Below are 56,321 nucleotides of genomic sequence, written 5' to 3' on the forward strand. Positions count from 1 at the left end.
GAAGTTGGCGACGGGCGGGCCCGGCGTCACGGTCGGCAGCGGCCCCTGGGTGCTCACTGAGCAGGTTGCCGGGGATCACCTGAGCTACGAGCGCAACCCCAACTACGCCTGGGCGCCCGCAGAACTCGACGCAGATGCGAACACCTCAACCAAGCTGCAGGTGTCGCTCGTCCCCGACGCCAAGATTCGCGCCGAGAGCTTCCGCGCCGGCCAGACCGACCTCGCGAGCGAGTTGACCCCGTCGACCGCGAGCGAGCTGACCGCCGCCGGATTCGACGTTTCGGCGGTGCCGAGCCCCGGCGTGCCCTACTCGCTGTACCTCAATGTGCAGCACGGTGCGCTCGACGACGCACGAGTGCGCCAGGCGCTCGGGCTAGGCGTCGACATCGACGCCGCGGTAGAGAGTGTCTTCGCCGGTCAGTTCACGCGCGCCGAGAGCGTGCTGAGCCCGAGCACTCCCGGGGTCTACGCGAGCGAGCTTGACGGCAGCGCGGAGTTCGATGCCGAACGCGCGGGTGCGCTGCTCGATGCAGCCGGATGGGACACCATTGGCGACGACGGGATCCGCACCCGGGACGGCGAGCGCCTGACTCTCACCTGGGCGTCCTGGACCCCGTTCCCCGAGGACCGATTGAGCCTCGCGGCGTATCTGATCGACGGCTGGCGCGGCATCGGGGTCGAGGTCGACCACCAGATCCTCGAGCCCGGCGCATACAACGAGGCCTACGGTGCAGGGGACTTCGACCTCACCGATTGGGGCTTTGCCGCGACTGACGGCGACGTGCTGCGAAACCACCTCCACTCCGAGGGCTTCCAGAACGCCTCGCACGTCGCCGATCCCGCGCTCGATGCGGCACTCGACGCAGCCGCGGCCGAGCAGGATCCTGCCGTTCGTGCCCAGCAGTATCGGGACCTGCAGGTGCAAAACGCCGAACAGGTGTGGATCCTGCCCCTGTACTCGCCTGGCGTATTGACTGCACACGCGCAGCACGTCGATGGACTGTTCTTCGACGGATTCGGTTGGCCGGTGCTCGCGGGACCTGCCGCGGCCGGCGCCTAGGCTACGAGGGATGACACAACGACGACCACGGTGGGGTCGCCCGGAACGTGGCGCGCTGCGCTGGCTTTCCGGGCGGTTCGCCGTGGCCGTCGTCACCGTGTGGGCGGCCGCGACGGTCGGGTTTCTCGCCATGCGGGCCGTCCCGGGCGACCCCGTCGACGTGATGCTGGGGCCACTATCGTCCACGAGCGCCGAGCAGCGCACCGCGATCCGCGCGGACTTGGGGCTGGATCGCCCCCTCCTGCAGCAGTATCTTGCGACGATGGGCGATCTGCTGCGCGGAGACCTCGGCCGCTCGTATCAACAGCAGCTTGACGTCTCGGAAATCATCGCGCGCCAGCTCACCCCCACCCTGCAGCTCACGGCGCTCTCGTTACTGTTTGCCCTCCTCCTGGTCGTCCTGGGCCAGGCGTTGCTCCGAACTGGTACGCGCACGGGGCGAGCGAGAGGCGCGGTGGTCGCGACGTTCGAAGTGCTAGCCGTCACGCTGCCCAGCTTCTGGATCGGATTTCTCCTGCTGACCGTCTTCTCCTTTGGTCTCGGCTGGTTCCCCCCGGGCGGAAGCCTAGGGTTCGCCTCGCTGGTGTTGCCGTCAATCGCGATCGCGATCCCGGTGGCTGGGTTTCTCGGCCAGCTTGTGTCCGGGGAACTCGATCGAGCGGAGCGGAGCGGGTACGCGTTGACTGCGCGCGCCGGTGGCGCGTCGCGGCTGGAGATCGTCTCCCGACACGGCCTTCGCCATGCGGTGCCCGCGACCGCGGCGATCACGGGCACGATCGTCGGCGGCGTGCTCGGCGGTGCCGTCCTGGTCGAACGGGTCTTCTCCCGGCCGGGCCTCGGACAGGTCACCCTCACAGCAATCCTGAACCGCGATCTTCCCGTCGTGTTCGGACTGATTGTCCTGAGCGCGTGCCTGTTTGCGGTTGTCGGCATTCTCGTCGACGCAGTGGTCACCTGGGCCGACCCGCGCCCGGGCTCACGACGCGCGGTGGCGCGATGACCCGCGCGCTTCGCTGGGTTGCGGCGTGCCTCCTCGCTGCGGTCGCCATCGCAGTCTTCGCCCCAACTGTCCTGACCGCGGTCGACCCGCTCGCGACCGATCCGTCGGCCGCGTTCACGGCGCCGGGGCCCGGCCACCTGCTCGGCACCGATCAGGTCGGGCGCGACATGTGGGCGCGCGTCGTGCACGGATCCGCGAGCACAGTGCTTTCCGGGCTCGCCGCGACGGCAGCGGCACTCGTCTGCGGCGGGGTGCTGGGCCTGTTGAGCGCGTTCGGGCCCGGCCCGGTGCGCGCGCTGTTCTTGCGAGTGACCGAGGTCGCACTTGCGATCCCGGAGTTCCTTCTCGCCCTGTTGCTGGTGGCGGTCATCGGAGCCGGGCCCACGGGAGTCGCCATCGCGGTCGCGGTCGCGGCGTTTCCCGGCTACGCCCGGGTCGCTGCCCTGTCGGCGCGCGAGGTGATCGGGTCACCGGCGGTTGAGGCGGCGCGACTGGTCGGGGCCGGCCCGTCCCGGCGATTCTTCGTGCATGTACTGCCGCGCGTGGCCCGGCCGCTTGGCTCGCTCGCCGCCGCGGGGGCCGCATTCGCGATGTTGTCTATCGCCGGCTTGACCTTCCTCGGACTGGGCATCGCTCCGCCGAGCCCGGACTGGGGAGCCATGCTCGCCGAGGGGCAGGGCTTCGTGAGTCGCGGGTGGTGGATCGTCGTCTTCCCTGGACTCGCGTTGGTCGTGACCGTCGGCGCGCTGACGGTGCTCGCTCGAGCGGCACGGGAGGACCGAGCATGAGCGACCTGCTCCGATTCAATGAGCTCCGGGTGTTCGCCGACTCACAGGAGCTGTTGGCCGGCGTCGACCTGCACGTGGCGGCGGGGGAGTGCGTCGCTTTGGTGGGCGACTCCGGTGCCGGCAAGAGCCTGATTGCTCGTGCCGCGCTGGGCTTGCTGCCGGCTGGCCTCCGCGCCGAGACCAGCACACACGAGGTGCTGGGCCACGACATGCGGCAAGCGCCGGAGCGCGCCTGGCAGCGCGTGCGCGGCGTCGATGCTGGGTATGTGCACCAAGACGCGCTCGGGGCCCTCGATCCACTCATGCGGGTCGGCGCCCAGACCGCCGCGACGTTGCGTCGCCATCACCTCGGCGGGCGAGTGCAACGTGCGGCTGCGGCGGAAGCGTCGCTGGCACGAGCAGGGCTCTCGGATGCGGCAGTCGCCGCGCGGTCCTGGCCCCACGAGCTGTCCGGAGGCATGCGTCAGCGCGCCCTCATCGCCGGGGGGCTGGTCGCGTCACCGAGACTGCTCGTCGCCGACGAGCCGACGACCGCGCTCGACGCGACGGTCCAGCGCCGAGTACTCGAGATGTTGCGCGCGCAGCTCGAGGAGGGCAATCTCGGACTGCTCCTGGTTTCTCACGATCTCGGGGCGGTGGGCCGCATTGCCGACCGGGTGCTCGTGGTCAGCGGCGGCCGGATCGTCGAGTCGGGCCCTCCCGCGACACTCCTGCGTAGCCCGAAGCATCCGACCACGATCGCGCTGCTCGACGCCGCGAAATCCGCGCCGCATGCGCGTCCTCGCTACTCGGACGCGCGCGGGGAGCTGCCCGCGATCGAAGCACGAGGGCTGTCCGTCGCCCACCCGGGCGCGAACGGGACCGCGATCGCCGGCGTGTCCTTCGCGCTTGCCCCGGGACGGACGCTCGGCGTGCTCGGCGAATCCGGTGCCGGCAAGACCAGCCTGGCCGCGGCGCTGCTCGGCACCCGTCAGGCGGCCACCGGCGAGGTGCGACTCGGCGGCGGCGCCTGGAGTGGGCTTCCCGAGCGCGCGAAACGACCGCTGCGTCACCGTATCCAGCTCGTACCCCAGTCCGCGGTCGCGTCGTTCTCGCCCGGCGCCCGTGTCCGCGCGATTCTGTGTGAAGCGCTGCGGGCACGCGGCGGCGAGGCCGCCGGTCGCCCGTGCAGTCGGGCCAGATTGCGCGCACGCTGCGACGAACTCCTCGCCCAGGTTGGCCTCGATCCGGCGCTCGCGCGGCGCCGCGCCGACACGCTGTCGGGAGGCCAGGCGCAGCGGGTCGCCATCGCGCGGGCCCTCGCAACGAACCCCGAGGTACTCGTCTGTGACGAAGCCGTGTCCGCGCTCGACGCGACGGCGCGCGGTCGCGTGCTGGACCTGCTGGAGCGCCTGCAACGCGAAACCGGCGTCGCGATGGTCTTCATCTCGCACGACGTCGAGGCGGTGCGACGGGTCTCGGACGAGGTGATCGTGCTGCGTGCCGGCGAGGTCGTCGAGCAGGGCAACGCGACCCAAGTACTGGGCTCTCCCGCCCACGACTTCACGCGCGAGCTGCTCGCGGCCGCCAGCCTCCCAGCGAGGCCGGAGAATACGAGGTAGACTGCTCGGAACGACTGAGATCCGGCCATCACCGGGGAGTCTTCGGGAGAACAGCGGCGTGCCGCTCAGTAGATCCGAACGGCCACGGCCCGTCATCGCCGAAATGAAGTGGCCTGTTCCTTGGAACGGGCAACGCGGGGTGGTACCGCGGGGCCGAGAATCTCGGGCTCGTCCCGGCGAGATCCAGATCGCCGTTCGAGCCAGGAGCACCCGACGCAATGACGTACCCCAAGCCACGCCCCGTACCGTCCACCGGACCGAAGCACGCGGCCGAGCACGCCCCCGGCGCGGCGTTCGGGATGACGCCGTCTCCTTCCTTCCCGACGATCGAGGAGCGGGTGCTCGCGTTCTGGCAGGCGGACGACACCTTCCTGGAGTCCATCGCGCAACGCGTAGGTGCCTCCGAATGGGTGTTCAACGACGGCCCGCCCTTCGCGAATGGCCTGCCCCACTACGGCCACCTGCTCACCGGCTATGCCAAGGACGTGTTCCCGCGCTTCCAAACGATGCGCGGCCGCCACGTCGAGCGTCGCTTCGGCTGGGACACGCACGGCCTCCCGGCAGAGCTCGAAGCGATGAAGCAGCTCGGCATCACCGAGAAGCGCGAGATCGACGAGATGGGACTTGCGGCATTCAACGCGCAGGCCAAGTCTTCGGTGTTGCAGTACACGAAGGAGTGGCAGGAGTACGTCACCCGCCAGGCCCGCTGGGTCGACTTCGACAAGGGCTATAAGACGCTCGACCTCGACTACATGGAGTCGGTCATCTGGGCCTTCAAGCAGCTCTACGACCTGGGGCTCGCCTACGAGGGCTACCGCGTGCTGCCCTACTGCTGGCGCGACGAGACGCCACTGTCGAACCACGAGCTCAAGATGGACGACGACGTCTACAAGATGCGTCAGGATCAGACCGTCACGGTCACGTTCCCGCTGCAGGGCGCGCGCGCAGCCGAGCTCGGCCTCGAGGGCGCCGCCGCGCTTGCCTGGACCACGACCCCCTGGACGTTGCCTACGAACCTCGCGCTGGCCGTTGGCCCCGAGGTTGAGTACGCTGTCCTGCCCGCGGGCCCCGAGGGGGCCACCGCCGCGGCGGACCAGTACGTCCTGGCGTGCGCGCGGGTCGCCGCCCACGCAAAGGAGCTCGGGTACGCGAGCGCCGAGGACGCGCAGGCGGCGATCGAGCGCACGCTGGTCGGCACCGAGCTCGCAGGCGTGCAGTACGCGCCGCTGTTCAACTACTTCTCTGACGCCGACGAGTGGGGGACGGGCGACGCCTGGCGGATCCTGCTCGCCGACTACGTCACGACCGAGGACGGCACGGGTATCGTGCACCTCGCGCCCGCCTATGGCGAGGTCGATAAGGAAGCCACCGACGCCGCCGGCATCCCCACGATTCTCTCGGTGGACGACGGGGGGCGCTTCCTGCCCGCGGTGACCGATTTCGTGGGCGAGCAGGTCTTCGATGCGAACCCCGGAATCACCCGCGCGCTGCGGGACGCTGGCCGCCTGCTCCGCCAGGCCTCCTACGAGCACTCGTACCCGCACTGCTGGCGCTGCCGTACGCCGCTGATCTACAAGGCGGTCTCGAGCTGGTTCGTCCGCGTCACCGAGATCCGCGACGAGATGGAGCGACTCAACCAGGACATCACCTGGGTTCCGGAGAACGTGAAGGACGGGCAGTTCGGCAAGTGGGTTGCGGGAGCCCGTGACTGGTCCGTCAGCCGCAATCGCTACTTTGGCTCGCCCATCCCGGTGTGGAAGAGCGACAACCCCGAGTACCCGCGCGTCGACGTCTACGGCTCGCTCGACGAGATCGAGGCGGACTTCGGCATGCGTCCCGATGACCTGCACCGGCCGTTCATTGATGAGCTCACCCGTGCGAACCCCGACGACCCGAGCGGCCAGTCGACGATGCGTCGCATCGAGGACGTGCTCGACGTCTGGTTCGACTCCGCGTCCATGCCGTTCGCGCAGGCGCACTACCCGTTCGAGAACCAGGAGTGGTTCGACACACACCAGCCGGCCGACTTCATCGTCGAGTACATCGGGCAGACCCGCGGCTGGTTCTACGTGCAGCATGTGCTGGCGACGGCGCTCTTCCACCGGCCCGCGTTCAAGAACGTCATCAGCCACGGCATTGTGCTGGGCTCGGACGGCAACAAGATGTCGAAGTCGCTCCAGAACTACCCCGACGTGAACGAGGTCTTTGACCGCGATGGCTCGGACGCGATGCGCTGGTTCCTGATGGCGAGCCCGGTTGTGCGCGGCGGTAACCTCGTCGTTACCGAGGAGGGCATCCGTGAGGGGGTCCGCCAGTTCATCTTGCCGATCTGGAACGCCTGGACGTTCTTCGGGATGTACGCGAACGCGGACGGCGCCGAGGCGACGCGTTCGACGTCCTCGACCGATCCGCTTGATCGTTACATTCTGGCGAAAACCGGGACGCTCGTGACCGAGGTCGGTGCGGCGCTCGAACGACTCGACTCGACCGCCGCCGCCGCGCACCTGCGCGACTTCGCGGAGGTGCTCACCAACTGGTACGTGCGGCGCTCGCGCGACCGCTTCTGGGGCGGGACCCAGGCGGACCCCGCGAACCAGCAGGCGTTCGACACGCTCTACACGGTGCTCGAGACCACGCTGCGTGTGGCCGCACCGATGATGCCCCTGATCGGCGAGGAGATCTGGCAGGGCCTGACCGGCGGGCGCTCCGTGCACCTGACGGATTGGCCGGACGCCGCAGAGTTCCCCGTCGACCCCGAGCTGGTTGCCGCGATGGACGAGGTCCGTCAGATCACCTCGCAGGCGCTGGCACTGCGCAAGCAGCACTCGCTGCGCGTGCGCCTCCCGCTCGCCGAGCTGACCGTCGTGACCGCACACCCGGGCAGGATCGAGCCGTTCGCGGCGATCCTGCGCGAGGAGCTCAACGTGAAGAGCGTCCGCCTGACCCTGCAGACTGAGGACAGTGCGGCCGAGCACGGGATCACCAGCCAGCTCTCCGTCAATGCGCGCGCCGCCGGGCCGCGCCTCGGGAAGCGCGTGCAGGAAGCGATCAAGGCAGCGAAGGCGGGCAACTGGTCGGAGGTCGACGGCGTCGTGATTGCCGGGGACATCCCGCTTGAGCCGAGTGAGTACGAACTCACCCTCCGGGTCGGCGGCGACGACGAGGCCGACGCGCCCGCGCTGTCGCTGCTGCCGGGCGGCGGTTTCCTGCTGCTCAACACCGACACGACGCCGGAGCTCGAGGCGGAGGGCATCGCCCGCGACTCGATCCGCGCGGTGCAGGAGGCGCGCAAGAATGCCGGCCTCGAGGTGAGCGACCGCATCGTGCTGGCGCTGGCGGCGACCGCGGAGTTCGCGTCGGCCCTCGAGACGCACGCGGCGCTCATCGCAGGCGAGACGCTCGCGACCGAGTTCTCCGTCTCGGCGGTCGACGAGGTGCACACGGTCCCGGCCGGCACGAACGGCCGCACGGACCAGATTGTTTCCGCGAGCGTCGCGCCGGCGCTCGGCGCCGGCAAGGCCAGCATCGGCATCACGATTCAGAAGTCCACGCAGGATGAGGAGGCCGGACGATGACCCATCACGCCGCCCAGGTGTACGCCGCACTACTCGAACGAGTGGGGGAGGCGCACCCGCGTCCCCGGCTGGAGCCCGTGCGCCGGCTTGCCGACCTCGCCGGTGCGCCGCAGGCCACGTTCCCCGTGATCCAGGTCGCGGGCACGAACGGGAAGACGAGCACGAGCCGCGCCATCGAGTCGATCCTGCGCGCCTATGGCCTGCGCACGGGCCTCTTCACGAGCCCGCATCTCGAGCAGTTCACGGAACGCATCCGCATCGATGGCGACCCGATCGCCCCAGACGCGCTGGCCGCCGCCTGGGAGGAGCTTGCCCTGCCACTCGAGGTGCTGGACGCCGAGCTCGAGGCCGATGGCCAGTCCCGGGTCACGTTCTTCGAGGCGCTGATGGTGCTGGCGTTCCTCGCGTTCGCGGACGCGCCCGTCGAGGTGGCCGTCATCGAGGTGGGCATGGGCGGCGCATGGGACGCGAGTAACATCGCCGACGCGACCGTCGCCGTGTTCACGCCGATCGCGCTCGACCACGTCGGCATCCTCGGTGACACGATCGCCGAGATCGCGCGCACGAAGGCCGGCATTCTGAAGCCGGGAATGGGCGAAGCCGGCGCGATCGCGGTCTCCGCCGAGCAGGATCCCGAGGCGCTCGCCGAGCTCGTCGCGCGCGCCGAGGAGACCGGCGTCGCACTGCACGTCCTCGGCCGGGATTTCCAGCTGTCGGGTGACCGACTCGCGGTCGGTGGTCGCCAGATCGACGTCGTCGGCCCGTCCGGGGCCAGCTATGACCCCGCGTTTGTCCCGCTGCACGGCAGCCACCAGTCGGCGAACACCGCCGTCGCGATCGCCGCGGTCGAGGCATTCTTCGGGGGCGCACGTCCCGTGCCCGAGGCCGTGCTCGACGAGGGGCTCGCACAGCTCACCGTCCCTGGCCGGCTGCAGCTCATTGGCACCGAGCCCATCGTCTATGTGGACGCCGCCCATAACCCTCACGGTGCCCGCGCGCTCGCGGAGGCGGTGCGCGAGTCGTTCTCGTTCAGCGAGCTCGCGGTCGTCGTCGGGATATTTGGGGAGAAGGATGCGTCGGGCGTGCTCTCGGCGCTGGCGCCCATCGCGGCCCGCATGATCCTGACGCGCCCCGATTCGCCCCGCGCCCTCGAGGTGGGTGAGCTGCTCGATATTGCGGACGCCGAGTTGGGTGAGCTCAGCGTCACGCAAACCGACTCGCTCACCGAAGCGCTCACCGAGGCCCGCGACTGGGCCCTTGAAGCACCCGGCCGCGCCGTCCTCGTCACTGGTTCGGTGGTGCTCGCGGGCGAGGCACTCTCGCTTGCGCGCGCCGGCGATTGGGGGGTCGCACTGTGAGCGACCCGGTGACGCAGCCCGACGGCGGCGAGGAGCTTGTGCTCTCGCCGTCCGAGGCGATGGGCGCGGGGGCAGCGATGCACCTCGCTGGGGGCCGGGGCGCGCGTCGTTCGACGCAGCGCGCTCTGGGGTCAATCGTGCTGGGCTTCGAGCTCTTCGTCGTCTTCCTCGCCGGCATGACCGTCTTCGGTCTCGGGGTGATTGAGCCCCGGGAACTCGGTATCTGGGGTGGCCTCGGCCTGTGCGCCGTGATCCTCGTCGCGCTCGGGACGATGCGTCTCGGCAAGGTGGGGCTCACGCTCGGCTGGGTGGTGCACGGTCTCATGTTCCTCGCCGGGTTCGTGCTCCCGCCGTCGCTCATCATCGTCGTCATTTTCACGGCGCTGTGGGTGTACTGCATGGTGGTCGGCGCCCGCCTCGACCGGCAGTCGGCCGCGGCGCATCAGGCGGCGTGAGATCACACACCAACCGAATAGAATCGTTCCGGCCGCGAAAGCGGCCACATCCCAAGATTTTCATGCAGTGAAAGGGGCCGCAATGCAGGTCGAAGAGACGCTCATCCTGGTCAAGCCGGACGGGGTTGCCCGTGGACTCACGGGGGAGATCCTCCGTCGCATCGAGAGCAAGGGCTACACGCTGGTGGACCTGCGCTTGGTCGCCCCCGATCGTGCGCTGCTCGCCGCGCACTACGCGGAACACGAGGGAAAGCCGTTCTATGAGCCACTGCTCGAGTTCATGGGCTCCGGCCCGTCGGTTGCGATCCGCCTGAGCGGTCACCGCGTCATCGAGGGCTTCCGCTCGCTCGCCGGCACGACCGATCCGACGACGGCAGCTCCCGGCACGATCCGCGGCGATCTGGGCCGTGACTGGGGCGTGAAGGTGCAGCAGAACCTCGTTCACGGCTCCGACTCACCCGAGTCCGCCGCGCGCGAGCTCGCGCTCTGGTTCGCGTAACCACCGCTTCTTGCGAGGGGGCCGTGGCGTTGCGCCGCGGCCCCCTTTCTCGTCCCTACAGGATCCCGGCACCCGGCTTCGGAGAAGAATGTCGGTGGCGGCTCGTAGACTGGCGGGATGGAAGCCACGCGCAGCGTACGGCCCTTCGAGGTCATCAGTGAGTATGAACCGAGCGGTGATCAGCCGCAGGCAATTTCCGAGCTCGCGGGCCGCATCAACGCCGGCGAAACCGATATCGTGCTGCTCGGCGCGACGGGTACCGGCAAGTCGGCAACCACTGCCTGGCTCATCGAGCAGGTCCAGCGCCCGACGCTGATCCTGGCCCACAACAAGACACTCGCGGCGCAGCTCGCGAACGAGTTCCGCATGCTGATGCCGAACAACGCGGTCGAGTACTTCGTCTCCTACTACGACTACTACCAGCCTGAGGCGTACGTCCCACAGACCGACACATTCATCGAGAAGGACTCTTCGGTAAACGCCGAGGTCGAGCGTCTGCGACACTCGACGACCAACTCGTTGCTCAGCCGACGCGACGTCGTGGTTATCTCGACCGTCTCCTGCATTTACGGCCTCGGCAAGCCGGAGGAGTACTACGAGGCGATGGTGCCACTGGTCGTGGGTGACCGACTCGATCGCGACGTCCTCCTGCGGCGCTTCGTCGACATGCAATACCAGCGCAACGACATCGAGTTTGTGCGCGGCAATTTCCGGGTGCGCGGGGACACGGTCGAGATTATCCCCATGTACGAGGAGCTCGCCATCCGAATCGAGTTCTTCGGAGACGAGATCGAGGCCCTGTACTATTTGCACCCCGTGTCGGGTGAAGTCATCAAACAGGTCGACTCAGTCTCGGTGTTCCCGGGGTCGCACTACGTCGCGAGCCGCGAGGTAATGAACCGGGCGATGGGCAGCATCAGCCTCGAGCTCGACCAGCGCCTCGATGAGCTCAAACGGCAGAACAAGCTCGTCGAGGAACAACGGCTGCGCATGCGGACGACCTTCGACCTCGAGATGATGGAGCAGATCGGCTTCTGCTCGGGCATCGAGAACTATTCGATGCACATGGACGGCCGGCAGCCGGGGGAGGCGCCGCACTGCCTGCTCGACTACTTCCCCGACGACTTCCTTGTGGTCATTGACGAGTCGCACGTCACCGTGCCGCAGATCGGCGCGATGTACGAGGGCGACGCGTCGCGCAAGCGCACCCTCGTCGATCACGGGTTCCGGCTACCGAGTGCGCTCGACAACCGGCCACTGAAGTTTTCAGAGTTCAAAGACCGGGTCGGACAGATCGTGTACCTCTCGGCGACGCCGGGGAAGTACGAGCTGGAGCTCGCCGACGGCGTGGTCGAGCAGATCATCCGCCCGACCGGGCTCATTGACCCGGAGATCGTCGTCAAGCCGAGCGAAGGCCAAATCGATGACCTCCTCGAGCAGGTGCGCGTGCGCGCCGCGAAGAACGAGCGTGTGCTCGTCACGACGCTCACCAAGAAGATGGCCGAGCAACTCACCACCTTCATGGAGGAGGCCGGAGTGCGGGTGCGCTACCTGCACTCGGACGTAGACACGCTACGTCGAGTGGAGCTGCTCACCGAGCTGCGCGCGGGCGTGTTCGATGTGCTCGTCGGCATCAACCTGCTTCGCGAGGGACTTGACCTTCCGGAGGTGTCGCTCGTCGCGATTCTCGACGCCGACAAGGAGGGCTTTCTCCGGTCTAGCACCTCACTCATTCAGACCATCGGGCGCGCCGCACGTAACGTCTCGGGCGAGGTACACATGTACGCGGACCGCGTCACGCGTTCGATGCAGCAGGCCATCGACGAGACGAATCGTCGCCGCGAGCGCCAGGTGGCGTACAACACCGAGCACGGCATCGACCCAACCCCGCTGCGCAAGAAGATCGGCGATATCACGGCGATGCTCAACCGCGAGGCCGCCGACACTGAGGCGGTGCTTTCGTCACGCCACGGGGCGGCGCAGCGCCCGAAAAGCAAGGTCGCCGCTCGCGCCGGTGCGATCGCGGAGGAGGGCTCGGCGACAATCGAATCACTCGTGGCGGACCTCACCGCGCAGATGCTCGCCGCGGCCGAGGACCTCAAATTCGAGCTCGCCGCGCGCTTGCGTGACGAGGTCTCCGATCTCAAGCGCGAGTTGCGTCAAATGGACGCCGCTGGCCACCGCTAGCGAAGGGATGCCGTGTCGAAGATCGATTTCAAGAAAACGCTCGACTCGTTTCAGGCGCGACCGCACGTGTTCCGCGTGATTGACGTGCCGCCGCGGCAGTACCTGATGGTCGACGGGCACGGCAATCCCAACACCGAGCCCGCGTTTACCCAGGCGATCGAGGCGCTGTTCCCGCTCGCATATGCGCTCAAGTTTGCCAGCAAGTCGCGAAACCTCGACTACGTGGTTCCGCCGCTGGAGGGCCTGTGGTGGGCTGAGGACCAGACGGTGTTTACGTCGGCGCGAGACCAGTCCAAGTGGGACTGGACGCTCATGATCATGGTGCCCGACTGGCTCGGCGCAGACGAGGTGGCCGAGTCGGTCGCTGCCGTCACCGCGAAGGACCACCCTCCTGCGGCTCTGGGAAAGGTGCGCTTGGAGACCCTGCACGAGGGACGCTGCGTGCAGACCCTGCACGTGGGCTCCTTTGAGCAGGAGGGCGGGATCCTCGCGACGATGCACGAAGAGTTCATTCCCGCGAACGGACTTGAGTTCGCGGGAAAGCACCACGAGATCTACCTGAGTGACTTCCGCAGGGTCACTCCGGACAAGCAGCGCACCCTGCTCCGGCAGCCGGTGCGCAAGTCATAGCTCAGTCAGCGGGAAGCAGCGCGTAAATGTCGACGGCGTTGCCGTCCGGGTCGTGCAGCGTCGCATAGCGCTGGCCCCACGGGGCGTCGAACGGTTCCGTGTGCACCTTGTGGCCTGCGGCGGACAGTTCCGCGACTGTGCGGTCCACCTCCGCCGGGCTGTCCGCCGCGAAGGCGAAGGCGATGCGGTGGCTGCCCGCGGGCATCACGTAGCTGAGGTCGAACCCGAGAATGGTCTCAATCGGGTCCCAGGCGAGCGTCATGCCCCCGGGCAGCGCGATCTCAACGTGATCCGCGTCGTCCTGACCGTCTGGGATGTCGAGCCCCAGAGCGCGGTAGAACTCGAGGGAGGCGGCCAGGTCGCGGGTGACGATTCCGATGAAGTTGAAACGAAGACTCATGCTTTGAGCGTAGGCCCCCGCGTGCCCTTTTGCTAGGGCAGGCGCGCCTCGAGCCCCAGCCGCACGGCCGGCCATTCGTCGTCCGTGATCGAGAAGACGACCGTGTCTCGGACTGTCCCGTTCCCGAGGATCATGTGCTTGCGCAGCACACCGTCTTGATGTGCGCCCAGTCGCGCGATCGCTGCACGCGACTGCTGGTTATGCCAATGGGTGCGAAATTCGACGGCCAGGCAGTCCAGCTCGTCGAATGCGCGCGTCAGCAGCAGCAGTTTGGCCTCGGCGTTGATCCCGGTGCCCTGGGCAGACCGACCGATCCACGTCGACCCAATCTCCAACCGGCGGTTCGCCGGCGCGAGATTTAGATATGAGGTCATGCCGACTGCACGATCGCTATCGGCGTCGATGATCGCCCAGGGCGCGAGGGTTCCAGCAGCCTGCGCTTCCCTCCTGCGCTCGATCTCGGCAAGCATTCCCTCGGGCGACGGGATGCTCGTGTACCAGGTGCGCCACAGCTCACCTGGGCCCACCGAATCGGCGAGATCGTCTCGGTGCTGCGGGCCGAGCGGCTCGAGGCGGACGCGACTACCGGCAAGAGTGGGGGTCTCGTGGCTGTTCATGTGCTCACAGTAACGGGGGAGGAGGACACCGGCGACACGATCGAACACACTTTCGAATCTCAGCTTTGGCCCATAGGATGAACGGGTGAGCATTCAGCCCCCCGCAGCCCCTGTTCGTTCCAGTTCGATGCACTCGGAAATCAGCGTCCAGGGCGCGCGCGTCCACAATCTGCAGAACGTCGACGTCGCGATCCCGCGCGACTCTCTGGTCGTGTTCACCGGTCTCTCGGGCAGCGGCAAGTCGAGCCTCGCGTTTGACACGATCTTCGCGGAGGGGCAGCGCCGCTACGTTGAGTCGTTGAGCGCGTACGCGCGTCAGTTCCTCGGCCAGGTGGACCGCCCCGACGTCGACTTCATCGAGGGATTGAGCCCGGCGGTCTCGATCGACCAGAAGTCGACGAACCGCAACCCGCGCTCGACGGTCGGCACCATCACCGAGATCTTCGACTACATGCGCCTGTTCTGGGCGCGAGTCGGCATCCCGCACTGTGCCGTCTGTGGCGAGAAGATCTCGTCGCAGACCGTCCAGCAGATCGCAGATCAGCTGATGGAGCTGCCCGAGCGCACCCGGTACCAGGTGCTCGCTCCCGTCGTGACGCAGAAGAAGGGCGAGTTCGTCGACCTGTTCACGGAGCTCGCGGCGAGCGGATATGCCCGCGCGGTCGTCGACGGCGAGGTCATCCAGCTGTCGGACCCGCCGAAGCTGAAGAAGCAGATCAAACACTCCATCTCGGTCGTCGTCGACCGCTTGGTCGCGGGCCCGGACATGCTCGGCCGACTCACCGACTCGCTCGAGACCGCGCTGCGCCTCTCCAACGGCATCGTCGAGATTGACCGGATCGACCTCGATGCGAAAGATCCTGCACGCAGCCGCCTCTATTCCGAGAAGCTCTCGTGCCCGAACCAGCACCCGGTGCAGCTCACCGAGATTGAGCCGCGCACATTCTCCTTCAACGCTCCCTTCGGCGCCTGCCCGACCTGTTCAGGACTCGGGACGAGCATGTCGGTCGACGACGAGCTGGTGCTCGGCGATCCGGCACTCTCGATCGACGAGGGTGTCATCATCCCCTGGACCAGCCAGGGCAAGAGCCTGTATCAGTACTACGAAAAGCTACTGGCCGCGCTCGCACGCGACCTCGAGTTCGACCTATCCACGCCCTGGGGTGAGCTGCACGAAGAGGTCCAGGAGGCCGTCCTGCGCGGCAACAACTTCAAGGTCAACGTGCGCTGGAAGAACCGTTTCGGCCGCGAGGTGAAGTACTCCTCGGGGTTCGAGGGCGTCATCCCGTTCATCGAGCGCCAGTACGCGGAGGCCGAGTCGGACAATCGCCGCGAGCGTTGGGCGGAGTTCCTGCGTGAGGTTCCCTGCCATGCGTGCCAAGGGCAGCGCCTCAAGCCCGAGGTCCTGGCGGTGACGATCGACGGCAGCTCCATCGCCTCCGTGACTGAGCTCAGCCTGCTCGAGGCCCAGCGCTTCTTCCGGGATGTCCAGCTGACCGAGCGCGAGGCGAAAATCGGCGCGCAGGTGCTCCGCGAGATTCGCCTGCGCTTCGACTTCCTGATCGAGGTCGGCCTCGGTTACCTGACGCTCGCCCGCGCCGCGGGCACGCTTTCCGGCGGAGAGGCACAGCGGATCCGGCTCGCGACACAGATTGGCTCAGGCCTGACCGGCGTGCTGTATGTGCTCGACGAACCCAGTATCGGCCTGCACCAGCGCGATAACCGACGCCTCATCGATACGCTCATGAAACTGCGCGAGCTCGGCAACACCCTCATCGTGGTCGAGCACGACGAAGACACGATCCGGGCGGCGGACTGGATCGTCGATATCGGCCCCGGGGCCGGAGTCGAGGGGGGCACAGTTGTGCACTCCGGCAGCTACGCCGACCTGCTCGCGAACAAACGGTCACTCACGGGTGACTACCTCGCCGGCCGGCGCAGGATCGAGGCGCGGCACGCGCGGCGTCCGATCGAACCGGGCCGCGAGCTGACTGTCGTGGGCGCGCGCGCAAACAACCTCCAGAACGTCGACGCGACGTTCCCGCTGGGAGTCTTCGTGGCCGTCACCGGCGTGAGCGGCTCGGGAAAGTCGAGCCTCGTCAACGACATCCTGTACAAGGTTCTCGCGAACCAGCTCAACGGCGCGCGTCTCGTGCCCGGGCGGCACACCCGAGTGCTCGGCCTGGAACACCTCGACAAGGTCGTGCATGTCGATCAAGCGCCGATCGGCCGCACGCCGCGCTCGAATCCCGCTACCTACACGGGTGTGTTCGACAAGATCCGCAATCTGTTCGCCGAGACCCAGGAATCGAAGATTCGTGGGTACCTTCCGGGCCGCTTCAGCTTCAACGTGAAGGGCGGCCGCTGCGAGGCCTGCTCGGGCGACGGCACGCTCAAGATCGAGATGAACTTCTTGCCGGACGTCTACGTCGCGTGCGAGGTCTGCGGCGGTTCTCGCTACAACCGCGAGACGCTACAGGTGAAGTACAAGGGCAAGTCGATCTCTGAGGTCCTCGAGATGCCGATCGCCGAGGCAGAGCAGTTCTTCGAGCCGATCTCCTCGATTCACCGATTCCTGAAGACCCTGGTGGATGTCGGGCTCGGCTACGTGCGCCTCGGCCAGAGCGCGACCACACTGTCGGGTGGCGAGGCACAGCGCGTTAAGCTCGCGACTGAGCTGCAGAAGCGGTCAAATGGACGCAGCGTGTACGTCCTTGACGAGCCGACGACTGGCCTCCACTTCGAGGACGTCCGCAAGCTCCTGATCGTGCTGAATGGCCTCGTGGAGAAGGGCAATAGCGTCCTGACCATCGAGCACAATCTCGACGTCATCATGGCGGCCGACTGGGTCATCGATCTCGGCCCGGAGGGCGGTTCCGGCGGCGGCACGGTCCTCGCGACCGGAACGCCCGAGGCGCTTGCGCTGGTTCCCGAGAGCCACACCGGGCACTTCCTCGCGGAAATGTTTGCGCGCGACGGCATTGATCCGGCGCAGAGTGTCTCGCCGAAGAAGCGCGCGGGCCGGCCCAAGAAGTCGTGATGGCCGAAACCGACCACCGGGCGAGTTTTCGGCCGGCGCAGGGAGAGATCCCGACCGCGCCCGGCGTGTACCGGTTCTCGGACAAGTACGGGCGCGTGCTCTACATCGGCAAGGCGAAGAACCTGCGCCAACGCCTCGCAAACTACTTCCAGCCGCTGCATGCGCTGCAGCCGCGCACCCAGCGCATGCTCATGCTCGCGCAGCGTCTCGACTGGACGGTCGTGGCGACCGACACGGAATCGCTCGTGCTCGAGCACACTTGGATCACGGAGTTCAGCCCGCCCTTCAACGTGCAGTTCAAGGACGACAAAACGTACCCGTACCTGGCGATCACGCTCGCGGACGACGCACCGCGCGTACTGATCACGCGCAACGAAAAGATTCGTGGCGCGCGCTACTTCGGGCCGTACCCGAAAGTATGGGCACTGAAGGAGACGGTGTCACTGCTCCAACAGGCCTTCCCGGTGCGCACCTGCAACGAGGCTGACTACCGGCGCGCCATTTCGTCGGGCCGACCCTGTCTCGCTGGGCAGATCGGGCGGTGCCACGGTCCCTGCTCGGGGAAGGTCAGTTTCGAGGAGCACCGGGAACGGATCGAACAGCTCGTCGCCTTCCTCGCGGGGAACGACGGCGTGCACCTGCGTGAGCTGCGTGAGCAGATGCAGGAGGCGGCACGCGAGCAGCATTATGAGGAGGCCGCCCGGCTGCGGGACCAGGTACAGGCGGTCGAGCACGTCCTTGAGCGCAACGCGGTGGTGCTCCGCACCGATGTGAACCTCGACGTATTCGGGCTGCGTCATGACGAGCTCTCGGCCGCGGCCCACCAGTTCATCATCCGTGGCGGCAGGGTGCGTGGCGAGCGCAGCTGGATCGTCGATGTCGAACTCGACGATTCCCCTGGAAGTTTGCTCGAGCAGGTCGTTCAGTCAGCGTACGAGGGTGACCACGAGCCGCCCGGCGAGATCTTGGTGCCGACGCTGCCCGACGACGCTTCGGCGCTCGAGGACGCGCTGTCACTGAAGCGCCCGGGCAGGGGTCGCGTGCGTCTCCGCGTGCCCGAGCGGGGAGACAAGGCGCAGCTCATGGATCGTGCGGTGCTCAACGCGGGGGAGCACCTCATTCGTTCGAAGCTCAAACGAACGGCGGATCTCGCGGCCCGCAGCGACGCCCTCGCTGAGTTGCAATCCGCCCTCGGGATGACCGAGGCCCCGCTCCGCATCGAGTGCATCGACGTTTCGCATCTGCAGGGCACGGGCGTGGTGGCGTCCCTCGTGGTCTTCGAAGATGGCCTCCCCGCGAAAGGCGCGTACCGGAAGTACCGCATCGAGCAGACGACCGACGACACCGATTCGATCTACCAGGTGGTCAGCCGTCGGGCCGCTCAACTCCGCCAGCTTCAAGACGCCGCAGAGCTCCCGGTGAGCCGCTACCGCGACCGGCCGCAACTGCTCATCGTCGATGGTGGAGAGCCACAGGTGAAGGCCGCGGCACGCGCCCTCGAGGAGCAGGGAATCACCGATGTCGTGCTCTGCGGGGTCGCGAAGCGTCTCGAGGAGCTGTGGCTGCCGGGGGACCCGTTCCCAGTAATCCTGCCTCGGTCGAGTGAGGCACTGTTTATGGTGCAGCGCGTCCGCGATGAGGCGCATCGATTCGCGATTACTTTCCAGCGTCAGACTCGGAAGGCGAGCATCTCAAGTCGGCTTTCCGAGATCCCGGGACTCGGTCCCAAGCGCGTGAAGGCCATCCTCAGTCACTTCGGCTCGGTCGCCCGACTACGGACGGCCAGCCTCGAGGAGATTGCCGCGGCGCCCGGGGTGGGAATGCAGCTGGCGGAGTCAATAGTTCGGCATCTTGGCAGCCCGAGTGAGGGTACGCTAGAGGACGACCGCACCACCCAGACGCCGGACGAGGAGGACAGCCCGTGAATGCCTTGCAGTCCGAGCAAGAGATCCTGATCGTGACCGGCATGTCGGGTGCCGGTCGGAGCACCGTCGCGAACGCGCTCGAGGACCTCGGCTGGTACGTCGTCGACAACCTGCCGCTCCCGATGCTCAAGACGTTGGCCGACATGGCAGACCGCTCAGGGGGAGCGTTGCCGAAGATCGCCGCGGTGGTCGATGTTCGCGGCCGCGACCTCTTCGACGACATCCAGCAGACGGTGCGAGACCTTCGGGCGAACGCTACGGTCCGCGTGGTCTTCCTCGACGCGACCAACGACGTCCTCGTGCGTCGCTACGAGGCTGTCCGTCGCCCGCACCCGTTGCAGGGAGAAGGCACGCTCAGCGATGGGATCGTGCTCGAGCGCGAACGGCTGCAAGAACTGCGCGCCTCGAGCGATGTAGTCATCGATACCTCGCGCTTCAACGTGCACGAACTCTCGACCGCGACCCGCGAACTGTTCTCCGACGACGACACCCCCGGGCTGCAATTGTCCGTGCAGAGTTTCGGCTTCAAGTATGGCTCTCCGACCGATGTGGACATCGTTGCTGACATGCGATTCCTCCCCAATCCGTTTTGGGAGCCGGAGCTACGTGCACTTACGGGCGTCGATCCCGAGGTAAAGTCGTACGTGCTCGCGCAGGAGGGTGCCGCAGAGTTTCTCGACCACTATGTGGCCGCACTCGCCCCCGTTTTTGCCGGGTATCAGCGAGAGAACAAGCGGCACGCTTCGCTCGCAATTGGTTGCACCGGCGGTAAGCACCGCTCGGTTGCCATGGCACGGGAGCTGGCAGACCGCCTCGCGGCGCTGCCTGGGGTGCACGTGAGCGTGCGCCACCGCGACCTCGGTCGCGAATAATCCCACGGGCAGCGCTCGCCCGACTATTCTTTGCCCTACGGATACTCGTGGGGCTCAAAATGATGTTCCGGGCCACCCGGAACAAACCCATGTGAGAGAGGAAGCCGCAGTGTCACCGACGGCCGACGTGAAGACCGAACTCGTGCAGTTTGCTGCCGCAAAAACCAGCGTTCGAGTCGCAGAAACGACGACCGTGCTCCGCTTCTCTGGCGGTTTGCACACCATCTCGGGCCGGATCGCGCTCGAGTCCGAACTGCACACTCCGCAGATCGTTCAGCGTCTGCGCCGGGCACTTGCAGAGCTCTACGGCGTTCGCTCCGAAGCGATCCAGCACCACCCCGCCAGCACCCGTCCGGGCGCTCCCGGATTCTTGGTCCGCGTCATGGACGGCGAGACCCTCGCGCGCCAGATCGGCCTGCTGGATGGTCACCGTCGTCAGATCCGCGGATTGCCGAACCGGCTCACCACCGGTGGGCGCGAAGAGCTTGCGGCCATCTGGCGCGGGGCATTCCTGGCCCGTGGCACCCTGACTGAGCCCGGCCGCTCGGCCAGCCTCGAGGTCGTCTGCCCGTCGAACGAGGCCGCGATGGCCCTCGTTGGTGCGGCCGGACGCCTGGGCGTTCCCGCGAAGAGCCGCGAGATCCGCAGCATCCACAAGGTAATGGTGCGTGATGACGAGGCGATCGGTCGCATGCTCGGCCTGATGGGTGCGCCTCAGGCCCTCGCTGCCTGGGAAGACCGGCGAAAGCAGCGCGAGACCCGCGCCACCGCGAACCGACTCGTGAACTTCGACGACGCGAACCTTCGCCGTTCGGCGCAGGCTTCCGTCGCCGCCTGCTCGCGCGTTGAGCGTGCACTCCAGATTCTCGGCGACGAGGTGCCCGATCACCTCCGCTATGCCGGAGATCTGCGGCTCGCTCACCGCGAGGCCAGCCTCGATGAGCTCGGCGCGCAGGCGGATCCGCCGCTCACGAAGGATGCCGTGGCAGGACGCATTCGCCGCTTGCTCGCGATGGCCGACAAGGCGGCGGAGACCCAGGGCATCCCGGGGACCGACGCCGGGCTTCCCGACGACATGAGCTAACGGCGTCACGCACCCTCGTGCGAGAAACGGCCGGACACCTGGAATATTCCGGGTGTCCGGCCGTTTCTGTGCGCTCGAAGCGAACCCATTTGGATAGGCATCGCGATAGGGTGGAAGGACACTGAATTAAAGGAGAAACGGCATCATGGCTGCGTACACGCTCGCTGAACTTCCCTACGACTACTCCGCTCTTGAACCGCACATCAGCGGCAAGATCATGGAGCTGCACCACGACAAGCACCACCAGGCCTATGTGACCGGCGCGAACGCCGCAGTCGACGCTCTGGCTGAAGCCCGCGAGAGCGGCAACCTTGCAAATGTGAACAAGCTTGAGAAGGACCTCGCGTTCAACCTTGGCGGTCACGTCAACCACACCATCTTCTGGAACAACATGTCGCCGGACGGCGGCGGACGCCCCGAGGGTGAGCTCGCATCGGCTATCGACGAGTTCTTCGGCAGCTTCGAAAAGTTCCAGGCACACTTCACCGCGACCGCGATGGGCGTGCAGGGCTCCGGCTGGTCGGTGCTCGCATGGGACTCGCTGGGACAGCGCGCGAACGTCGTGCAGATGTTCGATCAGCAGGGAAACCTCCCCGCTGGAACGGTTCCGCTTCTCATGCTGGACGTATGGGAGCACGCGTACTACCTCGACTACCTCAACGTCCGCGCTGACTACGTCAAGGCATTCTGGAACATCGCGAACTGGCAGGACGTCGCGAAGCGGCTCGAGGCCGCGCGTACGCAGTCGAGCGGGCTGATTCAGCTCGGCGCATAGTTCTTCGCGGGTCGGTTCCAGTTTCTGGGGCCGGCCCGCTTTGCTTTCGGCGGAAGACCGCCGATCGGTCGCCAGGGCATCCGCCCGGCGGCATCGTCATGTAACACTCACCTTCGAGTTGAAAGGCACGTGAATGGGCACACGTATCGCAATCAACGGATTCGGCCGCATTGGTCGAAACTTCCTCCGAGCTTCTCTGGCACAGGGGGCTGATCTCGACATTGTGGCGGTGAATGACCTCACCGACACGAAGACGCTGGCACACCTATTGAAGTACGACTCGGTCGGCGGTGTCCTCGATGCCGAGGTCACGCACGACGAGTCGAGCATCACGGTGAACGGCGATCGTTTCGACGTCTTCTCTGAGCGCGACCCGAAGAACCTTCCTTGGGCAAAGCTCGGCGTCGAGATCGTGATTGAGTCGACCGGTCACTTTACGAAGGTGGAGGATGCGTCGGCGCATCTCGCCGCGGGAGCGCGAAAGGTGCTGATCTCGGCGCCGGCGTACGGTCCCGCTCCGACGATCGTGATGGGCGTGAACGAGGGCGTCTACGACCCCGCGAACGATCACGTCATTTCGAACGCTTCCTGCACGACCAACTGCCTCGCCCCTCTCGCGAAGGTACTGAACGATGCGTTCGGTATTGAGCACGGAACGATGATGACGGCACACGCCTATACGGCGGATCAGGTGCTGCAGGACAGCCCGCACCGCGACCTCCGACGCGCGCGGGCTGCAGCGGTGAATATCGTCCCCACTTCGACCGGCGCTGCACACGCCATCGGCCTCGTGCTCCCCGAGCTCAGCGGAAAGCTCAACGGTTCCTCCTACCGGGTACCAATTCCCGCGGGTTCCATTGTCGATTTGACCGTGATCACGCGCGACGGGCTGACCGTCGAGGAGATCAACGCTGCCTACCTCGCGGCCGCTGGCGGTTCGCTGTCCGGTATCCTGCAATACAGCGAAGATCCGCTCGTATCGTCAGATATCGTGCAGAATCCCCACCCAACGATCTTCGACTCGGGCCTCACGAGCGTGAGCGGCCCGCTTGTCAAGGTTTCGGCCTGGTACGACAACGAGTGGGGTTACTCGAACCAGCTCGTGGACCTGGCTGAGTACGTCGCGGACACGTTGCCTGCGACGAGCTAGTCAGCGTCCCGTTTCATTTCATTTCCGCAGAAGGAGTGCTTTCGGCATGCGAACCCTCGAATCTCTCGGTGATCTCAGCACCCAGACGGTCATCGTCCGATGTGACCTCAACGTCCCGCTTAGCGACGGTGTCATTACCGACGACGGCAGGATCCGGGCGTCACTCACGACGATCCGTGAGCTCACCGCAACCGGTGCGAGGGTTGTGTTGATCAGCCACCTCGGGCGTCCCGCTGGGGCGCCCGAGGCGCGGTACTCCTTGCGCCCCGTCGCCGCGCGTCTCGCCGAGCTGCTCGACGCTCCCGTCGCATTCGCCGCCGACACCGTCGGCGACGAGGCCCGAAAGGCAGTGGCTGGCCTCGAGGCGGGCCAGGTAGCGCTCCTCGAGAACTTGCGCTTCTCGCCGGGGGAGACGAGTAAGGACGCAGGCGAGCGGCACGCGTTTGCCGCGAAGCTCGCTGAGTTTGGTACCGCATTCGTCTCAGACGGGTTCGGCGTCATGCACCGCCGACAGGCCAGCGTCACCGAACTCGCTGAGATCCTGCCCTCCGCTGCGGGCCGTCTCGTGCAGGCCGAACTGGAGGTGCTCGAACGCCTGACGGTGTCGCCCGCACGCCCGGCAACGGTGGTCCTCGGGGGCTCGAAGGTGTCCGACAAGCTCGGAGTCATCGCGCACCTGATTGAGCGCGTCGACACGCTGCTCATCGGTGGCGGCATGCTCTTCACTTTCCTTGCGGCACAGGGATATCGCGTGGGCGCGAGCCTGCTCGAGTCCGACCAGATCGAGACGGTGCGGGGGTATCTCGCCGAGGCCGAGCGCCGCGGCGTCCGGATCGTGCTGCCGACCGATGTCGTCGTGGCAGAGGCGTTCGCCGCCGATGCCGCGCACGAGATCGTCCCGGCGCATGACATCGAGTCGAGCGCCTTCGGCGCTGCCGGCATCGGTCTCGACATCGGCCCCGATTCCGCTCGCACGTTTGCGGAGGCAATCATGGGATCAGCGACGGTGTTCTGGAACGGTCCCATGGGCGTCTTCGAGATGCCCGCATTCGCGAACGGTACGCGTGAGGTCGCGCACGCCCTCACCGAAACAAGCGGCTTCACGGTCGTCGGCGGCGGTGATTCCGCGGCCGCCGTGCGCGCACTCGGATTTGCCGATGATCAGTTCGGCCACATTTCTACTGGCGGCGGCGCCAGCCTCGAGTTCCTCGAGGGAAAGCAGCTGCCTGGACTGGAGGTACTCGCGTGAGTAATGCACGTGTCCCGCTGATTGCGGGCAACTGGAAGATGAATCTCGACCACCTGCAGGCGATCGCATTCGTGCAGAAGCTGTCGTGGGGTCTGGGTGACGTCAAGCACAACTACTCCGACGTCGAGGTGGCGGTCTTCCCGCCGTACACTGACCTTCGCTCAGTGCAGACTCTCCTTGCCGCCGACAAGCTCGCCCTGCGCCTCGGTGCGCAAGACGTGTCACCGCACGAGTCGGGCGCGTATACGGGCGACATTGCCGCGCCGTTCCTCGCCAAGCTCGAGGTCCACTATGTCATCGTCGGGCATTCGGAGCGCCGCGCGGGCCATCACGAAGACGACGCGATCGTGGCGGCAAAGGCCGTCGCGACCAGCCGCGCGGGCATGGTACCGGTCATCTGCGTCGGAGAGACCGCGGAGGACCTCGAACTGCATGGCGCGTCGGCTGTCCCCGTCGCCCAGCTCGAAGCGTCGCTTGCGGGACTGCCCGAAGGCGCGGAGTATGTCGTGGCTTACGAGCCTGTCTGGGCGATCGGCAGCGGCCAAGCGGCGACTCCCGCACAGGCGCAGCAGGTCGCTCGCGCGCTGCGCGAGAAGATCTCCGAGTTGCGCGGAGAAGACGATGCCCAGCGCGTTCGCGTGCTCTACGGCGGCTCGGTCGCCAGCCAGAACATCGCGGGCTTCATGTCCCAGCCCGACATCGATGGCGCACTCATCGGTGGAGCAAGCTTGAAGATCGACGAATTCACCCGCATCGTGCAGTTCAGAAAGCACGTCACGGCGTAGTTCACTGCCCGTCGCCCGATGATTGCGTCGGGCGACGGCTATACTAGGTCAGTGGCGCGCTGCGCCGCTCTACACTTCCACGAAAGGGTTCCCCGACGTGCTCCTCGTTTTCCAGGTGATTCTGCAGGTGCTGCTGGTCATCACCAGCCTCCTGCTCATCCTGTTCATCCTGCTGCACAAGGGCCGCGGTGGCGGCCTCTCCGACATGTTTGGTGGCGGCATGATGTCGAGCCTTGGGTCGTCGGGCGTCGCAGAGCGCAACCTCAACCGCATCACGATCGTGGTCTCGATCACGTGGTTCGTGTCCATCGTGGGACTGGGCCTCATCGCCCGTTTTAGCGTTTTCTAAACGCACGTAACACTTTCGCCGTTCGCCGTCGTTTCGGCGCATCCGCATCATTAGAGGGAGAGTCTCCGCATGGCTACTGGGAGCAACGCAATTCGTGGGGCCCGCGTCGGGTCAGGTCCAATGGGCGAGAAGGATCACGGATTCCACGCCGAGCGCAACGCGGTCTCGTACTGGGACGCACTCGGCAACGAGACGATTCGCCACTTCTCGTCGGACGTTCCTGACGAGGAGATCCCCGACCAGATCGATTGCCCGCAGTCCGGCCTGCCCGCTGGTCGCGACAAGGAGAACCCTCCGAGCCTGTCCAAGCCGGAGCCCTACAAGACGCACCTCGCCTACGTGAAGGAGCGACGTACCGAGGAGGAGGCCGTCGAGTTACTCGAAGCCGCCTTGCAGAAGCTTCGCGAGCGCCGCGGTACGGCAAAGCGCGCCTAGCGTACTCGCTGTCACTCAGCCGACGCGCACCCTGGCCCTCGGGCCGCGGTGCGCGTCGGCTTTTTGGTCGGCGCAGCGCTTGTGCGCGACCCCACTATGACGTACTGAGCGCCTCGGTGTCCGCCCAGAGGACCGTCTCGACGAGACCCGAGATCCGTGCGGCTGGGAGCGGCTCCGGTCCAGGAACGCGAATGTGCGCAACTGCTTCGGCTTTGCCCGCGCCAGCCGCAAGCAGCCACACCCGATCCGCTCGCCGGATGGCGTCGAGCGTGAGCGTCACGCGCTCGGGGGGCGGCTTGGGGGAGTCGCGGACGGGAAGTGCCGACGGCACGCCTGGCCCGTCGAGCAGGAGGTCGTCTCGTCCGGGGAACAGCGACGCGACGTGCCCGTCCGGGCCGACTCCGAAGAGAGCCAGATCGATGCGCCCGAGCGAATCCACAATCGACGCGTACCGCTCGGCGGCCGCGTCAAGGCTGAAACCGGCATCCGAGGCGTCGACGCGATGCACCAGCGCAGGGTCGAGCGGAAGCGCACGTAGCAGCGCGTCGTCCGCCTGGAGCTCGTTGCGTTCCGCGTCGCCTGCGGGCAGCCAGCGCTCGTCCCCCCAGACCAGTGCGACGCGCGACCAGTCAACGGCGCTCACGGTTGCGTCACGCGCGATCGCCGCGAGCGCGGCAATACCCATGCTGCCGCCAGTCAACACGAATACCGGCACCCGACCGTCGCGCTGTACCTCGGCGAGCACGCCGAGTGCGGCGGTGGCTATCGAGGCGGCGAGAGTCTCCTGATCCGGTGCAGTCTCGAGGCGCATCATGCGAGTCCCTCCGGCAGAATCAGGATGTCGGTGGTGGGGTCTCCGAGCAGCAACGGGACCCCCTCGGTGACGACGCGCTGATAGAGCTCGTCTGGTCGGAGCAGGCGGAGGTCCTCCGCGAGGCACTCCCGAAGCGGGCGGCGCGGAAGCGGCACCTCGAGCCGGGGGTGCCCGGGCTGCTCGATTGCGACAAACGCGCCGTGACTACGCGTAATCGAGATGTCGCCGTCGGGGGAGTGGATGACGACTGAGTGAATACCCCATGTGACGCCGGCGTCGAAGGGCATCTCGCGCCGGTGGACGGGCACGCCGAGCTGCAGCCGCAGCCAGGCCGCGAGCAGCGTGGTGGACGACGAATCGGGGGTGCCGCTCACGGTCACATCACTGATCGTGCAGTGCGGGGCATTATCGAGTGCCGCGGCGAGCTGCGCGCGCCAGAGGGTGAGGCGGGCCCAGGCGAGGTCGGTGTCGCCCGGCTGCGAATCGTGCGCCAAGGCGCGGAGGCGATCGGCCGGGTCGAGAAACGCTCCCGAGTCGGTAATCCTGCGCTGCGCAAGGCGGCCGAGGGGCGTCTCCGCGGCGTGATCGGGCCAGATATCAGACCACCACACGACGACCGGCGCGTCCGGGAGCAGCAGCCCTGACACGAGCCGGTCGGGCGCCGCCGCGACGGCGCCTCGCGGGAGCAGTACGATGACCTCGCTCGCGCCGGCATCGCCGCCCACACGAATCTCCGCGTCCAGACCGTCTTTGGGCTCACGGGGCACGAGGGCGAGCTGCGAGATCCCCGGGCCAGGCCGCCCGCCGGGCTCGATGCCCGGAAGCGCGATCAGGATGACGCGCATCGGGTGCTCGCGAGAGGCGAAGTTCGCCGCCTCGATTGCCTCTTCGACTCCGTCCAGCGTGCACGGAATGACGAGGGTGAGCACGCGGCCGAGGGTAGTCGCGCCGCCCTCGATGCGCAGCGCCACCATTCGTCGGCTGAGCCCGCTAATCGTGGTGTCGGAAATCGTCTCGATCATGGTCGCCTCCAGACGCGGCCGTCACGGGCAAGCATTTCGGCGGCCCCCTCCGGGCCCCAGCTTCCCGACGCATACTGCTCGGGTGCTCCGGTGCGACGCCACTCGGCTTCGATGGGGTCAAGAATCCGCCAGGAGAGCTCCACCTCGCGCTGCCGTGGGAACAATGGCGGCTCGCCGAGCAGGACGTCCAGGATCAGACGCTCGTAGGCTTCGGGGCTCGCCTCGGTGAAGGCGTGGCTATAGCCAAAGTCCATCGTCACGTCGCGCAGTTGGTTTCCGGGGCCCGGAACCTTCGAGCTGAAGCGCGTGGTCACACCCTCATCGGGCTGGATCCGGATGACGAGGGCGTTGTTTCCGAGCGCCTCGGGAGCGACGATCGCAAAGGCGGGCTTCTTGAAGACCACGGCAATCTCGGTCACGCGTCGCGCGAGCCGCTTGCCGGTGCGGAGGTAGAAGGGGACGCCGCGCCACCGCGGGGAGTCGATACCGAGAGTGATCGCGGCAAACGTCTCGGTCCGCGAGTCGGGTGCCATTCCGTCCTCCTCGACAAACCCCCGGACATACTCGCCGCCCTGCCAGCCGCTGGCGTACTGACCGCGAGCGGTCGAGGCGGCAAGGTCTTCGGGCAGCACGACTGCACCGAGGACGCGCTCCTTCTCGACCCGGAGGTCGTCTGCTCCCAGCGAGGCTGGCTGTTCCATGGCGGTGAGCGCAAGGAGCTGCAGCAGGTGATTTTGGATCACGTCGCGCGCGGCCCCAATGCCGTCGTAGTAGCCGGCCCGCCCGGCGACCCCGATGTCCTCGGCCATCGTGATCTGCACGTGGTCGACATACTCCGAATTCCAGATTGGCTCGTACATCACGTTTGCGAACCGCAACGCGAGGATGTTCTGCACCGTCTCTTTGCCGAGATAGTGGTCAATGCGGAAGACATGCTCCGGGGGGAATACGGCGTCGATGGCCCGTCCGAGCTCCTGCGCACTCGGCAAATCGTGACCGAACGGCTTCTCGATGACGACGCGCCGCCAGGCGTCATCGTCGGCCTCGGCGAGGCCTGCGTCACGCAGGTGCCCGCCCACGACCTGGAAGGAGCTGGGCGGCACCGAGAGGTAGAACGCAGTGTTTCCACCGGTGCCACGTTCCCTACGGAGGTCCTCGAGCACGACCCGCATGCGGGCGTACGCCTCAGCGTCTTCGAACGAGCCGTTGACGAAGCGAATGCCCGTGCGGAACTGCTCCCACACGTCAGCGTCGAACTCGGTACGAGAATGCTCCCGTACCGACTCGCGGACGACATCGACGAATTGTTCGTCCGACCATTCGCGCCTGCCGAACCCGACGAGCGCAAAGCCTGGTGGGAGGAGCCCGCGATTTGCGAGGTCGTAGATCGCCGGGAGAAGCTTCTTGCGAGCGAGGTCGCCCGTGACACCGAAGAGGACGATCGCACAGGGGCCAGCAACCCGGTCAAGACGAACGTCTCCCGGCGAGCGCAGGCGATTCTCCGCGGACGGAGTTTCGCTCATCGGGCCGACCCCGGCAACGCCTGGAGCGCGGCGCGCAGCGCACGCACCCCGCTAAGCGGGTCGGCAAGCCGCAGCGAAACGACTGGCCGGCCACGCTCGACGAGCACGCTCGCGTCACCGGCGGCCTGCGCCGTCAACAGCTCGTGATAGCTCTGCGCGGAGCCGGGGATGGCCAGGTCTTCCCGCACCTCGTCGGTGAGCTGCAGGAAAACGCCCACTGCGGGACCGCCCTTGTGTAGCTGGCCGGTGGAGTGGAGGAATCGCGGGCCCCAGCCGAGCGTGACCGGCACGTCGAGCCGTTCGGCGAGCGCTTCCCGCAAACCTTCGAGCTCTGGCGCCAGCGGGGATCCTGCGTCGAGGTAGGCCTGGACCGCGAGATAGCCACTCGCGGGAAGCTGGGCAAAGAGCTCCCTCCACATAGACGTCGCGTCGGCGGGCAACTCACCGGCGGGAGCGCGCAGGATCGCCGCGCCAGCGACGTCGCTCAGGGGGCCCAGCACCGGCTCATCACGAACGCCCTGCCCGAGCAGCGCGCGGGTGGCCGTCTTCGCGGACTCGACGTCGGGCTGGTCGAACGGGTTGATGTTCATGAGACGGCCCAGCACGGCGGTCGCGGCCTCCCAGCAAAGGAACTGGGCGCCGAGGGGCCCAGCAAGGCGGTCGCCACTCGCGTGTGAGGGAAGGGGCGATACCGAAACCAGCTGTGCGGTTGACGGGAGATGCCCGACGGTCTCGGGTGAGCCCGGGTGGACCGCCACCGGCAGCACGCCGAGGCCGAGCTTCCCCGTCGACTCTGCCACGAGCTGCTCGATCCAGTCGGGCAGGCCCCAGTCGGTCGCAGCGTCGCTGTGCGCGCCTCCGGGTTCGGCGCCTGGTGCAAGCACGAGCGCGAAGCGGCTGGGGAGTCCCGCGTAAAGTGCGGCCGCGAGGCGGAGCGCCGGGTTCTCCTCTGAGTCAAGCGCGAGTCCGCCGAGGCACGCGGTGGCCTCGGCCAGGAGCGCCCGAATGTTCGCACCGGCAAGACCGGAGGGGACGAGCCCAAACGCCGTGAGTGCGGAGTAGCGTCCGCCGACGTGCGGGTCCGCGAGAAAGACGCGGTTCCCGCGCTCCCGCGCTGAGGCCTCGAACGGCGAGCCGGGATCGGTGACGACGATGATCCTGGCGGCAGGGTCAAGCCCCTGAGCGGCAAACGCCGCCTCAAATGTCTCGCGGTGGCTCTGCGTCTCAACCGTCGATCCCGACTTCGAGCTCACGACGAGTGCGGTGCGCGACAGGTCGGTTCCGAGAGCTGCGCGCACGCGGGCCGGGTGCGTCGAGTCGAGGACGATAAGGGGGACGCCGTAGCGGCGGGTGATGACCTCGGGTGCCAGGCTCGAGCCGCCCATTCCGCTCAGTACGATGCGGTCGACGCCGGCGGAGGTGAGCTCGTTGCGCAGCGCCTCAATATCGTCGATGAGTGCTTCGGTGGAACCGGCGAGGCCCGCCGGGCGGACCCAGCCCAGACGGACAGACGCCTCGGGCTGCGCCGCGGGCCCCCAGAGCGAGTCGTCCGCAGCGAACAGGCGGCTTGCCACGCGATCGCGGATCAGCGAGGCGAGAGCCTCGTCTGCCGCGGCCGGCGCGGCCAGGGTGAGCGCGAGTGGCGCCGGAGTCACTGTGCGCCCTTCAGCGCGGTATCAACCATCTCCACCAGTTCGTCCCATGACGCGTCAAACTTGGCGAGGCCCTCGACCTCCAGCAAATCGGTCACCTCGGTGTAGTCGATGCCCACGCCGTCCAGAGCGTTGAGGTGCGCGTTCGACTCGGAGAAGGTGCCTGAGATGGTGTCGCCCCGGACCACGCCGTGGTCGGCCGTTGCCTCGAGGGTGCCGGCGGGCATCGTGTTGACGACGCCCTCCGCGACCAACTCGACGACGTAACGCGTGTCGGGCAGGCTTGGATCCTTCACACCGGTTGACGCCCACAGCGGCCGCTGCGAGTTTGCGCCCGCAGCCAGTAGCATCCGGGCCCGTTCGCTCGCGAAGGACTCCAAGAAGATCTCGTATGCAAGGCGGGCGTTGGCGATTCCCGCGTCGCTGCGCAAGGCGAGCGCCTCGTCCGTGCCAACCTCGTTCAGACGGCGGTCCACCTCGGTATCGACGCGCGAGACGAAGAACGAAGCGACCGAGTGGATGCCGGCGAGCGGGATGCCCGCGGCGCGCGCCTGCTCGAGGCCCGTGAGGTATGCGTTTGTGACGGCGCGGTAGCGCTCCAGACTGAAGATGAGGGTGACGTTGACGCTGATGCCGGCGGCGATCGCGGCAGTGATCGCGGGCAGCCCCTCTTCGGTTGCCGGGATCTTGATCATCGCGTTGGGACGGTTGATCCGTGCCCACAACTCTTTCGCCTGCGCGACCGTTCCCTCGGTGTCCCGAGCGAGCGACGGAGCGACTTCGATCGAGACGCGTCCGTCGTAGCCGTGTGTCCGCTCGAAGATCGGCTGGAACACGTCGCACGCGTCGGAAACGTCGCGGGACATGAGCTCGAAAATCGTCGCCTCGGTACTCATGCCCGCAGCGCGGGCCTCTGCGACGCCCTCCGCGTAGGCCTGACCGTTCGCAAATGCGCCAGCGAAGATCGTCGGGTTGGTGGTGACGCCCACCACATCGCGCGTCTCGATGAGCTCAACAAGGTTTCCACTGTCCAGCCGCTCGCGCGACAGGTCGTCGAGCCAAATGCTGACGCCAGCGCGGCTGAGCAGTGCGGTGGGGGAGTCATTCATGGTGTTTCTCCTCTTGCTGAGCGGAATCGAGAATCAATCGTTGCGTGATGCGGTGGGCGACGAGCCGAGCTAGCTCGCGATGGACTCGCGGGCCGCGGCAACAACGGCGTCGGTCGTGATGCCGAACTCGCGGAACAGCGTCTCGTAGTCGGCCGAGGCACCGAAGTGCTCGATCGACACCGAGCGGCCGCGGTCACCGACAATGCCTGTCCAGGTCAGGGCAAGCCCGGCCTCGACGCTGACGCGTGCGGTCACGGCCGCGGGAAGCACCGATTCGCGGTACTCGGCGGTCTGCTCGTCAAACCACTCGAGGCAAGGCGCCGAGACGACGCGGGCCCCCACGCCCTCGGCGGCGAGACGCTCGCGGGCCTCGACCGCGAGCTGCACCTCGGAACCGGTGGCGATCAACAGCACGTCCACCGAGTCTGTGGGTGAATCGACGAGCACATAGGCGCCCTTGCGCGCACCCTCGGCCGAGGCGAAGTCGCCCCCGCGAGGCAGCACCGGCACGTTCTGGCGGGTCAGCGCGATGCCGGTGGGACCAGCGTGGCGCGACAGGATCTCGTGCCAGGCAACGGACACCTCGTTCGCGTCCGCGGGGCGCACCATGGCGAGGTTTGGAATCGCGCGCAGCGTCGCAAGCTGCTCAATCGGCTGGTGGGTCGGCCCGTCCTCGCCGAGGGCGACCGAGTCGTGCGTCCAGACGAAGATGCTCGGCACGTTCATGAGCGCCGCGAGACGGACCGCGGGGCGCATGTAGTCGCTGAAGATGAGGAAGGTGCCGCCGTAGCTGCGGGTCTTCCCGTGCAGCTGAATACCATTCAGGATCGCGCCCATGGCGTGCTCGCGGATGCCGAAGTGCAGCACGCGGCCGTAGGGATCGCCGCTCCAACTCGAGGTGGAGTGGTTCACCGGCACGAACGAGGCCGCGTTCGGGATGGTCGTATTGTTCGATCCTGCGAGGTCGGCGGAGCCGCCCCAGAGCTCGGGCATGATCGGGCCGAGGGCCGCGAGTACCTTGCCGCTCGCCGAGCGGGTGGCGACGCTCTCACCGGGGGTGAAGGTCGGCAGCGCGGCGGCCGCCTCGGCGGGAAGTTCCTGCGCCTCGATGCGGTCGAACAGCGCCTTGCGCTCGGGGTTCGCCGCGGCCCACGAGTCAAAGCCAGCCTGCCACTCGGCGCGCGTCTGCGCGCCTCGGGTCAGTGCCTCACGGGTGTGGGCGATGACCTCGGGCTCGACGACGAAGTGCTGCTCGGGGTCGAAGTCGAGGGCGACCTTCAGCCCGGCGAGCTCTTCGGCTCCGAGCTTCGAGCCATGGATGCCGCCGGTGTTCTGCTTGCCCGGGCTCGGCCACCCAATAATCGTGCTCAGGATGATGAGCGAGGGCTTGCCCGTCTCAGCCTTCGCGGCCTCGATCGCGGCGTTCAGCTCGCGGACGTCCTCGACGTAGGCGCCGGTGCGCTTCCAATCGACGTGCAGCACCTGCCAACCGTAGGCTTCGTAGCGCTTCGCGACGTCCTCGGAGAACGAGATATCGGTGTCGTCCTCGATCGAGATCTGGTTGCTGTCGTAGATCGCAATGAGGTTGCCGAGCTCCTGGTGCCCGGCGAGCGACGACGCCTCGGCGGTCACGCCCTCCTGGAGGTCTCCATCGCCGGCGACCACGTAGATATGGTGATCGAACGGGCTCGTCCCGGGCGCTGCCTCGGGGTCGAACAGGCCGCGCTCGTACCGTGCGGCATAGGCGAAGCCGACGGCAGAGGCGAGGCCCTGGCCGAGCGGTCCGGTCGTAATCTCCACGCCGCGCGTGTGGCCGTACTCGGGGTGACCCGGGGTCTTCGAGCCCCAGCGGCGCAGCGCCTTCAGATCATCAAGCTCGAGGCCGTAGCCACCGAGGTACAACTGGACATACTGCGTCAGCGACGAGTGGCCCACCGACAGGATGAAGCGGTCGCGGCCGATCCAGTCGGTATCGCTCGGGTCGTGGCGCATGACCTTCTGGTGCAGCAGGTACGAGACCGGTGCGAGGCTAATGGCGGTCCCAGGATGTCCATTGCCGACGCTTTCGACAGCGTCAGCAGCGAGCACACGAGCGGTATCTACCGCTCGGTCGTCGCGTTCATCCCAGTGCAGTTCGTTCGACAATTCGTCAGCCTCTCCGGACGTGTTGGGGGAGGGGGCTGCCCGAGCTCGGTCTGCCCCCGAAGTTCACCGCAAACCAGACTACCGTGCATGGCGCCCTCGACGCCCCTGTCGACGCGCGCATGCGCTCAGGTTGCGCATCCCTCGCCTGGCGTAGACTGTTTCGCGATGTCATCCGAGACCTTGTCCCCGCGTCGTCCCTCCGCTTCGACTTCCTCGACACTCGTGCGTCGCGTGAAAGCGTATGTCGCTTTAACGAAACCACGAGTGGTCGAGTTGCTGCTGGTGGTGACGGTTCCGGCCATGATTCTTGCGGCGCACGCGCTGCCAAGCCTCTGGCTCGTTTTGGCGACGCTGATTGGCGGCGCGATGAGCGCCGGCTCGGCAGGCGCGTTCAACTGCTACATCGATCGCGACATGGACCGCTTGATGAAACGGACCAGCAAGCGTCCGCTCGTCACGGGGGAAATCTCGGACCGCAACGCGCTCATCTTCGCGTGGGTGCTCGGCATCGCCTCGATCGTGTGGCTCTGGCTCACCACGAACTGGCTCGCCGCCGCACTCTCGCTCGCCGCGATCCTGTTCTATGTCGTCTTGTACACGCTGATTCTCAAGCGCCACAGTGAGCAGAACATCATCTGGGGCGGCCTGGCCGGCTGCTTCCCCGTGCTCATCGGCTGGGCCGCCGTCACCGAGAGCCTCTCGTGGCCGCCGTTCATCCTCTTCCTCATCATCTTCCTCTGGACACCGCCGCACTACTGGCCGCTCTCCATGCGGTACCGCGACGACTACGCCGCGGCGGGTGTGCCGATGCTCGGCGTCGTCCGCGGCCGCATTACGGTCGGCCTGCAGATCATCCTCTACACCTGGGCGACGGTCGTCAGCTCGTTGCTGTTGATCCCCGTCGCGGACATGGGTTGGACGTACACGGCCGTGGCGCTGCTCACGGGCGGCTACTTCATCGTCGCGGCGCATCGGCTCTACAGCAGCGCGATTCGCGGTGCCGAGGGTAAGCCGATGCAGCTCTTCCACGGCTCGATCACGTACCTGTCGGTGCTGTTCCTCGCGATCGCGATCGACCCGCTACTGCCCTTCTAGCCGTCTGCGCAGGATCCAGGCGTCTCCCTTCGGGAGGCGCCTGTTCTGTTTCTGGGTCCCCGCTCCGCAGCGCTCGGAGCGTCAGCTCGACAGCCATCGCTGCGTTCGGCACTCGGAGCTGACTCAGTTCCCTTCGCCGGTCCGCTTCCGACATCTCCGTGGCGCCGAGGGAACTCGCGACGGTTGCGAGTTCGCGCCCAAGGGATGCGCAACGAGGCGAGGGTGGGTAGCCCAACGGCCACCCACCCTCGCCTGGACGAGCCAGCGAGCTAGGCGACGATCGCCACTCGCACCCGCTGGCGCGTCTCGACGAGCATGAGGAACAGGGCCGAGGCGAGCAGGCAGGCGAGCACCATATGGATGCCCACGAGCAGCGGAGGGAGCGCCAGGCGGGCCTGCGCGATGCCGACCATGATTTGGAGGGCCATGACCACGAGCGCCCAACCCGCAAAACGCTGCACTGAGAACGCACGCTCCTGGTACGCCAGGAAGCAGACCAGCGCGGTGAAGATAAGCGTCGCGTAGGCGGGCGCAACGTGAAGCGTCTGCACGACGGCAGAGTCGAGTCCGTTGCGCGCAGCGCCGCCGTCGCCGGCGTGGGGGCCCGATCCGGTGAGGAGCGTGCCGACCACGACCGTAATCATGCCGACAATGGTGGCGATCCAGGCGTTCTGCAACAGGGGCGCGGAGACCGCCAGTGCGCGCGGGCCGCCCGGCTCGTACGCGCGCTTCACGAGGAGCGCGGCGAGCATGACGAGGACGACGCTCACGAGGAAGTGCACGCCGACGACGTACGGGTTCAGGTCCGACAGCACCGTGATCCCACCCAGGACTGCCTGGATCGGGATGCTGAGGGTCGGGACAACGACTAGCCAGAAGAGGTCGGGGCGTGCCTTCCGGAACTTCCAGAGCGCGATGAGCGCGAGAATGGCCACGATTTCGAGCAGGAAGAAGAGCGTCCGGTTCCCGAACTCAATATAGGAATGAATGCCCATTGCCGGGTTGTGCACGAACGAGTCCGCGGTGCATTTCGGCCAGGTGTCGCAGCCGAGGCCCGATCCGGTCAGTCGCACGGCCCCACCGGTGGCCACAATGAGGACCTGGGTGACGAACACCCACCACGCCAGGATCCTGATGCGGCGGGGGAGCCGGGGACCAGGTTCGTGCGCCGAGGTGGCGGCTGTGGGGCGGACGGTGGCATCAGGCACGATTGCTCCTTAGGCGCGACGGGCCAATCTGAACGCGTAAAAAGACGCGCACGGCAGACCCTCCCTTTTTCGCGGGAATTCTGTAGAATGGGAAGCTGTGGCAGTGGCTCGATGACCCGTTCCTTCTGAAGGGAAGAAATTCGCGTGTCCGGCCGTTGTTTAGATTACTGCACTGTTGCGGAGAACCCGGTGTGCGCTACGCGCCGAGCTGGGTCGGATCCCTCCGACTCAGTGCGGGTTGCTCCCCCCAGCGAGATCCAGAAGAGGGAAGAGGATGCCAGACGTTCTGATTGATCGTCCTGAACTCGAAGGTTTGGGCACATACGAATTTGGTTGGCACGACTCGGATATCGCTGGTGCCACCGCGAAACGCGGACTCAGCGATGCCGTCGTGAAGAACATCTCCGCCTTGAAAGACGAGCCGGCGTGGATGCTCGAGCGTCGCATGAAGGCGCTGCAGATCTTCGGCCGGAAGCCGATGCCCACTTGGGGTGCGGACCTGTCGGGGATTGACTTCGACAACATCAAGTACTTCGTTCGTTCGACTGAGAAGCAGGCGACGACCTGGGAGGAACTCCCGGACGAGATTAAGAACACGTACGAAAAGCTCGGCATCCCCGAGGCGGAGCGTCAGCGCCTCGTTGCCGGCGTTGCGGCTCAGTACGAGTCCGAGGTCGTCTATCACCAGATCCGCGAGGATCTGGAGGAGCAGGGCGTGCTCTTCCTCGACACCGACACCGCGCTGCGCGAGCACCCCGAGATCTTCCAGGAGTACTTCGGCAGCGTCATTCCGTCGGGCGACAACAAGTTCGCGGCCCTGAACACCGCTGTGTGGTCGGGTGGCTCGTTCGTGTACGTCCCGAAGGGTGTCCACGTCGAGATCCCGCTGCAGGCGTACTTCCGTATCAACACGGAGAACATGGGCCAGTTCGAGCGCACGCTGATCATCGCCGACGAGGGCAGCTACGTGCACTACATCGAGGGCTGCACGGCCCCGATCTACAGCTCTGACTCGCTGCACTCGGCGGTCGTGGAGATCATCGTGAAGAAGAACGCTCGCGTTCGCTACACCACGATCCAGAACTGGTCGACGAACGTCTACAACTTGGTCACGAAGCGCGCGATTGCTGAAGAGGGCGCCATCATGGAGTGGGTCGATGGCAACATCGGCTCGAAGGTCACCATGAAGTACCCCTCGATCTACCTCACCGGCGAGCACGCCAAGGGCGAGACGCTCTCGGTCGCCTTTGCCGGCCCCGGCCAGCACCAGGACGCGGGCGCCAAGATGGTGCACCTCGCCCCGCACACGACGTCTTCGATCCTGTCGAAGTCGATCGCGCGTGGCGGCGGCCGCACCGGCTATCGCGGCGAGATCCGCATTGAAGCTGGCGCGCACCACGCCGCCAACTCGGTGGTCTGTGACGCATTGCTCGTTGACCGCATCTCTCGCTCTGACACCTATCCGGCGATCGACATTCGCACGGACGACGCGGTGCTCGGGCACGAGGCGACGGTTTCGCGTGTGAGCGAAGACCAGCTCTTCTACCTCATGAGCCGCGGAATGACGGAAGAAGAAGGCATGGCAATGATCGTCCGTGGCTTCATCGAGCCGATCGCCCGCGAGCTCCCCATGGAATACGCCCTCGAACTGAACAAGCTCATCGAGATGGGCATGGAAGGATCCGTCGGATAATGACGATCGTTGATACGACCGCCGAGACCGCACAGCACGGCCTGAAGGCGCACTCGGACGGCGGATGGGATCGCAAGGTGCCCGTGCAGACGCGTTCCGAGCGATTCACCTCGACCGATGTTGCAGACTTCCCGATCGTTACGGGTCGCGAGGCGAACTGGAAGTTCAGCCCCATCAAGAAGCTCGACGCGCTCCTGAACGGTGAGCTTGACGGAAGCCGCACCCCGGTGACCGTTTCCGAGGCCGAGGGCATCTCGCACGAATGGATTGCTCGCGATGACGCCCGTATCGGCCGCGCCGGCACCCCGGAGGAGCGCGGCGCAGCCGCTGCTTGGTCGGCGTTCGGCGAGGCTCTCCTCATCACCGTGAGCGGTGAAGAGGAGAGCACCGTCGTGGTGACCCGAGACTCACTCGGGACCGCCGCTCGCGCGGCGCACCTCGTCATCGAGTCGACGCCGTTCTCGCGCGGCCTCGTCATCCTCGAGCACACGGGCGAAGCCCTGCTCTCGGAGAACGTCGAGATCGTGCTGGGCGACGAGTCCAAGCTCACCGTGGTTTCGGTGCAGCAGTGGGGCGACGCGGCAACGCACCTGTCGAGCCACTACGCCACGATTGGCCGCAACGCTGAGCTGACCCACATCGTGGTGTCGCTGGGCGGCGAGACCGTTCGCCTGAATCCGTCGTTCCACCTCGATCACGAGGGCGCTGGCATCGAGGCACTCGGCGCGTACTTCGCTGACGCCGGTCAGCACCTCGAGCAGCAGGTCTACGTCGACCACCTCTCGCCGCACACGCGCAGCCGCGTCACCTACAAGGGCGCGTTGCAGGGCGAAGGTGCGCGCACCGTCTGGATCGGCGATGTGCTGATCCGGCGCAGCGCCGAGGGCACCGACAGCTACGAGCAGAACCGCAACCTTGTGCTCTCACCGGGCACCCGTGCGGACTCGATTCCGAACCTGGAGATCGAGACCGGAGACATCGAGGGTGCCGGCCACGCCAGCGCCACCGGCCGGTTCGACGATGAGCACCTGTTCTACCTCATGAGCCGCGGCATCTCGGAGGAGGAGGCACGCAAGCTCGTCGTGCGTGGCTTCCTGCTCGAGGTCATTAACCAGATCGGTCACCCCGCAACGGAAGCGCGCCTGCAGGCAGCAATCGAGGCGGAGCTCGAAGAGGGCGTGTACTAGATGGCGCGCACCCAAGTGCTGCCGGTTGCCGACCTCGTGCAGGATCAACCCATCAAGGTTGAGCTCGGCGGAGTCGACATCGCGGTAGTGCTCGACAATCAGGGTGAGGTGCACGCGATCGGGGACACCTGTTCGCACGGCCAGATCAGCCTGTCTGAGGGATTCATCGAGGGCGACACGCTCGAGTGCTGGGCCCACGGCTCGGCGTTCTCGCTGCGCACCGGCGTCCCGCAGAACCTGCCGGCCTACGAGCCGGTTCCCGTGTACGTCGTCGAGATCGAAGACGGATACGTGTACATTGACCCCACTGTTACGAAAGAGATCACCACATGAGTTCCGTTCTTGAGATCAAGGACCTGCACGTCAGCGTTGAGACCGATCAGGGAATGAAGCAGATCCTGCGCGGCGTCGACCTCACGATCAAGCAGGGCGAGACGCACGCCGTCATGGGCCCCAACGGCTCGGGCAAGTCGACGCTCGCGTACACGATCGCCGGCCACCCTCGCTACATCGTTGACAGCGGATCGATTCTGCTCGACGGCGAAGAGGTCACCGAGATGAGCGTTGACGAGCGCGCCAAGGCGGGGCTCTTCCTCGCAATGCAGTATCCGGTCGAGATCCCGGGCGTCACCAACGCCAACTTCCTGCGCACCGCCAAGACGGCCATCGAGGGCGAAGCGCCCGCGATCCGTGGCTGGATGAAGCAGGTTCGCGGCGCCATGGAGAACCTCCGCATGGACTCGTCCTTCGCGGAGCGCAACGTCAACGAGGGCTTCTCGGGCGGCGAGAAGAAGCGCAACGAGATCCTGCAGATGGAGCTCCTCACGCCGAAGTTCGGTGTCCTCGACGAGACCGATTCGGGCCTCGACGTCGACGCGCTGAAGATCGTTTCTGAGGGCGTCAACCGCGCCAAGGACAGCACCGGTCTCGGCCTGCTGCTCATCACGCACTACACGCGCATTCTCCGCTACATCAAGCCGGACTTCGTGCACGTGTTTGTGAACGGCAAGATCGCTGAGCAGGGTGGCCCCGAGCTCGCAGATCGTCTCGAGTCGGAGGGCTACGACCGCTTCCTGACCGAGGACGCGCAGGCCTAATCATGACGACGTTGACGATCGACCCGGAGTTCCGCGAGCAGGCGCTCGAGGCACTCAAGGAGGTCTCTGACCCCGAGCTCGGTGTGAACATCGTCGACCTTGGCCTGATCTACGATCTCGCCTTCGACGAGGAGCACGACGCGCTGGTCATCAGCATGACGCTCACGAGCGCCGGCTGCCCTCTGACCGACGTGATCGAGGCCGATATCGCCGAGTCGCTGGACGGACTCGTCACAGCCTTCCGCATCAACTGGGTGTGGATGCCGCCGTGGACGCCGCAGCGCATCACCGATGACGGCCGCGACATGATGAGAGCGTTGGGCTTCAGCATCTAACAGCCCAGTGGGCATCAGAGTGGGGCGGGTTCTGCCGAGAGGCGGAGCCCGCCCCACTCCTTTGGGACGATAGGCCGAATCGAACGAGGGGCTTTGGGGAGCTTCTGAATGGCAACGTTTTCAGTGGATTACACGCAACTCAGCATGGCGGCTGAGCTCCTCGATCGTCAGCGAGTACACAGCGAGAAACTGAAACAGTACCTGGATGCGCAGTGCCGGTTGGAGGCGTCCTCGTTCGGCTTTCTGTTGCAACTGCTGCACCCGGTCAACGGCCTGGTGGTTGATGCCGGAAAATACGGCGCCACGCTGATCGGCGATGCGTCACGCTGGGCCGGCCAGAACACGCGCGCGTCGCTCAACTCCTACCTCGATGCAGATCGTGAAGCGTATGCCGAAGCAAATGCGCTCCTGCGCCAGCTGGGCACGGGCGCTTCTCCTTTTCCTGTTTCTCCTTCAGACTTCCCCCGATTGGGTGGGGCAGCCTCCAGCGCGGACGCGGACTACGGCACGTCTCGCTCCGCGAAGCCACTCGACTTCGACTACATCCTGACCGCGGCTGATTCTGCCTCCGAGGGAGCGGATCTTGTCTCCCACGCTGTAGCTACCACGGTCGATCGGCTCTCTCATATGACCGGTCGCGGGGGAGTGGTCGAGCGCTCGGATCCCAGTAGCTATCTCGTCGCGCCGGAGACGAAAACGGACAACTTCGTCGAAGAGCTCCGCTGGAATGCCGGCCTGATCCTCGGTTCAATTGATTGGGTGCTCGACCAAATTTTGGGCTACAGCGTGCTCGAAGAGTATGTCCTGAAGCCGTTCGGCGGCGATTGGCAAGCCATCGGCCGCGCCTCGGCCGCGTGGGGCCATGGCGGCCAAAATCTCATGGAGACCGCTGGCAACTTCTCGGGACTTCCCGGACAAACAAGCGGCTGGGTCGGAGATGCGGCGAACGCCTACCAACTGGTGATGGCAGCGATGAGCGCCGCCACTGTGGCCCTGAGCTACGCCTACGATGCAGTCTCGGGCATGGTCGATCTTGTCGTCACCGCCGCGCGGCTCGCCTGCGCTGCGGTCGCATCAGCGATTGGCTTGATCGAGACGATCGTGCTGCTCATCATTCCGCAGCTCACTGTTCCGGTCGCCGGCTGGATCACGGCGACCGTCACGGCAATGACCCAGATTCGGCAGGTGTTGATGATCGTCAAAGGCATCAACATGGCGATCAACGCATTGATGGACGCGATCAACGAGTTCATCGCTGCACGGGAGAAGATCGCGCAGGCTGCGTTCATGGCCGAGGATCTGGTGAATAGCGTTGTGACACGGGCGGTGCGCGCGTGAACTTCGAAGACGCGCAGGAGCGCATGCGGGCGGCAATCGATTCACTGCACGCACTCTCGGCCTCACTCGCCGAGCAGCTTGCGGAGCAGCGGAGTGAGCAGGAGCGGGCCAACGAGGAGACCGCCAAGCTCAATCGAAGTGGAGCGCGCGGGAGAGACTGGCAAGTACTCCAGAGCCGGATCGATCTGAATCAGACCACGCTCAATGAGGTTTTGCGGGGCGAAGATACGTCCGCGGAAGCGGTGCGCGTGCGGAAGCTCCTGCGTGGGAACATCGATCAGCTCAATGAGCGAATGGATAGGCTCACAGAGGAAGACCCTGATGAGGCCTCGCCGCGCGCTGAGGCAGAGGAGATGCTCGAGCAGATGCAGCAGCGAGTTCGCGATTTCCAGCAGCGATTCGGAACGGTGTAGGTGACCCATGCTCAACGTAGATTCGTCTTCCCTTGAGGCTGCTGTGGCGACGCTTCGCGTTGCGGCGAGCGAGATAGCGGCCGAGCTTGCTGCCCTTGAGTCGCGCTCTGCCGTACTCGCTGTCGCTTGGTCCGGTGACGCCCAGCTCGCGTATGCAGACGCACACCGCCGGTGGAGCACCGGCTTGAACGAGATGCGTGGGCTACTTGATTCCGCAAGCGACGCGGCAGCCGCGGCGCAGGAACGATACGTCGCAACTGAGCGCAGTATTGCCTCTTCCTGGAGTCTGTAGCAGAAATGGTCAATTCGCTAGAGTTCGGGCGCACCGTGCACGCCGGCGCAACGACCGACGCTGCGCTGCCGGTCATTATTGCCTCCCTTGTGCAGAGTGGCTACAAGTTGGATTCCGCGCCGCACACGCTCCCGGTACAACTGCGATGGGGCTCGCTCGCCCTCAACATCGCCGGCCAGGTGTCCGCTGATTTCTTGCCAATCGCCCTCATTCCAGGTTTCTGGAAGAAGTCGATGCCCGCGAGAGTCACGGTCTCAGAGATAGGTTCGGACGCTACCGGGATCTTCTTCCGCATCGACTCCAAGCCGCTGCTGCCCGCGGGCAACTTCGCCACCCCTCACTTCACCAAGCACGTCGATGCCGTGGTAACCGCCCTGCAGCAAGCGGGCATCCCCTCCGGAGCGTGGCCAGTCTCCGAGACGCCTCGGCCCGATACAGCGAACTAGCGCGGGCGCGGGACTGCTTCAGAGCGATGCCTCGGTTATTCTGGCCGCATGACCGAGACTGACCGGAGCGATTCGACCTCCGATTCACGTATCGTGCCGAAGCTGCTCGACTACTTGGCCACAATTGCGCCCGAGACTGCCGCATTCGCGCAGCTCTTGATCGATGACGGCGGTGCGGTTCGTTCGGCCTGGGGCCCGGAGCAGATGGCGGTCTGGGATCTGGTGATCCGACGCGGCAACTGGCTCGTGCGCTTTCACTGCGAGCGAGGCATTGCGGACCAGGTAGCCGTCGCACGGGCGACGAATCCGCTGCCTCGGTTCGATGATTACGGCCCGATCGGCCTCGCGATATTCGCATGGGCGCGAGCAGCTAGGAAGCCGTTTCGGCTTTCCATACCGGTAGATTTCGATCACAACCTGGTGGACTATGGCCGCGCTGCACTGGACTGGCTCGACGAGGGTCACGAGGAGACGCTTCAGCGCGTGTCCCGCGTCTACCGCGAGTCCCTGAACGGTAATTACAGACTCGATGCAGACGCCCACCCAGCGCTCCAGCTCGCCACGATTGCCGCCATGGAGGCCGCAGTAGCCGGGTGATACTCGGAATCACTTCCCGCCCCGTGGTGCTGGAATCAAGGACCGCCCTACTCAGCGGCAGTATCCGCATGCGGAGCCCGGCGGCGGACGACAAGCAGCGCACCCACACCGCCGAGAGCGACCATCAGCGCAACGACCGACACCGGCACGAAGTTTCGCTCTCCAGCCTCAGCGAGCAGTCGCACGCTCGCGGACTGTGCCGAATGCACGCTCTCGGCACCCGCCTCGATTCGATGTGGGACTTGAGGTGCGACCAGGCCACTGGTCGACATCGGCGCCTCTGTCTGCGCCGGGACCACAGGTTCGACCGGCTCCAGGTCAACTGGCACAACCGCGCAGTCCTTCGTGAGTGTCCCTGAGACAGAGCCGATCATGTTCCCGTTGATGATGAACATCACGACGGCCTTCGTCGCGGTTGCCGGCAGTCCGCTCACCGTCAATAGCGCATTTCCGTTTGCGTCGACGACCGCACTGGTACTCAGCGGCAGATTCGGTGTTGAGATGGACCCGTCGGCATACTCCAGGATCGCGCGGTCGCCACCGGTGATGACTGCCGTGCCATCGGTGATCGCCTGCCAAGCGCCAATGTTCCAGGTCGCCGATTTTGTGTGCACGTCGAGGCAGGTCTCGCTGACCAACGCAGTGATCGACGGCGCAGACGCCTGTGCGGGGGTACTGAGCATCAGTGCGCCAACTCCGGCAAGCGTCAATGCCGCTGCAACGTTGATCCGCATGCGCAGACGGCGCTGTTGTTGAACTCTCATGTGTCCTGCCTTTGTTCGTGTACGCGTGGTTGAGTCAAGTACTTCACCACGAAGAGCGATGAGCCGACGAAATGTGACGCGGAAATGGCGCTCAACTTTTCGCCTCGCCGCCCGAGGCGCCGGTGCGCCGAGCCGCGCAGCCACCACGCAGCGTCATCGAGTAGACTGGGGCGGTTGTCCACCCGGATTCGGCGCTGCCGGCGGGGGAGGACCCTCATGCCAGGAGTCGCGTCTGCTCGATTTCGACTTTGCCCGTTGGTTTAACGCATCAGTAGAGCGCTCACAAGGAGTTCATCAGTGATTACCGTCGAGAATCTCGCCATTGACGTCGGCGCACGCCGCCTGATGTCGGGTGTCGAGTTCCGCGTCAACCCCGGCGACAAGATCGGACTCGTGGGGCGCAACGGCGCCGGAAAGACGACCCTGACGCGCACGCTCTCCGGCGAGCTCGAGCCCGCAGAAGGCTCGGTCAAGGTCAACGGTGAGCTCGGCTTCCTCCCGCAGGATCCGCGCACCGGCGACCCCACGCAGATTGCACGCAACCGCATCCTCGACGCGCGCGGCCTCGGCACGATCTCCGAGCAGATGACACAGGCCACCCTCGACATGGCGTCGGACGACCCCGCCGTGTCCGAGAAGGGCATGAAGCGCTTCGGTAACCTGACCGATCGCTTCCAGACGCTCGGTGGGTACGCCGCCGAGGCAGAGGCCGCGTCCATCGCGAATAACCTCAGCCTGCCGGACCGGATCCTGGACCAGCCGCTCTCGACCCTCTCGGGCGGCCAGCGCCGCCGTATCGAGCTCGCGCGCATCCTCTTCTCGGACGCCGACACGATGATCCTCGATGAGCCCACCAACCACCTCGACGCCGATTCAATCGTCTGGCTGCGCGAGTTCCTGAAGAGCTATCGCGGCGGCGTCATCGTGATCAGCCACGATATCGAGCTCGTGGGGGACACCGTGAACCGGGTCTTCTACCTCGACGGAAACCGCCAGGTCATCGACGTCTACAACATGAACTGGAAACTGTACCTGCGTCAGCGCGCCAGCGACGAGGAGCGTCGCCGCAAGGAACGCACGAACGTCGAAAAGAAGGCGACTGCGCTGCAGGATCAGGCCGCGCGCTTCGGCGCGAAGGCCTCGAAGGCGGCCTCCGCTCACCAGATGGTCGCGCGCGCCGAGAAGATGCTGTCGAGCCTCGAAGAGGTGCGCCAGGTCGAGCGGGTCGCCAAGCTCCGTTTCCCGGACCCGTCGCCCTGCGGCAAGACCCCGCTCATGGGACGCGGTCTCTCCAAGTCGTACGGCTCGCTCGAGATTTTCGCCGGCGTCGACCTGGCGATCGACCGCGGCTCGAAGGTCGTGATCCTGGGCCTGAACGGCGCGGGCAAGACGACCCTGCTGCGTATTCTGGCAGGCGTTGACGAGGCCGACACCGGTGAGATCATCGCCGGCAACGGCCTGAAGGTCGGCTACTACGCGCAGGAGCACGAGACGCTCGACGTCAAAGCCAGTGTGTTGCACAACATGGTGGGTGTGTCGCAGCACCTGACTGAGACTGAGGCCCGCCGCGTGCTGGGTTCGTTCCTGTTCACCGGCGATGATGTGCACAAGCCGGCCGGTGTGCTGTCCGGTGGCGAGAAGACCCGTCTCGCGCTCGCGATGCTCGTCGTGTCAAGCGCGAACGTGCTGCTGCTTGACGAGCCCACGAACAACCTCGACCCGGCCAGCCGCGAAGAGATCCTGGATGCCCTCGCGCACTTCAGCGGAGCCGTCGTGCTCGTCAGCCACGACTCTGGTGCCGTGGAGGCGCTGAACCCCGAGCGCGTGCTCATCATGCCCGAGGGCACTGAGGACCACTGGGCAAAGGACTACCTGGACCTCATCGAGCTCGCCTAGAAACGGTGTGAGCGCCAAGACGCCCTGCCTGACGCTGTGCCCTCATCGGCTCAGTGATCGAGCAGGGCGTCTTCTTCGTCTGCGTCACTCGGGCCCCGGCGACGCTTGCGTTCAGCGAGACGTTCGTCGTCTCGGCGAACGGCGGCGCTGCCAGCGTTGAGGGTGCGGTATTCCTGGCGCGCGGCGTACCCAACGCCCGTCGCGGCGATGATGATGAACACGTACCACTGCAACGCGTAGGAAAGGTGGGGGCCTTCATCGCGCTCGGGGCGCGGAGGAAGCGCACCGTGTTCCGCTTCGGGCGACTCAGAGACGAGCACCCCATAGGCGCCGGTGTAACTCGGCGCGTCGACGAGGCGAGCGAGCTCGGGAAGGTGGATGCTCGGGACCGTGCGTCCGGCGGTTTCCCGCCCGTCGGTGAGCGGCTCGCTGCCGCGCAGGCGCGCGTGCAGGGTGACCGTTCCCTCGGGCGAGGCCGGCACGGACTCGGGAGTCTGCGGGTCGCTGCCCGGCGCAAGCCAGCCGCGATCCACAAACAGGATCGTTCCGTCCTCGGTCTCAAACGGAACGAGCAGGTTCGTCCCGACGAGCTGCTGATTGGGGCGGTTACGTGCCAGGAAGTACTCGTCGAGGTAGTGGCCCGTCGTCTCGACCGTGAGCCACTTATTCGCGTTCTCGTCGTACCCGGCGGGGTCGGGGAGCGCGTCTGCGATCGGGACCGCGGCGGCATCGTAGTTCTGGTCGATGCGGTTGATCTCGTCGCGCGCTTCTGCGCGGCGCTCGAACTGCCAGTTGCCCAGCAGCACGCAGATGACCGAGAACAACAGCAGCATCGCGAAGTACCCGAGCCATCGCCTCGAGCCGAGAAACGACCAGCCAATCGGCCCGTCAGGGGACTCGGTCTCGAGTGGCGCCTCGGGTGCCTGGGTGACGTTCACGCGTCGTGCTCCTTCAGATCCGTGCCGGTCGACGCGCTGTCGAGTGCGGACACGGGAACTACGTGCAGGGGAAAGTCTCGTGCAGCGAGGAATTCCTCGAGCACTGAACGGTGTGCCTCGCAGGCGAGCCACGTCTTGCGGCGATCCTGCGAGTGAATCTTGGGGTTGCGCCATTCGATCGCCCAGTCAGCACGGTCGCGGCACCCAGCGCGCGAGCACCGCACACCGCCGTCTACCTCGCCACCGAGCATCCCGAGGGCGCTCATCGGGCAGCCTCACCGGGTTCGGGCATGCTCTCAGTGGGCACGTGTGTCGGGGGAGGGGACGGCGTCTCGCTCCGTGCGCTCGATCGGCGCTCCGCAGGGGCATCGACCACGATGAGGAGCGGCCCTGCCGCCTCGCCGGGCTCGGGAGGTTCGCCGGGCGCTCCGGTGAGCGCCTGCGGCGTCATCTCTGCCGGCGCCGAGCCCTCTCGGCTGCCGATCGCGTTGCCAATCATGACGGCAAAGTACGGGAGCAGGATCGCGCCGAGGGCGGGAATGATGATCCACCAACCGCGCACGAACGCGAGCGAGGCGACGCACAGCAGCCGCAGACTCATCGCGACGTAGTAGGAGCGCATGCGCCGCGAACGCTCCTCTGCGGGCGTTTCGCCGACGGAAGTGACGAGGTACTCGGTCGGGGCGTCCGAGGCATGAGATCTCCGGGACGTGCCTCCAGTGAACCGTGCGCCGCTACTGGCGGCGCCACCGGTTTCTGCGCATTCAACCATCGGCGCATGTCCCCATTTCTGTCGACCACAGCCTACGCGGTGCCGCTGTGCTCTGCCCGAATGAGTACCTGCCGTTCGGTAGGCTGGAGGCCACCTCTCGCGGCACGCGCCCCGGGATCACGCATCGGAAGGACCCTCATGACGCAGCTGGCAGATCAGACCCCGCGCACCGTCGTAGTGACTGGCGGCAACCGCGGCATCGGTTTCGCGATCGCCGAGCGCCTCCTGGCCGACGGGCATCGCGTCGCGGTCACCGCACGCTCAGGGTCCGGCCCCGAGGGCACCCTCACGGTCAGTGCGGATATGTCGGATGCCGCATCGATCGATGCCGCCTTCACGCAAATCGAAGCGGAGTATGGCCCCATTGAGGTCGTCGTCGCGAACGCCGGCATCACCAAGGACACGCTGCTGCTGCGCATGTCGGAGGAAGAGTTCACCAGCGTCATTGACACGAACCTGACGGGCACGTTCCGCGTCGTGAAGCGCGCGGCAAAGGGGCTTCTGAAGCAGCGCTTCGGGCGCGTCATCCTGATCTCAAGCGTCGTCGGCCTCTACGGCTCGGCAGGGCAGATCAATTACGCGTCGTCAAAAGCAGCCCTGATCGGCTTTGCACGTTCGCTCACGCGCGAGCTCGGCAGCCGCGGAATCACCGCCAACGTCATCGCGCCGGGCTTCATCGAGACGGACATGACCGCAGCGCTTCCCGAGGCGCAGCAGAAGCAGTATCTCGCTTCGATTCCGGCGGGGCGGTTCGGCCAGGTCTCGGAGATCGCCAACACGGCATCGTGGCTCGCAAGCGACCAGGCCGGATACATCTCCGGCGCGGTCATTCCCGTGGACGGCGGCCTCGGAATGGGGCATTAGCCCCTCGCCAACAGTTCCTAAGAGTTGCTCAGGCGATCGAGCAGCGGGATGACGAGCGAGAGATCATTCTCAACCTCAACATCGGCGCGCTCGCGCACGATCGGCTTCGCGTTGTAGGCGACTGAAAGCCCCGCGACGGCCATCATGGCGAGGTCGTTCGCGCCGTCACCGATCGCCACCGTCGCGCTGAGCGGAATGTTCGCGGCGCTGGCCCACTCAGTCAGTGCCGCGGCCTTCGCCTCAGCGTCGACGATGGGTCCGCTTACTCGCCCCGTCAGGCGGCCGTCGGTCACCTCGAGCCGGTTGGCCCGCCAATGGTCCAGGCCAAGATCGGCGGCGAGCGGGTCGAGCACCTCGTGAAAGCCTCCCGAGACCACACCCACCAGGCCTCCCCGCGCGTGCACCTCGGCGACCAGCGCGTCGATGCCCGCGCTCTTACGCACCTTGCCGTAGGCCTCGGCAAAGACGGTGTCGGGTGTTCCGGCCAGCGTCGCCACGCGCTCGCGCAGGCTCTCGGCAAAGTCAAGCTCGCCGCGCATCGCACGCTCGGTCACCTCCGCCACCTCGGCGCGCGTGCCGGCGGACTCGGCGAGGAGTTCGATTACCTCGTCCTGGATGGTGGTCGAGTCGCAGTCAAGGACGACGAGGGGGCGCACGGCTGCCGGTGAAGTCATGCCTTCCAGTCTAGGGATCTCCGCGACCCACCTCGCGGCACACGGCACCCACACACGCGCTCGGCGCTAAGCTGAAACCCATGGTCACAGTGCTGCGTTTCACCGATGTCTCCTATATTCGCGACGGCAGAGCCATCCTCGACGGACTGAACTGGACGGTGAATAGCGACGAACGTTGGGTCGTGCTGGGCCCGAATGGTGCGGGCAAGACGACCGCGCTCGGAATGGCGACCGCCCAGACCTTCCCCACGCGGGGCACCGTCGACGTACTCGATGAGCGCCTCGGCAAGGTGGACGTGTTCGAGCTCCGCAACCGGATCGGCTTCGCCTCGTCGGCCCACGCGCGGCTCATCCCCGCAAATGAGTCGGTGCGTGATGTCGTCCTCACCGCCGCGTACTCGGTCTCGGGCCGCTGGAACGAGCAGTACGACAGCCTCGACCTGCGACAGGCCGAGCGCGTGTTGGCCGAGTGGGACCTGCTGCACCTCGCCGATCGCACGTTCGGCACGCTCAGCGATGGCGAGCGCAAGCGCGCGATGATCGCGCGCGCCGTCATGACCGACCCCGAGCTTCTGCTCCTCGACGAGCCGAGCGCCAGCCTCGACCTCGGGTCGCGAGAACGACTGATGCAAGCGTTGTCTAGCTTTGCCCAGTCGCCGAGTTCACCGGCCATGGTGATGGTGACTCACCACGTTGAGGAGATTCCGCCGGGCTTCACGCACGTGCTCATGCTTCGCGACGGGATCGTCACCGCGAACGGCCCGCTGTCCGAAGCCCTCACCGCCGACACGCTTGAGGCGACATTCGGTCTGCCTTTTGCCCTGACGATGAGCAACGGTCGATACTCGGCCGTGGCGCGCGACTAATTTGCTCGCGTAATCTGCTAAACTCTGTATTTGGCGCCCGTGCGCTTCAAGACTTCCGTGCGCGCCGCGCACCTCAGCTCCATCACGCAGTCACAACTCGAAGGATCCCGATGAAGACCGAAACTCACCCCGAATACAACGCGATCGTCTTCCGCGACCTCGCATCGGGCGCAACGTTCCTGACCCGCTCGACCCTGGGCAGCAGCAAGACCATCGAGCTCGACGGCGAGACCTACCCGCTGATCGACGTCGAGATCTCCAGCGAGTCGCACCCGTTCTACACGGGCAAGCAGCGCATCATGGACTCGGCCGGCCGCATCGAGAAGTTCAACGAGCGCTTCAAGGGCTTCGGCGCCTAAAGCCAGCAGGTTTCGCAAACGGGCGGTTCCCTTCGGGGGGCCGCCCGTTTGTCGTTTTCGAGGCTCGGTACGACAGGGGATAATCGCCAACCCCGCGGCGGCCAGGCGACGTCCGCCCGGCCGCCGACCTTCCCTTAACGAAGAGGCCAGCCGCCCTCGACCACCGCCGCTGGATCTTTCACCCGCCGCAGGTATTCCTGCAGCCCGGCCGCCTGCGTGGCGGCCCACGTCACTTGCGCGTCGTGGAGCGCGGTGAGCTCTTCGGGGAGGTCCGCGGCATAGCGGGTAGCGATGGCTTGGAGCACCCGCCCCGCGGCAATTGCGTCCTCGCCCGCGTCGTGCGCAGCCTCGAGCGACACGCCGTAGTGCTCCGCGGCGGCCGTCAACGTACGCTTTCCCTTGCGGTATCGATCGACCTGCTTGTCGATCACGAGGGGATCAAGCACCGGGGCGAGGGCCGCCGGCCAGGCGACGCTGTGACGCGCGGCCTCGGCGCGCACCAGCGTGAGGTCAAACGGGGCGTTGTACGCGACAATCGGGAAACCGCGTTCACCCATCGAGGCAAGCTGGGCCACGATCTGGGCGATTCCCACCGCTGCATCGGTGCCGTTGGCACGCGCGACCTCGGTCGTGATGCCGTGAATTTCGGCCGCGCTCGCGGGAATATCTACTCCCGGGTCAAGCAGCCAGTCGTAGCGCTCAAGCACTTCGCCATTTGCCCCCAAAAGCGCCACCGTCGCGCTGACCACTCGGGAGTGCTCGGGAGAGATCCCGGTCGTCTCGGTGTCGAATACGGCCAATCGTTCGGCCCACAGGGGCAGCTTCGCGGTCATCGCGTTCCTTTCAACATACTTCGATGCTATCCGGCACCGCCCACAGCACCGGGGCGCCCACAGCCGCGGCGCGACGCTCCTCGATAGAATCGGCGAGTGAGTAGCCCCCGCGAGATTGAGATCGACGTCCTCGGCGCCCCCACCTTCGCTTGGGAGTATGGCGAACCAGCGGGGGAACCGCTCGTGCTCGTGCACGGTTTCCGCGGCGATCATCACGGGCTCCAGGGGATCGCCGAGCGCCTGCGGCGCGCGCGCGTCATCGTCCCCGACCTTCCCGGTTTCGGGCGCAGCCCAGCGCTTCCCGGACGCGAGCACACGCTCGAGACCTACGCGGAGTGGCTGCGCGCGTTCTCTGACGCAGTCGCGCCTGAGGGAAGCTCGGTACTGGGCCACTCCTTCGGGTCGCTCGTCGTGTCCGCCGCCGTCGCGAGCGGCCTCGCCCCGCGCCGGCTCATCCTGATCAACCCAATTTCTACGCCGGCCCTCGAGGGGCCACGCAGGATCCTCACCCAGGGCGCGATCGCGTACTACCGGCTCGGCGACGCGCTTCCCGAGCGCGCGGGGCATGCCCTCCTCGCCAACCGCCTGATGGTCCGTGTGATGAGCGAAACCATGGCGAAGACCCGAGATCCCGAACTACGCAACTGGATTCACGATCAGCACAATCAGTATTTCAGCGAGTTTTCTGACAAGCGCACGCTGCTCGAGGCCTTTCGCGCCTCCGTCTCGCATACGGTCGGCGAGTTTTCCGACGCATTCACCATGCCCACGTTGCTCATCACGGGTGACCGGGACGATCTCACCCCGCTTCGCGCGCAGCTCGAGCTGCAACGACGGGTCCCCGGGGCTGAGCTCAAGATCACTCCCGGAGTCGGACACCTCGTCCATTACGAGGCAGTAGGAGACGCAGCGGAGTGGGTCACGGAATTCATGGCTCAGGCGGATCCTGCCCAGCCCGAAGCTACAACTGAGACGCACGAGGCCGCTGTATGAGAATCGAGCGCATCGCCGACCTGCACCGCCCAGAGCTGGCCGACTACACGAGCCTCACCGACGTCAAGCTGCGCCGCGTGCGCGAACCCGCGGAGGGCCTGTACCTCGCGGAGTCGCCGAAGGTCATTGAGCGGGCGCTCAGGGCGGGGCACCAGCCGAGGTCGCTCCTCCTGCTCGAAGAGTGGATTCCGCAGGTCGCACCCTTGCTCGAGGCGTTCCCCGATGTCCCGGTGTTCGTAGGGGAGTCCGCGCAGCTCGAGGAGCTCACCGGGTTTCATATGCACCGCGGGGCGCTCGCCTCGATGCACCGTCCAGACGAGCGTTCAGTGGCGGATCTTCTCGCCTCGTCTCGTCGCGTGGTGATTCTCGAGGACCTCGTCGATCACACCAATGTTGGCGCGATTTTTCGCTCCGTCGCTGCCCTGGGCGCGGACGCCGTGCTGCTCAGCCCGCGCTGCGCCGATCCGCTGTATCGCCGGTCCATTCGCGTCTCGATGGGCGCGGTGCTGCAGGTGCCGTGGGCGCGCCTGCCCTTGTGGAACGAGGCGAGCCCGCTGCTACGAGACGCTGGATACACGGTCGCGGCGCTTGCCTTGAGCGATGCCGCCGTGGACCTCGCCGATTTTGTGAACGACAGCCCTGAGCGACTTGCGCTGCTCTTTGGCACCGAGGGGCAGGGGCTCAGCCCGCGCGCGCTCGCGGCCGCGGACACGGTCGTGACGATCCCGATGGCACACGGCGTCGATTCGTTGAACGTCGCGACCGCCGCGGCAGTCGTGCTCTGGGGCGTGCAGGCGGGTGCACGAAACCGGCACCGGTGACTCTCGTCCCCGGCGCCGGTCCACAGCGCACCGCGGCGAATGCCGCGAGCTGACTACTGAGTCAGGGTGTCAACCCACTCGCGGTTCTCGCTGATCCAGGTCGCAACGATCTCGCCGTAGTTGTCGGTATCAGCCTCGTTGAACATGGCGTTCTCGAGCGAGAAGAGTAGCTCCGAGTCCATGGTGAAGCCTTCCAACCACCCCGCCACCTCCGGGTGGTCGGCCGAGAAGGCGCTGCTGCCGAAGATGTTCAGCTCCTCAGCGTCGCCGAGTGCACCCTTCGGGTCTTCGAGGTCACGCATCGGGAACGCGTCGTAGGCCCAGTGCGGGCGCCACAGTGTCACGACAATGTCCTCGTTGTTCTTCGTCGCGGCCTTGAGCTCGCTCAGCATGGCCGGCGTCGACGAAGTGACGTACTCCATATCCTCGAGGCCGTACTGAGGAATAACCGATTCCTGCGTCGCGGTCGTGAGGCCCGCACCCGGTTCGATCCCCACGATCCGGTTGCCGAACGTCTTCGCGTTGGCAGCGAGCTCCTCGAGCGAGGTGATCGGGGAGTCCTCGTTCACCGCGATCGTGAGCGCGGCTTCGTCGTTCCAGACGCCGATCTTCTCGATGTCATCGCCGTACCGCTCGAGATAGTCTGCGTGGGTGAGCGGCAGCCAGACGTCCATCGTGACGTCGTAGTCGCCGGTTGAGAGGCCCTCGAAGACGGGGGCAGCATCGGCGTACTCAAGCTCGACGGGAATGCCTTTCTCCTCAAGCACCGCCTTCCACAACTCACTGACGGCGACGCCCTCGTCCCAGCCGTTGAAGACGGCGATCTTGATGGGCTCAGCCTGGTCTTGGGCTCCGGTGGGCGCAGCCGCCGCACAACCGGTCATCGCCAGCGCGCTGATGGCGCCAATCGCGGCAAACTTCGTGAACTTCGTGATTTTCATTCTGTTCCTTTCAGTGTGGATTTCAGGCTGTGGTGGTCGTGGCTACTGCGTTCGCAGCGGGCGGCTTGACTGGCGCACGTCGGCTGATGTTGCCGACTCGATCGCCCAGCGACGCCGTCATGCGATCAAGGACGATGGCCAAGATCACGACGGAGAGTCCGGCTTCAAAGCCCAGCCCGACGTTCAGGCTCGTGAGGCTGCGCACGATATCTCCGCCCAGGCCGCCCGCACCGACCATGCCGGCGATGACGACCATCGACAGCGCAAGCATGATGACCTGGTTGATCCCCGCCATGATGCTGGGCAACGCCAGTGGGAACTGAATCTGGCGCAGGATCCTGCCAGAACTCGCGCCGAACGCCGTGCCAGCTTCGACGACCTCACGGTCGACCCCTCGAATGCCGAGCTCGGTGAATCGAACGCCGGGCGCCATCGCGAACAGAACCGTCGCCACGATGCCGGGGACCACGCCGACTCGGAAGAGGATGAGCGCGGGGATGAGGTACACAAATGCCGGCATGGTCTGCAGAAAGTCCAGGATCGGCCGGATGATGCGAGAGGCGACGTCGTTTCGGGCAGCCAGAATGCCGAGCGGCACGCTGATCAGCACGGCTATGCCGCTTGCGACCAGTACGAGGGCGAGCGTTGCCATCGCGTTCTCCCACTGCCCGACGCCCACAATAAGCGCGAAGCTCAGGGCGGTGCCGAGCGCGAACTTCCATCCCCTGAGGAAGAAGGCCAACGCGACGAGCACGAGCAAGACTGCCCAGAACGGCGGATTCAGGAGCACCCACGCGACGGCATCGTAGATGCCCAGGAATATCGTGCGCAGCAGTGTGAAGAATGGCTGAGCGAAGTCGATGACGGCATCGATCGCGGTCTCTGCCCAGGTACCGAGCGGAATTCGGAAGTCATTCATCGTGCGTCTCCCTCGAGCGGCGTCAGCATCTGCGCTTCGGTTTCTCGCAGTGTCTCGGTGATGATGGCAGGCGAGATCGTCGCCGCGGGTTCGACGATGTCGATTTCGCTCGTGTGCGTGGATACGTTCGCGAGGGAGGCGAGCAACGTGACGCGGGGGATCACCCCGACGAAACGTCCGTCCTCGTCAACAACGGCGACCGGCAGCGAATTCTCGGCCGCAAGCTCAAACAGTTCTGCGAGGAAGTCGCCGGGGCTGACGACCGCTGGCGCCTTTCGAACGAGCCGCATGTGGCCGGCCTCGCCCTCGCGCACCTGCCTCAGCATGTCGCTATCGCGAACGACGCCGACGAGCCGGCGCCCGCTCGTGACGAAGCACGCTGAGGTCTGGAGGTCGCGCATAATTCGAAGCGCGGCCCGTGGGCCGGCAGTCGCGGGCACCACGGCGCGAGGCGGTTCCATCACGTCCCCAGCGGTCAGCACGCGTGCGCGATCGACGTCCTGCACAAACTGAGCAACGTAGTCGTTGGCAGGATCGGTCAGAATATCGTTCGGAGTTCCCACTTGCACAATGCGTCCGTCGCGCATGACTGCGATGCGATCACCGAGAAACATTGCCTCGTTGAGGTCGTGGGTGATGAAGATAATCGTCTTTCCCAGCTCCTGCTGCAGTTCGACGAGCTGCTCTTGCATTTCGCGGCGAATGAGCGGGTCAAGCGCGGAGAACGCCTCGTCCATCAGCAGGATGTCGGTGTCGGCGGTGAGGGCCCGCGCGAGGCCAACGCGCTGACGCATTCCACCGGACAGTTCGCCGGGGAGGTGATCTTCCCAACCAGACAGGCCCACGCGCTCAATGACGCGACGCGCACGATCGTGGCGCTC

At 66.2% G+C, this 56,321-nt stretch carries 55 protein-coding genes (2 of these 55 running past the window's edge); 36 read left to right on the top strand and 19 right to left on the bottom strand.

The window, feature by feature from the left end:
* The 10 genes from KOE53_RS01365 to KOE53_RS01410 all read left to right on the top strand — a co-directional run.
* A protein-coding gene (locus KOE53_RS01365) for an ABC transporter substrate-binding protein (protein WP_188057111.1) crosses the window boundary here: on the top strand, positions 1-1,060 show its 3' portion. 560 nt of this gene lie to the left of the window's left edge; only the last 1,060 of its 1,620 coding nucleotides appear in the window; its start codon lies beyond the left edge, outside the window; the stop codon is at positions 1,058-1,060.
* A 10-nt stretch (positions 1,061-1,070) separates the two neighbouring features.
* Positions 1,071-2,060, top strand: a complete 990-nt coding sequence (locus KOE53_RS01370; protein WP_188057113.1) for an ABC transporter permease — start codon at positions 1,071-1,073, stop codon at positions 2,058-2,060.
* On the top strand, positions 2,057-2,848 hold the full coding sequence (locus KOE53_RS01375; protein ID WP_188057114.1) for an ABC transporter permease: 792 nt from the start codon (positions 2,057-2,059) through the stop codon (positions 2,846-2,848). Before KOE53_RS01370 ends, KOE53_RS01375 begins: the two co-directional genes overlap by 4 nt.
* Positions 2,845-4,449 (top strand): ATP-binding cassette domain-containing protein, encoded by a 1,605-nt coding sequence (locus KOE53_RS01380; protein ID WP_188057115.1) that lies wholly within the window; start codon positions 2,845-2,847, stop codon positions 4,447-4,449. Before KOE53_RS01375 ends, KOE53_RS01380 begins: the two co-directional genes overlap by 4 nt.
* A gap of 218 nt (positions 4,450-4,667) precedes the next feature.
* Positions 4,668-8,024: an isoleucine--tRNA ligase gene (gene ileS, locus KOE53_RS01385; protein ID WP_188057116.1), complete on the top strand. Its 3,357-nt coding sequence runs from the start codon at positions 4,668-4,670 to the stop codon at positions 8,022-8,024.
* Positions 8,021-9,382, top strand: coding sequence for a bifunctional folylpolyglutamate synthase/dihydrofolate synthase (locus tag KOE53_RS01390; protein ID WP_188044789.1), 1,362 nt, complete (start codon positions 8,021-8,023; stop codon positions 9,380-9,382). Before ileS ends, KOE53_RS01390 begins: the two co-directional genes overlap by 4 nt.
* Positions 9,379-9,837, top strand: a complete 459-nt coding sequence (locus KOE53_RS01395; RefSeq protein WP_353055547.1) for a DUF4233 domain-containing protein — start codon at positions 9,379-9,381, stop codon at positions 9,835-9,837. Before KOE53_RS01390 ends, KOE53_RS01395 begins: the two co-directional genes overlap by 4 nt.
* 82 nt (positions 9,838-9,919) lie before the next feature.
* Positions 9,920-10,336: a nucleoside-diphosphate kinase gene (gene ndk, locus KOE53_RS01400; protein ID WP_188044788.1), complete on the top strand. Its 417-nt coding sequence runs from the start codon at positions 9,920-9,922 to the stop codon at positions 10,334-10,336.
* A 117-nt stretch (positions 10,337-10,453) separates the two neighbouring features.
* Entirely contained in the window at positions 10,454-12,523 is a 2,070-nt protein-coding gene (gene uvrB / locus KOE53_RS01405; protein ID WP_188044787.1) for an excinuclease ABC subunit UvrB, read from the top strand.
* A gap of 12 nt (positions 12,524-12,535) precedes the next feature.
* Positions 12,536-13,153: a GyrI-like domain-containing protein gene (locus KOE53_RS01410; protein WP_188057117.1), complete on the top strand. Its 618-nt coding sequence runs from the start codon at positions 12,536-12,538 to the stop codon at positions 13,151-13,153.
* A gap of 1 nt (position 13,154) precedes the next feature.
* On the opposite strand, the gene KOE53_RS01415 is transcribed toward KOE53_RS01410, so the two are convergent.
* Together KOE53_RS01415 and KOE53_RS01420 are read right to left on the bottom strand one after the other, a co-directional pair.
* Positions 13,155-13,553, bottom strand: coding sequence for a VOC family protein (locus KOE53_RS01415; RefSeq protein WP_188044785.1), 399 nt, complete (start codon positions 13,551-13,553; stop codon positions 13,155-13,157).
* A gap of 32 nt (positions 13,554-13,585) precedes the next feature.
* Positions 13,586-14,170 (bottom strand): GNAT family N-acetyltransferase, encoded by a 585-nt coding sequence (locus tag KOE53_RS01420; RefSeq protein WP_188057118.1) that lies wholly within the window; start codon positions 14,168-14,170, stop codon positions 13,586-13,588.
* A gap of 127 nt (positions 14,171-14,297) precedes the next feature.
* Here KOE53_RS01420 and uvrA point away from each other — a divergent pair, with 127 nt between their 5' ends.
* The 10 genes from uvrA (at position 14,298) to KOE53_RS01470 (ending at position 25,834) form a co-directional block, all read left to right on the top strand.
* Positions 14,298-17,210 carry an excinuclease ABC subunit UvrA gene (uvrA, locus tag KOE53_RS01425; RefSeq protein ID WP_188057309.1) on the top strand — a complete coding sequence of 971 codons (2,913 nt, stop codon included), beginning with the start codon at positions 14,298-14,300 and terminating at the stop codon, positions 17,208-17,210.
* Complete coding sequence (gene uvrC, locus KOE53_RS01430; RefSeq protein ID WP_188057119.1) at positions 17,210-19,135, top strand: excinuclease ABC subunit UvrC; 1,926 nt, start codon at positions 17,210-17,212, stop codon at positions 19,133-19,135. The genes uvrA and uvrC overlap by 1 nt, the downstream gene beginning before the upstream one ends.
* A complete protein-coding gene (rapZ, locus tag KOE53_RS01435) occupies positions 19,132-20,007 on the top strand; it encodes an RNase adapter RapZ (RefSeq protein WP_188057120.1) in 876 nt (291 codons plus the stop codon). Before uvrC ends, rapZ begins: the two co-directional genes overlap by 4 nt.
* Positions 20,008-20,116: 109 nt before the next feature.
* Positions 20,117-21,091, top strand: coding sequence for a DNA-binding protein WhiA (gene whiA / locus KOE53_RS01440; RefSeq protein ID WP_188057121.1), 975 nt, complete (start codon positions 20,117-20,119; stop codon positions 21,089-21,091).
* 145 nt (positions 21,092-21,236) lie between these two features.
* Positions 21,237-21,866, top strand: a complete 630-nt coding sequence (locus tag KOE53_RS01445) for a superoxide dismutase (protein ID WP_188044780.1) — start codon at positions 21,237-21,239, stop codon at positions 21,864-21,866.
* A 133-nt stretch (positions 21,867-21,999) separates the two neighbouring features.
* On the top strand, positions 22,000-23,016 hold the full coding sequence (gap, locus tag KOE53_RS01450; protein ID WP_188044779.1) for a type I glyceraldehyde-3-phosphate dehydrogenase: 1,017 nt from the start codon (positions 22,000-22,002) through the stop codon (positions 23,014-23,016).
* 46 nt (positions 23,017-23,062) lie between these two features.
* Positions 23,063-24,265 (top strand): phosphoglycerate kinase, encoded by a 1,203-nt coding sequence (locus KOE53_RS01455; RefSeq protein WP_188057122.1) that lies wholly within the window; start codon positions 23,063-23,065, stop codon positions 24,263-24,265.
* Positions 24,262-25,050 (top strand): triose-phosphate isomerase, encoded by a 789-nt coding sequence (gene tpiA / locus KOE53_RS01460; RefSeq protein WP_188057123.1) that lies wholly within the window; start codon positions 24,262-24,264, stop codon positions 25,048-25,050. Before KOE53_RS01455 ends, tpiA begins: the two co-directional genes overlap by 4 nt.
* Before the next feature lie 97 nt (positions 25,051-25,147).
* On the top strand, positions 25,148-25,399 hold the full coding sequence (secG, locus tag KOE53_RS01465; protein WP_188044776.1) for a preprotein translocase subunit SecG: 252 nt from the start codon (positions 25,148-25,150) through the stop codon (positions 25,397-25,399).
* A gap of 69 nt (positions 25,400-25,468) precedes the next feature.
* The gene (locus KOE53_RS01470) at positions 25,469-25,834 is read left to right on the top strand and encodes an RNA polymerase-binding protein RbpA (protein WP_188044775.1); all 366 of its coding nucleotides are present in this window, start codon (positions 25,469-25,471) and stop codon (positions 25,832-25,834) included.
* Between the two features lie 94 nt (positions 25,835-25,928).
* Here KOE53_RS01470 and pgl read toward each other — a convergent pair whose 3' ends face one another.
* The 6 genes from pgl to tkt all read right to left on the bottom strand — a co-directional run bounded on the left by pgl (position 25,929) and on the right by tkt (position 34,099).
* Complete coding sequence (pgl, locus tag KOE53_RS01475; RefSeq protein ID WP_251364042.1) at positions 25,929-26,648, bottom strand: 6-phosphogluconolactonase; 720 nt, start codon at positions 26,646-26,648, stop codon at positions 25,929-25,931.
* Positions 26,645-27,670: a glucose-6-phosphate dehydrogenase assembly protein OpcA gene (locus tag KOE53_RS01480; RefSeq protein WP_188057124.1), complete on the bottom strand. Its 1,026-nt coding sequence runs from the start codon at positions 27,668-27,670 to the stop codon at positions 26,645-26,647. The genes pgl and KOE53_RS01480 overlap by 4 nt, the downstream gene beginning before the upstream one ends.
* On the bottom strand, positions 27,667-29,193 hold the full coding sequence (gene zwf / locus KOE53_RS01485; protein ID WP_188057125.1) for a glucose-6-phosphate dehydrogenase: 1,527 nt from the start codon (positions 29,191-29,193) through the stop codon (positions 27,667-27,669). Before zwf ends, KOE53_RS01480 begins: the two co-directional genes overlap by 4 nt.
* A complete protein-coding gene (locus KOE53_RS01490) occupies positions 29,190-30,848 on the bottom strand; it encodes a glucose-6-phosphate isomerase (protein WP_188057126.1) in 1,659 nt (552 codons plus the stop codon). The genes zwf and KOE53_RS01490 overlap by 4 nt, the downstream gene beginning before the upstream one ends.
* Positions 30,845-31,954, bottom strand: coding sequence for a transaldolase (gene tal, locus KOE53_RS01495; RefSeq protein ID WP_188057127.1), 1,110 nt, complete (start codon positions 31,952-31,954; stop codon positions 30,845-30,847). Before tal ends, KOE53_RS01490 begins: the two co-directional genes overlap by 4 nt.
* A gap of 69 nt (positions 31,955-32,023) precedes the next feature.
* Positions 32,024-34,099: a transketolase gene (gene tkt, locus KOE53_RS01500; protein WP_188057128.1), complete on the bottom strand. Its 2,076-nt coding sequence runs from the start codon at positions 34,097-34,099 to the stop codon at positions 32,024-32,026.
* Between the two features lie 165 nt (positions 34,100-34,264).
* On the opposite strand from tkt, the gene KOE53_RS01505 reads away from it, so the two are divergent.
* The gene (locus tag KOE53_RS01505) at positions 34,265-35,194 is read left to right on the top strand and encodes a heme o synthase (RefSeq protein WP_188057129.1); all 930 of its coding nucleotides are present in this window, start codon (positions 34,265-34,267) and stop codon (positions 35,192-35,194) included.
* A 269-nt stretch (positions 35,195-35,463) separates the two neighbouring features.
* On the opposite strand, the gene KOE53_RS01510 is transcribed toward KOE53_RS01505, so the two are convergent.
* A complete protein-coding gene (locus KOE53_RS01510) occupies positions 35,464-36,402 on the bottom strand; it encodes a COX15/CtaA family protein (protein ID WP_353055548.1) in 939 nt (312 codons plus the stop codon).
* A 274-nt stretch (positions 36,403-36,676) separates the two neighbouring features.
* On the opposite strand from KOE53_RS01510, the gene sufB reads away from it, so the two are divergent.
* From sufB to KOE53_RS01540, 6 genes are all read left to right on the top strand, one after another.
* Positions 36,677-38,095, top strand: a complete 1,419-nt coding sequence (gene sufB, locus KOE53_RS01515; RefSeq protein ID WP_188044767.1) for a Fe-S cluster assembly protein SufB — start codon at positions 36,677-36,679, stop codon at positions 38,093-38,095.
* Positions 38,095-39,282, top strand: a complete 1,188-nt coding sequence (gene sufD / locus KOE53_RS01520) for a Fe-S cluster assembly protein SufD (protein ID WP_188044766.1) — start codon at positions 38,095-38,097, stop codon at positions 39,280-39,282. Before sufB ends, sufD begins: the two co-directional genes overlap by 1 nt.
* On the top strand, positions 39,283-39,615 hold the full coding sequence (locus KOE53_RS01525) for a non-heme iron oxygenase ferredoxin subunit (protein WP_188044765.1): 333 nt from the start codon (positions 39,283-39,285) through the stop codon (positions 39,613-39,615).
* The gene (gene sufC, locus KOE53_RS01530; protein ID WP_188044764.1) at positions 39,612-40,379 is read left to right on the top strand and encodes a Fe-S cluster assembly ATPase SufC; all 768 of its coding nucleotides are present in this window, start codon (positions 39,612-39,614) and stop codon (positions 40,377-40,379) included. Before KOE53_RS01525 ends, sufC begins: the two co-directional genes overlap by 4 nt.
* 2 nt (positions 40,380-40,381) lie before the next feature.
* Positions 40,382-40,714: a metal-sulfur cluster assembly factor gene (locus KOE53_RS01535; protein ID WP_188044763.1), complete on the top strand. Its 333-nt coding sequence runs from the start codon at positions 40,382-40,384 to the stop codon at positions 40,712-40,714.
* A 108-nt stretch (positions 40,715-40,822) separates the two neighbouring features.
* Positions 40,823-42,052: a hypothetical protein gene (locus KOE53_RS01540; protein ID WP_188057130.1), complete on the top strand. Its 1,230-nt coding sequence runs from the start codon at positions 40,823-40,825 to the stop codon at positions 42,050-42,052.
* 62 nt (positions 42,053-42,114) lie between these two features.
* Here the strand turns inward: KOE53_RS01540 and KOE53_RS01545 are convergent, their stop codons facing one another.
* A complete protein-coding gene (locus KOE53_RS01545) occupies positions 42,115-42,474 on the bottom strand; it encodes a hypothetical protein (protein WP_188044761.1) in 360 nt (119 codons plus the stop codon).
* On the opposite strand from KOE53_RS01545, the gene KOE53_RS01550 reads away from it, so the two are divergent.
* From KOE53_RS01550 to KOE53_RS01560, 3 genes are read left to right on the top strand one after another with little or no spacing between them, the layout of a single operon-like run.
* Positions 42,473-42,757: a WXG100 family type VII secretion target gene (locus tag KOE53_RS01550; RefSeq protein WP_188044760.1), complete on the top strand. Its 285-nt coding sequence runs from the start codon at positions 42,473-42,475 to the stop codon at positions 42,755-42,757. The genes KOE53_RS01545 and KOE53_RS01550 overlap by 2 nt on opposite strands.
* Positions 42,758-42,762: 5 nt before the next feature.
* Complete coding sequence (locus tag KOE53_RS01555; protein WP_188057131.1) at positions 42,763-43,203, top strand: hypothetical protein; 441 nt, start codon at positions 42,763-42,765, stop codon at positions 43,201-43,203.
* Between the two features lie 48 nt (positions 43,204-43,251).
* Entirely contained in the window at positions 43,252-43,800 is a 549-nt protein-coding gene (locus KOE53_RS01560; RefSeq protein ID WP_188057132.1) for a hypothetical protein, read from the top strand.
* Positions 43,801-43,847: 47 nt separating this feature from the next.
* Here KOE53_RS01560 and KOE53_RS01565 read toward each other — a convergent pair whose 3' ends face one another.
* Complete coding sequence (locus KOE53_RS01565; RefSeq protein WP_188057133.1) at positions 43,848-44,564, bottom strand: hypothetical protein; 717 nt, start codon at positions 44,562-44,564, stop codon at positions 43,848-43,850.
* Between the two features lie 345 nt (positions 44,565-44,909).
* On the opposite strand from KOE53_RS01565, the gene KOE53_RS01570 reads away from it, so the two are divergent.
* Complete coding sequence (locus KOE53_RS01570) at positions 44,910-46,460, top strand: ABC-F family ATP-binding cassette domain-containing protein (protein WP_223160068.1); 1,551 nt, start codon at positions 44,910-44,912, stop codon at positions 46,458-46,460.
* Between the two features lie 50 nt (positions 46,461-46,510).
* Here the strand turns inward: KOE53_RS01570 and KOE53_RS01575 are convergent, their stop codons facing one another.
* From KOE53_RS01575 to KOE53_RS01585, 3 genes are read right to left on the bottom strand one after another with little or no spacing between them, the layout of a single operon-like run.
* Positions 46,511-47,398 carry an SURF1 family cytochrome oxidase biogenesis protein gene (locus KOE53_RS01575; protein ID WP_241095591.1) on the bottom strand — a complete coding sequence of 296 codons (888 nt, stop codon included), beginning with the start codon at positions 47,396-47,398 and terminating at the stop codon, positions 46,511-46,513.
* Positions 47,395-47,664, bottom strand: a complete 270-nt coding sequence (locus tag KOE53_RS01580; protein ID WP_188044757.1) for a hypothetical protein — start codon at positions 47,662-47,664, stop codon at positions 47,395-47,397. Before KOE53_RS01580 ends, KOE53_RS01575 begins: the two co-directional genes overlap by 4 nt.
* Positions 47,661-48,170: a DUF3099 domain-containing protein gene (locus tag KOE53_RS01585; RefSeq protein ID WP_188057135.1), complete on the bottom strand. Its 510-nt coding sequence runs from the start codon at positions 48,168-48,170 to the stop codon at positions 47,661-47,663. Before KOE53_RS01585 ends, KOE53_RS01580 begins: the two co-directional genes overlap by 4 nt.
* Before the next feature lie 138 nt (positions 48,171-48,308).
* Between KOE53_RS01585 and fabG the strand changes: the two genes are divergently transcribed.
* Entirely contained in the window at positions 48,309-49,034 is a 726-nt protein-coding gene (gene fabG / locus KOE53_RS01590; RefSeq protein WP_188057136.1) for a 3-oxoacyl-ACP reductase FabG, read from the top strand.
* 17 nt (positions 49,035-49,051) lie between these two features.
* Here fabG and serB read toward each other — a convergent pair whose 3' ends face one another.
* Positions 49,052-49,708 (bottom strand): phosphoserine phosphatase SerB, encoded by a 657-nt coding sequence (serB, locus tag KOE53_RS01595; RefSeq protein ID WP_188057137.1) that lies wholly within the window; start codon positions 49,706-49,708, stop codon positions 49,052-49,054.
* Positions 49,709-49,788: 80 nt separating this feature from the next.
* Here serB and KOE53_RS01600 point away from each other — a divergent pair, with 80 nt between their 5' ends.
* Both KOE53_RS01600 and KOE53_RS01605 read left to right on the top strand, forming a co-directional pair.
* The gene (locus KOE53_RS01600) at positions 49,789-50,574 is read left to right on the top strand and encodes an ABC transporter ATP-binding protein (RefSeq protein ID WP_188057138.1); all 786 of its coding nucleotides are present in this window, start codon (positions 49,789-49,791) and stop codon (positions 50,572-50,574) included.
* Positions 50,575-50,684: 110 nt separating this feature from the next.
* Positions 50,685-50,933 carry a type B 50S ribosomal protein L31 gene (locus KOE53_RS01605; protein ID WP_188044752.1) on the top strand — a complete coding sequence of 83 codons (249 nt, stop codon included), beginning with the start codon at positions 50,685-50,687 and terminating at the stop codon, positions 50,931-50,933.
* 134 nt (positions 50,934-51,067) lie between these two features.
* Here KOE53_RS01605 and KOE53_RS01610 read toward each other — a convergent pair whose 3' ends face one another.
* Positions 51,068-51,766 carry an exonuclease domain-containing protein gene (locus KOE53_RS01610; RefSeq protein ID WP_188044751.1) on the bottom strand — a complete coding sequence of 233 codons (699 nt, stop codon included), beginning with the start codon at positions 51,764-51,766 and terminating at the stop codon, positions 51,068-51,070.
* A gap of 96 nt (positions 51,767-51,862) precedes the next feature.
* On the opposite strand from KOE53_RS01610, the gene KOE53_RS01615 reads away from it, so the two are divergent.
* Together KOE53_RS01615 and KOE53_RS01620 are read left to right on the top strand one after the other, a co-directional pair.
* On the top strand, positions 51,863-52,759 hold the full coding sequence (locus KOE53_RS01615) for an alpha/beta fold hydrolase (RefSeq protein WP_353055549.1): 897 nt from the start codon (positions 51,863-51,865) through the stop codon (positions 52,757-52,759).
* The gene (locus tag KOE53_RS01620) at positions 52,756-53,580 is read left to right on the top strand and encodes a TrmH family RNA methyltransferase (RefSeq protein WP_188057139.1); all 825 of its coding nucleotides are present in this window, start codon (positions 52,756-52,758) and stop codon (positions 53,578-53,580) included. Before KOE53_RS01615 ends, KOE53_RS01620 begins: the two co-directional genes overlap by 4 nt.
* 53 nt (positions 53,581-53,633) lie before the next feature.
* On the opposite strand, the gene KOE53_RS01625 is transcribed toward KOE53_RS01620, so the two are convergent.
* The 3 genes in view from KOE53_RS01625 to KOE53_RS01635 are tightly spaced (at most 22 nt apart) and all read right to left on the bottom strand, a layout consistent with a single transcriptional unit that may run on beyond the window.
* Positions 53,634-54,521 carry a glycine betaine ABC transporter substrate-binding protein gene (locus KOE53_RS01625; RefSeq protein WP_188057140.1) on the bottom strand — a complete coding sequence of 296 codons (888 nt, stop codon included), beginning with the start codon at positions 54,519-54,521 and terminating at the stop codon, positions 53,634-53,636.
* Positions 54,522-54,543: 22 nt separating this feature from the next.
* Complete coding sequence (locus KOE53_RS01630; RefSeq protein WP_188044748.1) at positions 54,544-55,440, bottom strand: ABC transporter permease; 897 nt, start codon at positions 55,438-55,440, stop codon at positions 54,544-54,546.
* A protein-coding gene (locus KOE53_RS01635; RefSeq protein WP_370566926.1) for a quaternary amine ABC transporter ATP-binding protein crosses the window boundary here: on the bottom strand, positions 55,437-56,321 show its 3' portion. 450 nt of this gene lie beyond the right edge of the window; 885 of the gene's 1,335 nt are visible here — the last part of the coding sequence; its start codon lies beyond the right edge, outside the window; the stop codon is at positions 55,437-55,439. Before KOE53_RS01635 ends, KOE53_RS01630 begins: the two co-directional genes overlap by 4 nt.

The organism is Leucobacter sp. CX87 (assembly GCF_018682295.1).
GTDB lineage: Bacteria > Actinomycetota > Actinomycetes > Actinomycetales > Microbacteriaceae > Cx-87.

What these genes read in the sequence shown, in the direction of transcription:
- fabG (WP_188057136.1), top strand. Translation starts at nt 48,309, where the DNA reads ATGACGCAGCTGGCAGATCAGACCCCGCGCACCGTCGTAGTGACTGGC.
- gap (WP_188044779.1), top strand. Translation starts at nt 22,000, where the DNA reads ATGGGCACACGTATCGCAATCAACGGATTCGGCCGCATTGGTCGAAAC.
- KOE53_RS01535 (WP_188044763.1), top strand. Translation starts at nt 40,382, where the DNA reads ATGACGACGTTGACGATCGACCCGGAGTTCCGCGAGCAGGCGCTCGAG.
- KOE53_RS01625 (WP_188057140.1), bottom strand. Translation starts at nt 54,521, where the DNA reads ATGAAAATCACGAAGTTCACGAAGTTTGCCGCGATTGGCGCCATCAGC.
- KOE53_RS01630 (WP_188044748.1), bottom strand. Translation starts at nt 55,440, where the DNA reads ATGAATGACTTCCGAATTCCGCTCGGTACCTGGGCAGAGACCGCGATC.
- KOE53_RS01375 (WP_188057114.1), top strand. Translation starts at nt 2,057, where the DNA reads ATGACCCGCGCGCTTCGCTGGGTTGCGGCGTGCCTCCTCGCTGCGGTC.
- KOE53_RS01560 (WP_188057132.1), top strand. Translation starts at nt 43,252, where the DNA reads ATGACCGAGACTGACCGGAGCGATTCGACCTCCGATTCACGTATCGTG.
- serB (WP_188057137.1), bottom strand. Translation starts at nt 49,708, where the DNA reads ATGACTTCACCGGCAGCCGTGCGCCCCCTCGTCGTCCTTGACTGCGAC.
- uvrC (WP_188057119.1), top strand. Translation starts at nt 17,210, where the DNA reads ATGGCCGAAACCGACCACCGGGCGAGTTTTCGGCCGGCGCAGGGAGAG.
- KOE53_RS01610 (WP_188044751.1), bottom strand. Translation starts at nt 51,766, where the DNA reads ATGACCGCGAAGCTGCCCCTGTGGGCCGAACGATTGGCCGTATTCGAC.
- KOE53_RS01600 (WP_188057138.1), top strand. Translation starts at nt 49,789, where the DNA reads ATGGTCACAGTGCTGCGTTTCACCGATGTCTCCTATATTCGCGACGGC.
- KOE53_RS01370 (WP_188057113.1), top strand. Translation starts at nt 1,071, where the DNA reads ATGACACAACGACGACCACGGTGGGGTCGCCCGGAACGTGGCGCGCTG.
- zwf (WP_188057125.1), bottom strand. Translation starts at nt 29,193, where the DNA reads ATGAGCGAAACTCCGTCCGCGGAGAATCGCCTGCGCTCGCCGGGAGAC.
- KOE53_RS01555 (WP_188057131.1), top strand. Translation starts at nt 42,763, where the DNA reads ATGGTCAATTCGCTAGAGTTCGGGCGCACCGTGCACGCCGGCGCAACG.
- KOE53_RS01540 (WP_188057130.1), top strand. Translation starts at nt 40,823, where the DNA reads ATGGCAACGTTTTCAGTGGATTACACGCAACTCAGCATGGCGGCTGAG.
- ndk (WP_188044788.1), top strand. Translation starts at nt 9,920, where the DNA reads ATGCAGGTCGAAGAGACGCTCATCCTGGTCAAGCCGGACGGGGTTGCC.
- KOE53_RS01570 (WP_223160068.1), top strand. Translation starts at nt 44,910, where the DNA reads ATGTCGGGTGTCGAGTTCCGCGTCAACCCCGGCGACAAGATCGGACTC.
- KOE53_RS01470 (WP_188044775.1), top strand. Translation starts at nt 25,469, where the DNA reads ATGGCTACTGGGAGCAACGCAATTCGTGGGGCCCGCGTCGGGTCAGGT.
- KOE53_RS01445 (WP_188044780.1), top strand. Translation starts at nt 21,237, where the DNA reads ATGGCTGCGTACACGCTCGCTGAACTTCCCTACGACTACTCCGCTCTT.
- pgl (WP_251364042.1), bottom strand. Translation starts at nt 26,648, where the DNA reads ATGATGCGCCTCGAGACTGCACCGGATCAGGAGACTCTCGCCGCCTCG.
- KOE53_RS01565 (WP_188057133.1), bottom strand. Translation starts at nt 44,564, where the DNA reads ATGAGAGTTCAACAACAGCGCCGTCTGCGCATGCGGATCAACGTTGCA.
- sufB (WP_188044767.1), top strand. Translation starts at nt 36,677, where the DNA reads ATGCCAGACGTTCTGATTGATCGTCCTGAACTCGAAGGTTTGGGCACA.
- ileS (WP_188057116.1), top strand. Translation starts at nt 4,668, where the DNA reads ATGACGTACCCCAAGCCACGCCCCGTACCGTCCACCGGACCGAAGCAC.
- KOE53_RS01380 (WP_188057115.1), top strand. Translation starts at nt 2,845, where the DNA reads ATGAGCGACCTGCTCCGATTCAATGAGCTCCGGGTGTTCGCCGACTCA.
- KOE53_RS01605 (WP_188044752.1), top strand. Translation starts at nt 50,685, where the DNA reads ATGAAGACCGAAACTCACCCCGAATACAACGCGATCGTCTTCCGCGAC.
- KOE53_RS01455 (WP_188057122.1), top strand. Translation starts at nt 23,063, where the DNA reads ATGCGAACCCTCGAATCTCTCGGTGATCTCAGCACCCAGACGGTCATC.
- KOE53_RS01525 (WP_188044765.1), top strand. Translation starts at nt 39,283, where the DNA reads ATGGCGCGCACCCAAGTGCTGCCGGTTGCCGACCTCGTGCAGGATCAA.
- KOE53_RS01480 (WP_188057124.1), bottom strand. Translation starts at nt 27,670, where the DNA reads ATGATCGAGACGATTTCCGACACCACGATTAGCGGGCTCAGCCGACGA.
- KOE53_RS01505 (WP_188057129.1), top strand. Translation starts at nt 34,265, where the DNA reads ATGTCATCCGAGACCTTGTCCCCGCGTCGTCCCTCCGCTTCGACTTCC.
- KOE53_RS01550 (WP_188044760.1), top strand. Translation starts at nt 42,473, where the DNA reads ATGCTCAACGTAGATTCGTCTTCCCTTGAGGCTGCTGTGGCGACGCTT.
- KOE53_RS01545 (WP_188044761.1), bottom strand. Translation starts at nt 42,474, where the DNA reads ATGGGTCACCTACACCGTTCCGAATCGCTGCTGGAAATCGCGAACTCG.
- KOE53_RS01415 (WP_188044785.1), bottom strand. Translation starts at nt 13,553, where the DNA reads ATGAGTCTTCGTTTCAACTTCATCGGAATCGTCACCCGCGACCTGGCC.
- uvrA (WP_188057309.1), top strand. Translation starts at nt 14,298, where the DNA reads ATGCACTCGGAAATCAGCGTCCAGGGCGCGCGCGTCCACAATCTGCAG.
- tal (WP_188057127.1), bottom strand. Translation starts at nt 31,954, where the DNA reads ATGAATGACTCCCCCACCGCACTGCTCAGCCGCGCTGGCGTCAGCATT.
- uvrB (WP_188044787.1), top strand. Translation starts at nt 10,454, where the DNA reads ATGGAAGCCACGCGCAGCGTACGGCCCTTCGAGGTCATCAGTGAGTAT.
- KOE53_RS01585 (WP_188057135.1), bottom strand. Translation starts at nt 48,170, where the DNA reads ATGGTTGAATGCGCAGAAACCGGTGGCGCCGCCAGTAGCGGCGCACGG.
- sufC (WP_188044764.1), top strand. Translation starts at nt 39,612, where the DNA reads ATGAGTTCCGTTCTTGAGATCAAGGACCTGCACGTCAGCGTTGAGACC.
- KOE53_RS01580 (WP_188044757.1), bottom strand. Translation starts at nt 47,664, where the DNA reads ATGAGCGCCCTCGGGATGCTCGGTGGCGAGGTAGACGGCGGTGTGCGG.
- KOE53_RS01390 (WP_188044789.1), top strand. Translation starts at nt 8,021, where the DNA reads ATGACCCATCACGCCGCCCAGGTGTACGCCGCACTACTCGAACGAGTG.
- sufD (WP_188044766.1), top strand. Translation starts at nt 38,095, where the DNA reads ATGACGATCGTTGATACGACCGCCGAGACCGCACAGCACGGCCTGAAG.
- KOE53_RS01420 (WP_188057118.1), bottom strand. Translation starts at nt 14,170, where the DNA reads ATGAACAGCCACGAGACCCCCACTCTTGCCGGTAGTCGCGTCCGCCTC.
- KOE53_RS01620 (WP_188057139.1), top strand. Translation starts at nt 52,756, where the DNA reads ATGAGAATCGAGCGCATCGCCGACCTGCACCGCCCAGAGCTGGCCGAC.